The sequence below is a fragment of the Pseudoalteromonas sp. NZS100 genome (genome assembly GCF_015864815.1).
GTDB lineage: Bacteria > Pseudomonadota > Gammaproteobacteria > Enterobacterales > Alteromonadaceae > Pseudoalteromonas > Pseudoalteromonas distincta.
In genome coordinates, this window is sequence record NZ_JADYWM010000005.1 from 1 (window position 1) to 57671 (window position 57671).

Genomic DNA, 57671 nt, shown 5'->3' on the forward strand with positions numbered 1-57671 from the left:
AAAGTTTTCTGGCGAATTCAATTATACCTTATCTTCATGCTGTTTGTTTTTCATACCACAAAGATCAACACGCCCTAGTAGGTAGTTTGTTTTGATATGAATAAATTGTCAAGTAAGCTAAAGGGAGTGAGTAAATAAACGTAACTAGTTTAGTGTGCTTAAGTTACGTCAAAATGGGTGTTTTAGTGATTCTGTAAATTGATTTATAAGCTCAATTTCACACTGTTTATAGCTAATGGCTGCGGTTGTCGCATTAGGAAGTTTTATTAAGTAACGCCATTGGCAGGCGCTCTCAAGGTACTTTTCGTTATTTTTAATGCTGCGCATGAATAACGGCAGTACTTGCGTATTGCCTGTGCTTTCTTGTGATTTAGTTAGCTCATATTTACGCTTTTGTATCCAACTACCTTGTGCTTGTTTTGCTTTATCAATTTGGCTATCTAGGCATTGAATATATCGCTTAGCTTCATCGGTTGTTGCTTTAGCGGCTAAAGTACATGCTTCATCTGCAAAGCTATATTGGCTTGAAGCAAATAACACAATGGCAGTTAGTTTTAATAAATAGTTACTTTTTGTCATTGTAATTAAACTCTAAAATAAATTGAGCGCCGCCTAAGTTATCAGCTTCTGTAATGGTAAGTGTACCGCGATAGGACTTAACCAAGTCAGATACAATTGCCATCCCTACGCCGTGTCCGCTTTCGTATGTATCCAGACGAGTACCCCGTGTAAGTAGAGATTCACGTTTGTCCTCTGGTACGCCAGGGCCATCATCGCTAATTCCAATACACAAAGTTTTGCTTTGAATAACTTGTATTGCTACTTGTGAGCGACACGCTTTACAGGCGTTATCAATCAGATTGCCAAGTAGTTCCATTAAATCTGTTTGGTCACCTAAAAAGTAATCTTTTTCGGTTACGGTGCAGGTAAAAATAATATCTTTATCACGGTACACTTTTGCCATAGCACTGAGTATTGAATCGAGTACTGGCTTAATAGGTGTTTGTTTTTTCCAAGTGTCTGATGCGCCGGTTGCAGCACGCTTTAATTGGTGCTCGATCATCACATTAATTCGGTCGAGTTGTTCTTGTGCATCGGCATCGTTTGCCAATGGACTTGATTTAAGTACCGCAAGCGGTGTTTTAAGTGCATGAGCAAGGTCGCTTAATGAGGCTCTGTAGCGCTCTTTTTGGCGTTGTTGCGACTCAAGTAGCAAATTTAGGTCTGCTTTTATTGTTTGCAGTTCTACAGGGTAGAGGCCTTTAATTTCTTGAATATCACCCGATTCAATTGCTTTTATTTCTTTATCGAGTCGTTGGAGTGGGCGAGCGCTCCAAATAAAACCAATCGCCATCAAGCCTGCAATTGCAATGCCCATTATAAACATCCAATCTACAAGGGTTTGCTTAAAACCATCCATTAAACGAAGTAGAGCGTCATTACGTTTAACTAATATAAAGCGAGCTTGTTCTGATTGATCTATGTTATTTAAAATTACAGTCAGGCTAAGTTGCCAGTACGCGGTGTTATTATACTCCACGCGCCTGAAATCGGCAGCACCGGCTTTGGTTTCTATTTGTTGAGGTACATAGTTTAAGTTTACAGCCGATTCTGAGTTCCAAACAGGATCATCATCGCGGTAAATCATTGCGTAGGTATCTGAATTTAATCTGTTTAACTCAGGCGCTAAAATAGTGCTGGGCATAATAATACCATGCTCAGTAAAGTCGACTTCAGATATTAGCGAGTAAAGCTGTGCTTCGAGAGTTTTTTCTGTCGCATCAACAAGTGAAGCGTAATACGCTTTGCCAATTGAATAAAATAAGATAGGGAGCGCGACTAATAAAACAAAGACAAGGATAAATCCTTGCCTTATTTTTAACGATATTTGCGGTATTACCACTGGCTTTTAAGCCTGTAACCACGCCCACGTAGTGTCTCTACTGGGTTTAGCACACCATCAGGGTCAAGCTTTTTACGCAAACGTAGTACAAATACTTCAATTACGTTTGAATCAAGGTCGAAATCTTGGTCGTAAATATGCTCAGTAAGTTCTGATTTAGAAATTACTTTTTGCGGATTTACCATTAAGTATTCAAGTACTTTATATTCGTAAGCTGTAAGGCTAAGCTCTTTATCATCAACCCATACTTGTTGTGAACGTGTATGAATTTTAATTGGGCCCGCAGTCATTTCTGGATTTGCTTTACCAGCACTGCGACGAATTAATGCATTACAACGTGCAATAAGTTCTTCAACATGAAATGGTTTGGTGAGGTAGTCATCAGCACCTGCATCTAAACCTTCTACTTTATCCTGCCAGCGATCGCGCGCTGTTAAGATTAAAATAGGAATAGTAATGCCTTGTGCTCGTGCTTTATTGATTAGCTCAATACCGTCTATTTTAGGTAAACCTAAATCAACTACGGCCATATCAAGCGGGTATTCTGTAATGTGGAAAAGACCTGCTTCACCATCGTGACATAAATCCACGCTGTAACGTTCTTTTTCTAAAGCATTACGTAGGTTATCTGCTAAATGTAAATCGTCTTCAATAACTAAAATTCGCATTTGTTAATCCTTTTTCACTTCGCCGGTTTTTTTATTTATATGTAAATCAACGACGTGGCCGTCAGATTTGAGTATTCGTACGGTATAAAAATCTGTTTTTTCGGTAATTTTTAAGGTCTTACCGCCTATTGTTTTCTTTGCAAGTATTACGGCTTTCTTTTTGTCCACCTCAGCATGAGATGCTTGGGTGGCCGTCGCTGCTTGAGCAAAGTTAGCTAAGCTAACACAAGCAATAAAACCGAGGCTTAATAATACGCGCATAATGGAAAACTCCTAGACCAGACCCACTTAGTTTAATTAACTAAGTTACTAAAATTCAAGTAAAAACGCTAAATTCGCTTTTATCTCAGTAATTTTAATTAAAATCTTGTGAACAAACCCTGAATTACAGTGCAACGCACGCTCTTAGGGTTTAATACACTTTTAAGCAGGGAACACTTTTTTGAAAGGTTTAACAACTGTATTTTCATAGATGCCAGCGGCAACGTAAGGGTCAGCTGCTGCCCATTCTCGAGCGGCTTCAATTGACTCAAACTCAGCTACAACTAATGAACCGGTAAAACCTGCTTCTTGAGGATCTTCACTATCGACTGCCGGAAACGGACCTGCGGTAAGTAAACGATTTTGAGAATCAAGCTCACTAAGGCGTGCTAAATGTGCCGGGCGTGCTGCTTTTCTGAGCTCTAAGCTATTTTCAACGTCTGTTGAGTGAATCATGTACAACATAAGTAATCTCATAAAAATTGTTAAATTTGATTAACGCAATACTACCACAGCGTTGAAAATTGGTGAATTAAAAGCGTATTTACACAGGTTTACACATCGATTTTATTTTTACACTGTAATTGCTTGAAAATCTCTGTGTAACACTGGTAGAGTCGCTGAAATATACAAAATAATAAAAAGGTTTCAAGCATGAGCGAAAATAGAGAACGATTTAGTTCCCGTCTCGGATTCATATTAGCGGCGGCAGGTTCGGCTGTTGGTATTGGTAATTTAGTTGGCTTTCCGGTTTCTGCTACTAAAAATGGCGGCGGCGCATTTTTATTAATTTACGCTTTATTTGTCGTATTCATTTGTTTACCAGTCATGATGGCTGAAATGGCAATGGGTCGTAACGCTCAAAAAGATCCACTTGGTTCGTATAAGCTATTGTCTAATAACGATAAAAAATGGAAGTTTGCAGGCTTTTTAGCCGTGCTTACGCCATTTATGATTGCTGTATTTTATATGGTAATTACGGTGTGGATTTTTGGCTATTTAACGCAAACAGGCCTAGGTAATTTAGATTTATTAGCAGATCCCGACCACTTTGGTGTTTTTATTAATAGTTACACTGTGTTTGGTTATATGGCCGTTGTGGTTATTATGGTGAACTTAATTTTATTAGGCGGTGTTAAGCAGGGCATAGAAAAAGCCGCTAAGTTTTTAATGCCCGCCTTATTGGTTATGCTGCTTGCCCTCGTTATTTATGTATTAACGCTTGATAACGCAATGGCCGGTGTTAAATACTATATTATTCCTGATTTTTCTAAAATGAATGCAAGTGTCTTAAATGGCGCATTAAGCCAAGCGTTTTTCTCGCTATCTTTGGGCATGGGTATCTTAATGACTTACGCGTCGTATATTTCTAAAAAGGATGACATTGTAAGTAGCGCTAAAATGGTTGCTATTACTGACTCACTTGTTGCGTTTGTAGCTGGTTTAATGGTGCTACCGGCTATATTTAGTTTTGATCCAAATACAGACCCTGCTGCACTTTCTGACTCGTCTGTATCAATGATTTTTGTATACCTACCTAAAATCTTATTAGCACTGCAAAATGATATTGGCTATGTAGGTGCATCTATTGTTGCGTTCTCATTCTTTTTATTAGTATTTTTTGCAGCAATTACCTCACTTGTTTCAATAGTAGAAGTCCCGACTGCAACCTTAAGTGACCGTAAAGGTATTAGCCGTAAAAAAGCATTGGGCATCCTTACACTTTCAACCGGTGTACTTACTATTTTATGTACAATGTCGTTTGGTATGATTGACAGCCTTACTTCGTTCACCAGTTATGGCGGCGTTAATAAGAGCTTTTTTGATATTATTGTTGATGTATTTTACGACACAATTTTACCGCTTAATGGCTTAATGGTGTGTTTGTTTGTAATGTATCGCTGGAAAAAAGCACGCTTAACGCAAGAGCTAAGCTTAGGTTCGCCTAATTATGCGGGAAGCTTGATGGAAAAGTACGTTAACTTTTCACTTTCAACGTTTATTCCTGTCATTCTAGCTGTGATATTTATAAATACAGTGGCGACTAAGTTTTTCCACTTAAAAATATTTGGCTTTTAAATAGACCTCTTTAGAAGCTTATTGAATAATATAATGCCGCTAAGCTCAGCGGCATTTTTTATGAGTGTTTTTTTCAGGTATCTGGTCTAACTATTATACCAACCTGCATAAATCTTTGATCAATTTAACGAATTAAATTGCACTATAACCTCGTTAAAAATTTTTTATTTAGAACAACTAGATACAAAAATTTTTGCCTAGTTCTAGCGTAATTTTCTTAACGTTAAATAGACCCCATATATAAGCAGATTGGTATTAAAGGGATTTAAAAATGAACAAAATTATTATTGTGTTTGCTTTTGCTATTTCATCATTTGGCGCATTTGCACAAAGTGCTGATGGTTGGCCAGAAGGCGGTGCAATGCACACCGGCAATATTTATAATTTAGAGGGCAATAGATATAAAACTAAAATCAGTAAAATGATGGATGAAATTTACCCACAACTAACTGATGATTACCAAGTTGATGCAGTTAAAGCACAAATAAAAGCATGGGAGCAGTATATAGACGCTACATGTAACGTTGTTGGCATAGCAACGGGGGCAGGTGGCTCTTGGCCCTCAACGTATAGTGTTAAATGCGAAAGAAGCCTAAGTTATGATAGATACTTTGCAACTAAAAACGCGCTGAAGTGCGTTAATAGATTAAGCAAAGAAGAGTTTGTAGGGCGTAGCGAAAAGTTAAATTGTTTAATTCAAACATTAAATATAAAAATATTTTAAGGTTTGCAGCATTGCTACAGCTAAATTGTACAGTTAGCTGTAGCATTTTAGGCTTTATAGCAACTCAATACTTACTGTTGCGCCTTTTTCGATATTGCCGCTTTGCGCCGGCACTACAATTAAACAGTTAGCTTTACTAAGCGACGAAAGTACACCCGAACCCTGTTTATTAAACGGAGCAACCATCAAGTCACCTTGCTCGTTAATTGTTGCAGTACCGCGCTGAAAATCAGCTCTGCCAGGGCGCTTTTTAATAACGGATGTAGTAACAGCGTTAAAGCGCATTTTAGGATTTACTTCACCAAGACCCGACAGCTTTTGCAGTGCAGGCTCTACTAACTGATTAAACGTAACAGCAGCCGACACAGGGTTGCCTGGCAAGCCAAAAAAGTAACTGTTAGCTAGTTTACCAAAGGCAAAAGGTTTACCTGGTTTCATGGCTATTTTCCAAAAGTGAATTTCGCCAATTTCGTTGAGCACTTCTTTTGTAAAGTCGGCTTCACCAACCGATACACCGCCTGAGCTTATTACGGCATCGGCAAGTTCGTTCGCTTTCAAAAATGCATTAGTAATGAGTTCTTTGTCATCAGGGATTATTCCTAAATCAAGCACGTCTATATTTTTTTGTTGTAGCGCACTAATAATAACAGCGCGGTTGCTTTCAAAAATAGCGCCTTGTTTAAGCGGCTGACCAGGTTCTATTAGCTCATCACCTGTAGAAAGCACGGCTATTTTTAGGGTTCTTACCACATCTATATTGGCAATTCCTAAAGATGCAAGTAGTCCCACATCAACAGCTTTTAATTTATTGCCTGCTTTTAAAATAACGTCGCCTATAGCAATATCTTCGCCAGCAAAACGCACGTTTTCATTTAGCTCTGGTTGCGCAGTAAACGTAATTTTATCGCCATCAACCGAGGCGTTTTCTTGCATTACAACGCCGTTAGCGCCAGGTGCAATGGCAGCGCCGGTCATTATTCTTACGCATTGACCAGGGGTAAGTGTTTCTTCAAAAACTTGCCCCGCAAACACACTACCTACTTGTGTGTAGGTTAAGCTTTTATCTGAAATACACAGCGCATAGCCATCCATTGCAGAGTTGTTATGAGCGGGTACGTTTATAGTTGACTTAACATCGCTTGCTAAAACGCGATTAACACTTTGCATTATAGAAATGGTTTCAACGTCTTTAACAGGCGTTATTGTGCCAAGTATATTTTGTATTGCAGTTTCAATTGGTAATAAACCGGGTGCATTGCAAACATCGTTCATATATATTGCTTACTTAAATCATTTTATTTTGAAACAATACTTATAATGTCAAAGCTTTACAATACATGGTTGGGTTATTTTTTGTGTGTGATATGCATGCTTTCGTGCAGCGTAAACGCAAAAGAAACGCTGCAAGTAGCCGTAGCGAGTAATTTTAAAACTGTATTGCAAACCCTACTAAAAAAATCCCCATTACCTAATGTTGACGTGAAAATATCAGCAGCTTCTAGCGGTGTTTTATATTCGCAAATAGTGCATGGCGCGCCATTTGATGTGTTTTTATCGGCCGACGATTTTCGCCCACAATCACTTATTAAAGAAGGCTATGCCGAGCAAAGCAGCTTAATCACTTACGCGTTAGGCGAACTTGCTTTGTGGCAACCCAAAGCTGAAAAAGTAAATGATAAAGTAGCCATTGCTAATCCGCGTTTTTCACCATACGGACGTGCCTCAGAGCACTACGCGAATAACCATTTTAAAAAACCAATAAATTATGTGTACGGGAATAACATTACACATGCGTTTCAGTTTGTGCAAAGTGGTAATGTAGGAGTAGGGCTGGTGGCTGTTTCATCCCTAAAGGCGGCTTACAGTAACACGCAAGATCAAAAATATTTAGATTATACCGTGCTGCCTACCAATCAATATCCCGATATAATTCAACAAGGCGTTATTATTAGCTCGACTAAAAAGCATGCTAGCGCTAAGCAACTTATGCAATTTTTAATGGCAGAAGCTACGCAGCAGCAGTTAATTGAATTAGGTTACAGAATAAAGGACAACAATGCTTCAAAGTGATTTAACCGCGCTGTGGTTAACTATAAAACTTGCCTTTATAACCGCAGTGCTCCTTCTTGTTTTTTGTATTCCACTGGCATACAAGCTCGCTGGCTATAACGGTAAATTTAAACCATTTTTAGAGGCATTAATTGCAATGCCTTTAGTGCTACCGCCTACGTTATTAGGGTTTTACTTACTTGTTTTATTTTCGCCTGATCACGCTTTTGGGCAGTTTTGGTTTTGGCTAACGGGTACGCAGCTTGCGTTTAGTTTTCAGGGCGTGGTTATCGGCTCGCTTTTTTATTCACTGCCTTTTGTAATGCAGCCGCTTGTGGCTGGGTTTAAACATATTAATCAAACCTATAACGAAGCTGCCATTGCGCTTGGGTTGAGCCCGTTTAAACGCTTTGTGCATTTAATCATTCCGCTTTTAAAACCCAGTATTGGTAGCGCGTTTGCTTTAGGTTTTGCGCATACATTGGGTGAATTTGGTTTGGTATTAATGATTGGCGGTAATATTCAGGGGCAAACACAGGTGGTGTCTATTGCGCTTTATGACCATGTTGAATCGTTAAATTATACGGCGGCGCATCAGCTTTCACTTATTTTACTGGCTATTTCGTTTGCCTGTTTAGTGCTGTTATTTAAGTTTAATAAAAGCATTGTAGGGGTTAAGCAATAAAATGATTAAGTTAAGCCTTTTTAAAGCACTCAATAATTTTGATTTAGATATAAACCTTGAGCTTGAGTCGTTTAATGTATTGGGTGTTTTCGGACCTTCAGGATCTGGTAAGTCAACATTACTGCGTTGTATTAGTGGTTTAGAGCCTGCAAAAAGTGTTCATATTAATAATCAGCCAGTGCATGAGTTGCCAAGCGATAAACGCGGTATAACGCTTCAGTTGCAATCGTGCCCGTTGTTTCCTCATTTAGATGTGGCAGGTAATTTAGCGTTTACACAAAAACACTGCGGGAATAAACAAACCAGCTTAACGCTTCAATACGTTGTTAAAACACTTGAATTACAAGACTTACTAAATCGTGATGTACAAAGCTTATCGGGCGGCGAGCGCCAACGTGTAGTATTTGCGCGCACTTTGCTTGCCGGTCAGAAATTTATAATGCTTGATGAGCCTTTTAGTGCGCTTGATTGGTCATTGCGTTTTAAAACGCTCACTAAACTCAATGAGTTAGCCGTTAAGTTTAATATTAAATTTATAATAGTAAGTCACTCATTAAAAGAGCTGCTATTTTGCTGCGATACCCTTATTCAGCTTGATAAAGGTAAGGTGATAAACCAAGGTGCAAGTGCGCACGTTGCAAAAGCTATTTACGCAAACGACAGGCAAACACCGCTGAGCTTAATTAATTACGATGTGGTTAAATTTGATGAAGACTACGGGCTATATCAACTGCAATTACAGCAAAGTGAGCAACCGCTTTTTGTGCTTCCTGCACTTGTAGATAGCAGTAATAAGCTAATTATAGAAAGTGAGCAAATGTCGCTTAGTGCGTTAAAGCCTGAGCAAACAACGCATAGCAATGTTTTAAAGTCGGTATTAACTCAGGCTGAGCTTATTAATAATAAGTGGCAGTTAACGCTCAATGTAGATGGGCAAACATTGTATTGTTTGGCATCAAGACGAGTGTGGGACAAAAACGACTTTAAAGTGGGCGATGTGCTTTATACAACAATCAGTAATCTAGAATAACTAAATGCTGCACACTGCACATTGACTGCTTTTAGCTATTTTAAAACGATTAAATTCCATGCTTAAACCATCCACCAGCAGTAAGTGCTCGCTTAAACCACTTGGCAAACCAGCAAGCATTTTTAGCGCTTCAGTAGCCTGAATGCTGCCTATTAACCCCACAATAGGAGAAAGTACGCCGGATTCGGAGCAGCTTTGTGTTTGTTCACTAAAAAATTGCGATAAACAACCATAACAATGGCTATTTTCATCCATAGTAAAACACGCGACTTGTCCTTCCATACGTATTGCAGAGCCAGACACTAGCGGAACTTTAGCTTTAAAACAGGCGCTATTAAGTGCATTACGCGTTGCTAGGTTATCTGAACAATCAATCACTATATCAATGTTATTAAATAATTGTTTTGTAGAGGTATTTACATCAAAAAATGCCTCAATGGTGTTTATATCTATTTCACTATTAAGTGCGTTAAGCTGTTTTTTTGCAGCACTGCATTTTGAGCTACCAATATCACTTTCTTTATACAGTATTTGCCTTTGCAGGTTGGTCACGTCTATTTCATCGTTATCAACTAAGGTAAGCGTGCCAACGCCAGATGCCGCTAAATATTGACTTACCGCACATCCAAGCCCACCCACACCAACAATTAAAGCATGCGATTGCCATAGCTTCTCTTGTCCGTCTATATCAAGCTGCGGCAGCATAATGTGCCGAGAATAGCGTAGTTGCTGTTGGTACGTTAACGGTGCTTTTTGCATTTTTAAACATCTCATACTTTTTTTGAACAATACCAATTTGTTAAATCCTAGAGCAAGCAGTAACGCTTTTTATTTGCACTGTAACAGCCCATACCCCCTCACTCATATAGTGCAACTATAACGCATTAAAATAATAAATGCATATAACCAACTGAAATATATGGTTTTTAATTAGTGGCTCAGTAATTGCTGTATTGGGTTAACTAAAATTTAACAAAGTTTGGGCTGCTACTCATATAAAAGAGTGGGGCATTTATAAAATAATAATACGTTTACGAGGAAATAAACATGCAACCGAGTTCTGGATTTAACTTAATATCCTTTAAAGGAAAAATGAAAGTATTACATCTAAGTTGGATGGTCTTTTTTGTGTCATTTTTTGTATGGTTTAACCATGCTCCTTTATTGGGTGCAATTGCGGGCTCGCTTGGTATTACCATGGCACAAGTTAAAACATTACTAATTTTAAATGTAGCGTTAACTATTCCTGCCCGTGTTGTGGTGGGTATGCTGACCGATAAATTTGGTCCCCGGATTGTTTATGCGGCGCTACTTATTACCTGTAGTATTCCGTGTTTTATGTTTGCTATGGCAACCACATTTGAACAAGCCGCTATAGCGCGTTTTGCGCTAGGCTTTATTGGTGCTGGCTTTGTTGTGGGCATTCGTATGGTGAGTGAATGGTTTCCTGCTAACGAGCTGGGCATAGCAGAAGGTATTTATGGCGGCTGGGGTAACTTTGGTTCAGCAGCAGCGGCTATGTTATTGCCAATTATTGCACTTATGTTTGGTGGCGAAGATGGTTGGCGTTACGCAGTAGGTTTAACGGGTGTATTAAGCGTTATATTTGGTATTATTTGGTACTTAAATGTAACCGATACACCAAAAGGCGGTACATACTTTAAGCCTAAAAAAGTAGGCGCAATGGAAGTAACCAGTAAAGGCGACTTTGTATTACTTCTTATTATGAAAATTCCTATGTATGGTGCACTAGCATTACTTACTTGGAAGCTTTCACCAACCGGTGCTAACCTAATTTCGGCTAACTTTGTACTTGCCGTGTATGCTTTTTTAGTTCTGCTTTATATTTACGAAGTGTATAAAACCTTTGACGTAAATGGTCATATTTTTAAAGAGCCTGTACCTGAGTCTCATCGTTATGAATTTAAGCAAGTGGCTGTTTTAAATATTTTATATTTCACAACTTTTGGTTCTGAGCTTGCGGTTGTATCTATGTTACCGCTGTTTTTTATGGATGTATTTGCGCTTGATATGGTCTACGCGGGTATTTTAGCCTCTGCTTATGCATTTATGAATTTAGCATCTCGCCCAGGTGGCGGTTGGATTTCAGATAAATTAGGTCGTCGTATTACCCTTATTGTACTTACAACGGGTCTTGCTGTTGGTTATTTTGTAATGGGCTTGGTTGATGCATCTTGGCCTTTATGGCTTGCAGTTGTTGCAGCTATGGCGTGTTCGTTCTTTGTGCAAGCTGGTGAAGGCGCTGTATTTGCCGCAGTACCGCTAATTAAGCGTCGTTTAACTGGGCAAATAGCTGGAATGACAGGTGCTTACGGTAATGTAGGTGCAGTAGTGTACTTAACGGCATTGTCACTTGTTGATTATCAAACTTTCTTTTTCATTATTGCGGGTAGTGCATTACTTGGTCTAGCTGCACTGTTTTTTATGAGAGAACCAGATGGCCATATTACCGAAGTAAATGAAGACGGCACCGTTGAACTTATTTCAGTGACTTAAGGCATTATTGACTATGTTTGATGAAACACTCCACGCTAAATCGCTAAAAAATGAACTCAACGTTTCATTTGGCGGGCACAGTGCTAAAGGGTTAAAAGCAGAAAACCAAGATGCGTTTGCAGCTCTTAATACCAAAGCGCAAGAAAAAGAGTCTAAAGGCGTTATTGCCTGCTTAGCCGATGGGTGTTCATCAGCAAAAAATGCTAAACAAGCGTCTCAACTTTCGGTTACTCATTTTATAAATGAGTATTTAAATACCCCCGAAAGTTGGGCGGTTAAAAAGTCAGTGTCGAAGGTGTTAGCAAGTTTAAATCAGTGGCTTTATTCGCAATCGGTTAATTACAATCACTTAGGTCAGCGTCAAGCCGATTGGATGACGACTTTTACAGCACTTATTTTAAAGTCGGCAACGGGTTATATATTCCACTTAGGTGATACGCGTATTACTCGCTTGCGAGGAAATAAAATAGAGGCAATAACACGGGATCACAAAGTAAACGATACGCTAACGCGTGCTCTTGGCGCGCAACTTCATCAAGAAATAGATGTATACGAAGTTGACCTAAAAGCAGACGATATTTATATATTAACCTGCGATGGCGTACACGATGTGCTCCCAAGTAGTGATATAGCTAAATTAATTAACGAGTACACTAATTTAGAAAATGCAGCTAAAGCAATTACCGAACTTGCATTAGCACGAGGCAGTGACGACAACGTAAGTTGTTTACTGGTAAAAGTAGAAAATATTGCCGAGCAAAAGTTAGATGAACTTTACCATTCGCTAACACGACGAAAAATTCCACCAGCGCTTAATGTTGGGCAAAAAATTGATGACTACACGGTTATTCGTAAATTACATGCCAGTAGTCGCTCACACATTTATTTAGTGCAACAAGCGCCCGATATACCGCCAGTGGTTTTAAAAGCACCTTCGGTTAATTTTGAAGACGATGTGCACTACCTTCAAGGCTTTATAAGAGAAGGCTGGGTAGGGCAACGCATAAACCATTTAAACGTGATGAAAGTACTGAGTACGCAATCGCAGAGTCGTTTTTTGTATCATATTTGTGAGTACATGGACGGGCAAACACTCAGTGATTGGAAGCACGACGTGCCGCACCCAGAAATAACCCAAGTACGCAGTATTATTGAACAAATAGTACATGCACTAAGGGCGTTTCAGCGACTCGATATGGTACATCGCGATTTAAAACTCGATAATGTAATGATAGATGCGCACGGTAAAGTAACGCTCATAGATTACGGCACAGTAAGTGTTGCGGCTATGGACGAGTCGGTTAAACAAATTGCGGATGATTGCCCGCAAGGTACTGCCGACTACACCGCACCCGAAACACTTATTACTATGCACGCCGATTTTAAAAGTGATTTGTTTTCACTTGGCGTGATTGCATATGAGTTATTGTGCTCAAAATTGCCTTATAAACCACTGCCACTTAACCACGTAGCGCCAAAAGATTACACCCATTGGCATTACACAAGTATTCGTAAATACAGAGCCGATATTCCGTTTTGGTTAGATCAAGCCCTTATGAAGGCGCTTGCCCCTAAACCTGAGCTCAGATACCAAGCTTTTTCTGAGTTTATAAACGATATCAACAAACCTAATCCTTATTTAGAAAGTACCGCTAATAAAAGTTCAATAATGAAACGCGATCCAGTTATGGTGTGGAAATGTATTTCGCTGTGTTTATTTATTGCTTTGGTATGTGTATTAATAATTAAAACTTAGAGAACCAAAATGCTTAATTACAAGAACAACTTACCTATTATTTTTATACTGGGTTGCTTCACTGCGCCTTCAATAAGCCAAGCTTCGCAAACTGATCTTGATTTTAGACTGCGTTTTGAAAGCGTTGATCAAGAAAATGCCTTAAAAGATGCAAGCGGCTTAACACTTAGAACCCGCTTAACGCATCAAACAGATGAGGTGAATGGTTTTTCAGCCCTTATTGAAGTAGAAGATACTCGCAGCCTATTGGGCGTAGATGATTACAACAATACGGTGGGGAAAAATACTAATTACTCTGTTATTGCAGACCCAGAAAACACTGAGATAGATCAAGGTTTTGTTAAATATGCCCGCGATGGTCTATCGCTAAAAGTAGGACGCCAAGTAATAGCCCTTGATGGGCAGCGTTTTGTTGGGCACGTAGGTTGGCGCCAAGACAGGCAAACCTTTGATGCAGCAACCATTAATTACGCATTTAATAACATAGATTTACAGTACAGTTATTTAAATAAGCGTAACCGCATATTTGCTGACGATAAAGACATTAAATCGTCCGATCATCTAATTAATGCAAGCTTTAAAACAGACTACGGTAAAGTGGTTTTATACAGTTACTTATTAAGTGACGATGCACTACAAGACGACAGTTTAGACACTTATGGCGTTTCTTTTAACGGTAATAAAACCCTAAACGACATAAAATTTTATTACAAAGCGGAGTATGCAACGCAGTCTGCGTCAACAAGCGTGAGTGATTTTGATGCTGATTACTATGCACTTGAAGGCGCTGTGGATTTAAATGGGTTGGGCATAAAAACAGTAACTTTAAAAGTCGGCATAGAGTCACTTGGCTCTGACAATGGCGATTACGGGTTTGCAACACCGCTTGCCACGTTACATAAATTTAATGGTTGGACAGATACGTTTTTAAATACACCCACACAAGGCTTGGACGACACTTACATAAGCTTAAACGGTAAAGCGTTTGACGGAAAATGGCTGGTGGCTTATCACAGTTTTGATGCTAATGAGCAATCAAATGGGGTTGACGATTTGGGTACTGAACTAAACGTACAATACGTTAAACCTATTAATAAACAATACGCAGTGGGTGTTAAATACGCTGATTACTCAGCGGGCGATACTGCTGCTAATAAAGTCGATACTCAAAAATTGTGGGTATGGATGAGCGCTAAATTTTAACCCTCTTTATCTTCTAACATTCACTTGTAATTTATAGCGACACAAGATGGTGCAATTGCACCATCTTGTGGGGCTTTATGCTTTTCACCTCTGCACCAATGTAGGCAACCTGCTGATTTTAAATGCTTATATATTTGGCTTACATATTGCTATAACAAACCTATAACAAATTATTCGATGTCAGTTTTAGTCAATCACTAAAGTAGATATCATTTTAAGGTGGGTAAATGCTAAGCAAGCAGCGTGTTGTAGTGGTAGGAAACGGAATGGTCGGGCACCATTTTGTGCAGCAGCTAGTTTCTCAAAATCAAGCTGATGAGCAATTTGAAATTACGGTACTTAGTGGTGAAGACCGTTTAGCGTATGACCGTGTACAACTATCCTCTTTTTTTAAAGGCAAAACCGCAGACGACCTCGCACTTACATGCAATAAAACCTATGACGATTGGCAAGTACGCTTTCATACTCATTCTAAAGTGGTTGATATAAATCGTGATATGCAAACTGTAACGACCGCTAAAGGGGAGTTGTTTGAATACGACAAACTTGTGCTTGCTACAGGTTCATTCCCATTTGTACCGCCTATACCGGGTAAAGATCGCGAGCATTGCCTTGTTTATCGCACCATTAACGATTTACACGCAATAAAAAATTCAGCCCACGGCAGCAAAGTAGGCGTGGTAATTGGTGGCGGTTTACTGGGGCTTGAAGCTGCAAACGCATTAAAGCAATTGGGTCTGCATACTCACGTAATAGAATTTGCTCCGCAACTTATGGGTGTACAAGTTGATGCTGGTGGCGGTCGGCTACTAAAAAACAAAATTACGGATTTAGGCGTTACTGTGCATACATCGGTAGCAACGGAGGAAATAGTAGAAGGTGAAAGTTGCCGTTACAAAATGTGTTTTAAGGGCGGTAAAACCCTTGAAACCGACATGATTGTATTTTCGGCGGGTATTCGCCCTTATGATAATTTGGCCCGCGAGTTTAATTTAGAGTTAGGCGAGCGCGGCGGTATTGTAATTAATAACCACTGCCAAACGAGCGATAAAAACATATACGCTATTGGTGAATGTGCACTGTGGAATAATTTTATTTTTGGCTTAGTGGCACCTGGTTACGCCATGGCTAAAATAGCAGTTGGGCATATTTTACAAGATACGCAGCAAGGTAGTTTACAAAGTACTGGCTTAGACAATAAAGCCGATGAATTTAGCGGTGCCGATATGAGCACCAAGCTTAAATTAATGGGTGTTGAAGTAGGCTCTATCGGCGATGCGCATGCACGCAGCGAAGGCGCAATAAGCTATTACTTTGAAGACCAAGCCAATGGTATTTATAAAAAAATAGTCACTAATTCACAAAGTAATAAGCTGATTGGCGCGGTACTTGTTGGCGATACCAGCGATTACGACAATTTGCTGCAATATCATTTAAACGACATTGAACTTACCACCGCACCCGAAGCGCTCATTATGCCCCTTGCCGGCGACATAGCAGAGCTAAGCGCCGATGACTTGCCTGATGACGCCATTATTTGCGCGTGTCATAAAGTAACCAAACACACCATTGAACAATCAGTTTCTAACGGCTGCATAGATTTGGCAAGTGTGCAGCAAAGCACCAAAGCCAGTACAGGTTGTGGAGGGTGTGAAAAGCTCGTTCAAAACGTAATAAACAGCGTGCTTGCTAAAGCAAGTAACACTATTAACGTAGTTACCCTTAATGAGCCTGTAAAACAGCCTGCATAAATTAAAGCACACTAAAAGAGAGCAGTAGTATGACAACCGCAAACACGTCACCAACTATAAATAAAACCAGTTTAAAACAAACAACATGTGCTTACTGTGGTGTAGGGTGCGGTGTTGATATTTCACTTTTTAATAATGTGCCAACCAAGCTTGAAGGCATGCGAGAACACCCCGCAAACTTTGGTCGTTTATGTGTAAAAGGCACCCATTTGCTCGACACCACAGGCAGTGATAATCGCTTAACGTCGCCCCTTATTAATAACCAAGCCGTTACGTGGGATGAAGCAACCGACCATGTTGCCAATAAATTTAACGACGTAATACAAAAGCACGGACCCGATGCGGTGGCATTTTATGTATCGGGGCAGTTACTTACTGAAGATTACTACATTGCTAATAAATTAATGAAAGGCTATATAGGCTCAGGCAATATTGATACAAATTCGCGCCTGTGTATGTCATCTGCTGTGGCAGGTTATAAACGCGCTTTTGGTGAAGACGTAGTGCCGTGTACCTACGAGGATTTAGAGCAAACTGAGCTGCTTATTTTAATTGGCTCTAATGCCGCATGGACTCATCCGGTTTTGTATCAGCGAATGGAGCGTGCAAAGCAGCTTAACTCAAATATGAAAGTGGTGGTTATTGATCCGCGTAAAACTGACACCGCTGAGCTTGCCGACACATTTTTAAATATAAAACCAGGCAGTGACGCTGCGCTTTATAACGGTTTGCTTAATTATTTAAATGAGCATAACCACCTCGATACGCAATTTATTGCTCAGCACACAAACGGCTTTGAAAGCGCATTGCAAGAGGCACAAAAGTGGAGCTGTGAGGCAGTTAGCGACTTTTGCGATATAGCAATTGAGCAAGTCACTGAGTTTTACGCGCTATTTGCTAACAGCCCAAGTGCGATTAGCTTTTATTCAATGGGTATAAATCAGTCAAGCTCGGGTGTAGATAAATGCAACGCCATTATTAATGCACATTTAGCCTCAGGTAAATTACTTAAGCCAGGCAGTGGTCCGTTTTCAATTACTGGGCAACCCAATGCGATGGGCGGGCGCGAAGTCGGTGGTTTGGCTAATCAGTTAGCGGCGCACTTAGATATTGAAAACGAAGCGCATCAATCACTTGTACAACGCTTTTGGCTCTCGCCAACTATGGCTAACAAAGCAGGCAGCAATGCTATTGATATGTTTGATGAAATAGCCGCAGGCAAAATAAAAGCAGTGTGGATAATGGCAACAAACCCAATGGTGAGCTTGCCCAATAACGCCGCTATTAAAAAAGCATTAGAGACCTGTGAGCTGGTGGTTGTATCTGACTGTATTGCAAAAAGTGATACGTTAAAATTTGCCGATGTTGCTTTTCCATCAACCGGATGGGGCGAAAAAAACGGCACAGTAACTAACTCAGAGCGCAGAATATCAAGACAGCGCCCGTTAGTAGCGCCTTATTCGGGTGCTAAAAACGATTGGCAAATTATGTGTGAAGTCGCTAAAAAAATGGGCTTTGAAGGTTTTGATTTTACAGATCCAAGTGGCATTTTTGAAGAATGGGCACAATTAACCGACTTTGAAAATAACGGCAGCCGATTATTAAACCTCTCTGGTTTAGTTGGGCTCACAAAAAGCCAGTACGATAACTTAAAACCCATTATGTGGCCTGTTGTTAAAAATCAGCCTTATAAAAACGGTCAGGTTTTTACAAATAACCAATTTAGCACCGCTGATAAAAAGGCGCGTTTTATACCTATAACGCCGCAATTACCTGTGCAACAAACATCAAGTGATTATCCGTTTGTAATGAACTCAGGACGTATACGCGACCAATGGCATACGATGAGCCGCACGGGTAAAAGCACTGCGCTTTCATCGCATATTACACGCCCGTATATTGAAATTAATCCGCTTGATGCCAGTAAATTAGCAATTAAACAAAACGATTTAATAAGCGCGATTGCCCAAACAGGGCAGGTTACCGCGCATGCAAAAGTAACCGATGCTGTGCGAAAAGGTGAATGCTTTATGCCTATTCATTGGAATAAGCAATTTGCATCATCCGCTACAGTAAGTGGGTTGTATCAATCGGTAGTTGACCCTCTATCTGGTCAGGCTGAGTGCAAACACGGCGCTGTTAATATAGTTAAAGCACCCTTTGGGCAATATATGCAGCTGTTTGCTAAAAACGAATTTGTTATAAACAGTGATTTTTGGCTCAAAGTTAATGCAAGTAATTGCTTTAATTACCAATTAGCGCTTAATGAGCCAAAAAGTGATTTACTGTATTACTGCCAAACCTTAACTGGTTTACAAGGGCAGTGGTCGGCTATGAATACGGCAAAAGCCATGCATGTGCAGTGTATTCAAAACGATCAATTAGCGTTTGTTGGTGTTATTTCTAACGAGCAAAAAGAAATATCACTTGAGTGGATAAACCATTTATTTGCAGAGCCATTACTGACCTTTACACAGTTACAGTCTTTGCTTTATGCAACCCCCGATGAAGAATTTACCCAAGGCGTGCAAGTGTGTAGCTGCTTTAAAGTAAGAGAGCAGCCGATTATAAACGCCATTAAAAACGGCGCAAACACAGTCGAGCAATTGGGGTCTGAACTTAAATGCGGCACGAACTGTGGTTCGTGTAAAACACAATTAAGCCAATTAATAAAACAACATTACAAAGCCGATTCTAGCAGCATTGATGTTGCGGTTGAAATGTAAACAAACAAGGAAGCATATGCTTAATGATCAATTTGGTCGGCAGTTTAACTATTTGCGCCTCTCAATAACCGATGTATGTAATTTTAGTTGTAGTTATTGTTTACCAAACGGGTATCAGTGCGATACGCCGCGTAATTTTTTAAATAAAAACGAAATTAGCACGCTGGTAAATGCGTTTGCAGAACTAGGTACTAAAAAAGTGCGCATTACAGGTGGCGAACCGTGCTTGCGAAACGACGTCACCGATATTATAAAACTCTGTAAAAATACACCCGGCATAGAAAAAGTAGCCATTACTACCAACGGGTTTAATTTATTAAATAAAATTGATGAATTTGCCGATGCAGGGCTTGATGCGCTTAATGTCAGTATTGATAGCTTAAATCCGAGTATGTTTAAACTCATAACAGGGCACGACAAACTTAACCTTATTTTAAAAGGGATTGAACGCGCGGTAGATCTGGGCATAAAAGATATAAAAATAAATGCAGTGCTTGCCAAGCAGTTTAATAAAAACCAATTGAAGGATTTTTTAGCGTGGGTAAAACACCACAAAGTTACAGTGCGCTTTATAGAATTAATGGAAACAGGTGACGGCGCAACATTTTTTGAAGAAAACCACTTAAGTGGGCAAACGGTTAAAGCACAACTACTCGACCAAGGCTGGTTACAAGTAGTTAGGGGGAAACTAAACGGACCCGCTGAGGAATTTTGTCATCCTGATTACGATGGTCGTATTGGTTTAATAATGCCTTACAGCAAAGATTTTTGTAAAAGCTGTAATCGCTTAAGGGTGTCGGCGCTGGGTAAATTACACTTATGCTTGTTTGCCGAGCAAGGTATAGATTTACGCGAACTACTAAACGAGAACGATACTGCAGCGACCGTAAAGGCAATTCGAGCCGCTATGGGCAATAAAGAAATAAGCCATGAGCTAGATAAGCGCTTAACAGGTGCGACAACTCACTTAGCCATGTTAGGCGGCTAATATGGAAGCTAATATAAAATCTAATATGAAAGTTAAGCGAGATTTTACAGGCGTTGTGCTTGCTGGTGGTAAGTCATCAAGAATGGGCACAGACAAAGCCGATTTAGTTTTAAAAAATAAAACGCTATTGCACAATGCGTGTGATTTATTAAAAGACGTAGGCGCTAAAAACATACTAATAAGCCGCAACGTTACAAATCCAGTTAAATCATCGAGCCAATATTCACCGAGCGATTATCCTTCAGAAAAGTACGTTAAAGATATATACCCAAATAGTGGACCCCTTGGCGGAATTTACTCAACATTAATAGCCACCGATCACGATTTACTTATTACTGCGGTAGATATGCCTCTACTTACGAGTAGTTTGTTAAGCACAATTGTGCTGGCTTCTCAGTCAAATAAAGTACAAAGTGTGAGCAATCAATTAAATCAGTCACAAATACATGCTTGGCACTTTGAAAATGAACCACTACCGCTGTATATTCGTAATACAAGCAGTGTAAAAAATCATTTAAGATACATACTCACAAACGCAAACAGTCATAAGTCAATAAAACAGTTTACCCAAAGTATTGGTGTGCAAACGCTTTTATGTAATAAAACGCATGCATTAATAAACACCAATACGCCGGCGCAATTTAAAGCTGTAAATGAGCATTTTGACCAAAGCATTAATCAATTAAGAAGAACATTATGAGCCACACAACTGAGTCACAAATAGCATTAAACATTGCCGTAATGACGGTAAGCGATACACGCGATGAAATTACTGACACCTCAGGTCATTACTTAATTAAAGCGCTAACTGAAGCTGGTCATCACTTAGCTGATAAAGACATAGTTAAAGATGACGTTTACCAAATGCGTGCAGTGGCATCGCAGTGGATAGCCGATGACACCATTCATGCTATTTTAGTGACTGGCGGTACAGGTTTTACTGAGCGCGATTCAACACCAGAGGCATTTGCGCCGCTGTTTGATAAAAGCGTAGACGGTTTTGGTGAGCTATTTAGGCACATATCGTACGGCGAAATTGGTAACTCTACTATTCAATCTCGTGCATTGGCAGGACTTGCTAATAACACCGTTATTTTTTGTATGCCAGGCTCTACAGGCGCATGTAAAACTGCGTGGACAGGCATAATAAAAGATCAACTTAACTCAATGCATAAACCGTGTAACTTTGTACCGCACATTACCATTGGTAAAAAGTGTGAATCGCGTGAGCAATAGTATGTTGAGCCATGTTGACGAAAACGGTCAAGCTAATATGGTTGATGTATCGCTCAAAGACGTAACCCTGCGCGATGCCTCAGCTGAAGCCTTTATTAGCATGAGCAAGCTTGCCTTTGAGCAAGTAATGCTTAATCAAAACAAAAAGGGTGATGTGCTAGGCGTGGCACGCATTGCGGGTATTCAAGGCGCTAAAAAATGCGCTGATTTAATTCCGCTTTGTCATCCGCTTGCACTTAGTAAAGTCGCTGTTGATTTTGAACTTGATGAAGCAAACAGCCAAATTAAAATAACCAGCTACTGCAAACTTGCCGGTAAAACGGGGGTTGAAATGGAAGCGTTAACAGCGGTATCTGTGGCTAGCCTTACTTTGTTTGATATGTGTAAAGCAGCCGACCCACTAATGGAAATTAGCGGCATGCGCGTTACTCAAAAAGCAGGGGGCAAAAATGGTAGCTGGCAACGCGATTAATCCAAACGATGCAATATCTAGCGCCGGGAAAGTAGAGTTATTGTTTTTTGGGCAACTAAAAGAGCGGTTAAAGTGCAGTAAATTAAGTCTTGAGATTACGCAGCCGCTTACTATTTCAGAGCTTAAATTAAGATTAGTGAGTCAATACCCGCACTGGCAACCGTGGCTGGAGGAGCGTGAGCTACTTGCAGCGCTTAACCAAACTATGTCATCAAGTGATGAAATAGTGAAAGCAGGGGATGAGCTTGCCTTTTTCCCGCCGGTTACAGGTGGCTAATGAGCATACATATTCAAGTACAAACCGATGATTTTAATGTAGGTGACGAGCACAATACGCTTTGTAGTAGTAATAAAAGCGATGGCGCTGTTGTCACCTTCACAGGTTTGGTAAGAGAGTTCAGCAGTGGCGATAACGTTATTGCACTTGAGCTTGAACACTACCCTGGTATGACCGAGCAACTGCTTCAATCTATTGCAGAGCAAGCTCAAACTCGCTGGCAACTGGCGCGAATATGCATTATTCACCGCGTTGGTTACTTAGCACTTGGCGAGCAAATTGTATTTGTAGGCGTAACGTCCCGCCATCGCCAAGCCGCGTTCGAAGGCGCACAATTTATAATGGATTATTTAAAAAACCACGCCACGTTTTGGAAAAAAGAGCACTTTAAAGACTCATCAAATTGGGTTGAGTTTAAACAAAGTGACAAACAAGCGATGGGTAGGTGGGAGTCTTAATGAAAATAATCTCTACTAATATCTCTAAAATAAAAACGGTAGTGTATAACGGCAAAGAGGTTAAAACCGGTATTTTTAAAACGCCAACTAATGAGCCTGTTGTTATTGAAAAGCTAAATATAAGAGGTGACGAGCAAGCCGATTTAGTTAATCACGGCGGGGTTGATAAAGCGGTTTATGCGTTTTCGCACAATCATTATGATTATTGGAAACAAACCCTCGAGAATGATGATTTAGCTGTAGGTGCCTTTGGCGAAAACTTCACGATTTCTGACCTTGATGAAGCGAATATACACATAGGTGACCATATTCGAATTGGTACTGCACTGCTTGAAGTAAGCCAGCCTCGTGTGCCTTGTTTTAAACTTGCTATCGCCCTTAATAATAAAAACAGTCTTAAGCTGTTTACGCAGTATTACTGCACTGGCGTTTATTTTAGGGTACTAGAGCAAGGCGTTGCAAAAACGGGTGATAGTGTTGTTATCGAGAAGAAAGCCTCGCACGACATATCAGTTAAAAAACTGTTCCAGGCATTTTTTGATAAAAAATACGTAGGTTATGAAGACATACTTTTAGAAGCATTAACTTTGCCAGAGCTTGCTGTAGAGTGGCAAGAAAAGCTAAAGAAGAAGCTTGCTATTGAAAATGAATAAAGCAGTTTAAAACTGTTCTATTCTCGCGCTATCACTCTTTAAAAAGTGTTGCTGCAACCTATTTATTAAACTTTGAAGAACAGGTCCTGTTGATTGGCTTCTTGAAACAACGCATCCCAAAGGAGTAAGCCAACCGCCTTGTTCATGAGTAACGGGTAGCGTTATCACTTCAGCTTGGTTTATATACTTCTTAATAGCAAACTCGGGTACAAGCGCCCAACCAATACTCTGAGCTACTAAGTCGATAAGGGTTTGATGTGTATTTGCGTACCAAATCCTAGAGCTAATTGCGTAGCTAAACCATAACTCTTTTTGGCTAAGGCTGCGATGAACACATTGCCTATGGGCTTTTAAATCACTGCTTGTTACAGCCTTTAGCTTTGCAAGCGGGTGTTCTGGTGATGAAATCGTTAAAAATCGAGCTTGACCCAATAGAAAAAAATCCATATCAACTTTTAGTTCCCCATCACTATAAATGATACCTAGTTGTGCTTTTCCTATTTTTACTAAGTTTTCTACATCGTCAGTTGTTGTCGATATTATTTCGAAATTAGTAATCGGGAACTGATCAGCAAGTGGGGTAATCACTTTTAAAATATCTTGATTATTTAGGCTTTCATCAATAGCTATAATTACCTCATGCTCATAATTTTTTGCTAATGCATCCACTTTTTGGTCAAAATATTTTTGCTGATGAAGTATAGAGTATGCGACAGGTAACAATGCCTTACCGCTAATCGTTAAGCTGGGTATATTTTTATTACGCGTAAACAATGTTTGATTAATCGCTATTTCAAGATTAGAAATAGCTTGGCTAATTCCCGATTGTGCACGGTTAAGCTTTCGGGCTGTTGCCGAAAAAGATCCTGTTTCTACCACGGTTACAAAAATTTTTAGTTGCTCAAAACTATACATATCATTCAACTTAAAGGTGAGTACTTATTTGCTCATCTTATCACTAAAGGTGATGGCTACTAACTTTGCAAATAATTAAATTATGTCACTATTATTTTCTTTAATTATTTGGCGTAAAAGGGGTCAATTATGGATGCAAAAATGGGGTCGCTAGAGAGGATGTTTCAGGCTGTTTTGTTTGAAGTATTAGCGGTAACGCTGTCGATTATTGGTTTGGCTGTATTTACAGAGCATGCAATATCGGCTTTATCGGGCACTATGATTATAATTGCAACGATTGCGATGTGTTGGAATTTTGTTTTTAATTGGTTTTTTGACAAAGTAGCTACCGGTGCAAAAGAGCAACGATCTGTATTATTCCGTATTTTTCACGTGATTTTATTTCAAGGCGGGTTACTTGTTTTTACTATTCCCGTAATGGCGAGCATTTTAAACGTAGGCTTATGGGAAGCATTAATAATGGATATCGGCGTAACTTTTTTTATAACCCTTTACGCTTTTACTTTTAACCTAGTGTACGACCACACACGAGCCTATATTTTTCATTCAAAAAATGCTGCATGTTAATACACTTTTTAAATATGGGATGACTTAACAAAGTTTGTATTTAGCTGCTGGTGTATTTGCCAATGCACCAGCACTTTTAGAGGCGTAATATTACCCAAGTTTGCTTTATAGTGGCAAAAAACTAATAAAGGATTTTTTTATTAAAAGTGAATAAAGCTAAATATCAATTGTTATTTATAGAGGAGCTAGTAAAAAAGATAAAATCTGCTATACCTAAGGTTATAAATACTATCATTATTATAGTGTTATTTAAAAACTGTTGGGTTAGTAGCTAAAATAGGTATCGTATATGAATATCTCAAGAAAACTGATGCTTATTGTGATTTTAACAGCTGCAGAGGTAAGTATTACTGTTTACTCAGCTTTTGAAATAGCTAAAGGGGCTAAGTTTCACCAGCTTAATTTTCTTCACTTAAAATATACTCATCAACTTACCAAGTCAGTTAAAAAAATAGAAAATGACCTCCCCATAGATATAAATACCATTGAGTCAGATATATTGTTAATTAGGCAGCAACCAATTGAGTGTATTGAAGAAATAAATCCATTAAATTACGCTGTTATGAAATTTATTAACACAGAGCAAACTTTAACAATTTGTGAAAAAGATATAGAAATTGCGGATAAAACACTACTGTCAGTTACTCAGTATAAAAAAGGTGAGCTCAGTAGAGATGATTTTTTACTAAACCTTAATGTTGCACTTGTCAGCTTTAACAAACACTCTGAGATGTTTGAAGAACCAATCAGAAAAACAGTATCGTTTATACTAATGACGTTAATCCCACTTGTTATCGTCATATCCTTTTTTAATATTATTTTTATAAGTTACCTTTCTCGTACTATATCCAGCTCTATTCGAAATCTTACTCTGCTCTTATCAAGTAAACCTGAAAGCAATATTAATCTAGATGATGAGCTTGATATAAAAACGTCGGGTGAATTAAAAGCACTCGTTATCGCGGCGAGGCAGCGGATTAAAAATGATCTTTTAAATATTGAAAACAGTATTGAACTCAAAGAGATTATAAATAGCCAAACAGCTTCCCTGCAGCAAGCAAATGACGAACTTGCACAGTTTGCTTATCGAGCTTCTCATGACCTGAAATCACCGTTGTCAGGGGCTAAATCCCTAGCGCATTTTGTTATTGAAGATATAAAAGCAGGAGATACTGAAGAGGCAAGTCGAAATGCATTGGTTATCTATCAACAAATGGAAAAGTTAGAGACACTTGTTGTTGATATTTTATTATTAGCTAAAGCTGAAATTGGTAGTGAAGATAGAGATGTAATTGACTTTAATCAGTTAATTATTGATATGAAAGAGCGACTCACTTGGCTTATGAAAGATAATCCTTGTACGCTTGAGACAACAATTAATCTATCAGTACCTATAAAGTCAGAAAAAGCGCGTTTTGCTCAAATTATTGAAAACTTAATTTCAAACGGGTTGAAGTATTACGACAGAAATAAAGACTCTCCTTATGTCCGCTGTGATATTTTCAATGAGCAAGAGACGTTTTTTATTACTGTTACAGATAACGGAATGGGAATACCACAAAAGCATCAAGGTGAAGTGTTTGATATGTTTAAGCGATTTCATGCACAGACGACTACGGGCTCTGGTTTAGGGATGGCGTTGGTTAAAAAACATATTGAGTACTTAAACGGTGAAATATCACTGCAAAGCTCTGATAAAGGCACAACATTTAAAATAGTAATACCATTGGATAAGCTAATATGACAAAAATTAAACCCCCTATATTAATTGTCGATGACAACGAAGTTGACCGGTATATTCTGAAAAGGCTAATAAAAGAAGCCAAGTTAGAGCTTACGATTTATGAAAAAAAAGACGGTCAAGAAGCGTTAGAATTTCTCGAAAATTATGAATCGAATAGAATAAAGTACCCTGATGGATTTCCTCCAATTCTTATATTTTTAGACATTAATATGCCAAAAGTTAATGGCATTCAATTTTTAGAGGAGTTCTCTAAACTCAGAAAAATGATAGAGATAAGCTCGTGTGTAGTTATGATGTTTAGCTCATCTGAAAGAGAAGAAGAAAAAAAGATTATAATGTCACACGACTTTGTTAAAGGTTACCTTGTAAAAGGAAGTTTTCAGGCAGCAGAGTTAAAAGAAAAAGTGATGGCTGTTATTGGTCAGCATTTAGATAAATACAGCTGATTTGTAGGCATTTTAAGTTTTAACCCATTAGGCTGTGCCAATTGAAGAGCCTTTAGTTTGAGTATGTGGCTCAAACCAAAGGTTTTTAGCTTAAAGTTATATAGGTGTCTAATTTAAGCTTCAATTTTACAGAGGCTCAAAATAACCTATTTATTTAAGGATGATTTTTCTACAATAGTCATCGAGTATTAAGTTAATCTCGTTTGCAGGCATAGGTTTTGAAAATAGAAAACCTTGCAAGTAGTCTATGTTTAGTTTTTTACATAGCTGATGTTGGGCTTTCGTTTCGATTCCTTCAGCTACCACAGAAAAATCTAATTTTTTTAGCATTAAAGATAAACTCTCGATTATTTTTAATCGCTTATTATTTTCTCCATCCAACGACTGCATGCTTTTGTCTAATTTTACTATATCAATAGGGTAAGATATTAGATGAGATATGGATGAGTACCCCATACCAAAATCGTCCAAAGCAATCCTAAATCCCTTGTTAGACAAAGAAGTTAATATCTCAATCACTTCTTTACTATTTTCCATAAAAGCTGTTTCTGTTATTTCAAGAATAATACTGCTGGTTTTTAAGTTGTATGTTTTGATTGTCTCTAATAAATAGGTCTCTAAAATCTTTTTTTGTAGCTGAATAGGTGAAATATTAATAGATAGTGTTAACGGCGTTTCATAGCTTTGCTGCCATAAAGATAACTGCTCTAAAGCGCTCGCAATTATCCATTTTCCAAGTGGATCAATTAAACGACACTCTTCAGCAATAGGAATAAACTCATCAGGGGTATAATGAATGGTTGTATCTGGCCAACGGACCAGTGCTTCAACACCTGTCATCATTTGTGTTTTAGAACAGTAAACAGGTTGATAAAATAACCTAAAGTTTTTTTCCTCTATGTGCTCTTTTATACTATTTTGAATATCTACCCGGCGACTAAATTCGTACTGATATTGCTCTTTGTAAAAGCTAATTCTACTTTTACCACTTTGCTTTGAGCGATACATTGCAATGTCAGCACATTTTAGCAGTTCATTGGATTCAGTCGCATCGTTTGGGTATAAAGCACTTCCTATACTAACACTGCAATTTAAAGTTCTACCTTCATGCAAAAAGGGTTTAGACACTTCAGCTAGTATTCTATTTGCTATCATACCTATTTGATTAATATTGCAAATTCCACCTATTATAACTGCAAATTCATCGCCTCCTAAGCGTGCAAATCCTTCATTTTGTCTCAGGCAACTATGAATTCTTTCTACTGTTTGTATTAAAATTTCGTCGCCGACACTATGGCCAAGCGTATCATTAATATTTTTAAAGTTATCTAAATCTAAAGCAAGTAACGCCACGCAGTTTTTTGCACGTTTATTGTTAGCTATCATTACTTTTAGTATTTCTTCAAAATGATATCGATTAGACAAACCAGTAAGCTGATCCCGTTCTGCCATATGCTTTACAGCAAGATAACTGTTGTGCATACGTTGTTCTGCCTCGAAGCGTTTTTTTGCATATATAAGCGCTTTATTTAAGCTATCCCTCGTTATATCACCTTTTGGTAAAAAGTCTTGAGCACCGGCTTCTATACACTCAATAGCTAAAGCTGAGTTCTCTGAGGAACTAATCATGATAATTGCGGTGTTACCGAGTTTAGGCTTTGCACGCATTTCAATTAGCATTTCAATGCCATCTTCTTTCGGCATATTATAATCGAGTAGTATTATATCAAAGTGCGTTTTTTCAATGGCGTCCAAGCCTTCTGAAACACACGTTACCTCGGTTATATCATGATGGTGAGAGCCATCAGAAATAAGCATCTTTTTAATTAATTTGCGATCAACTAAGTCATCATCAACAATTAATATATTCATACGTTCCTTCTAAGAGCAGCTAAATTATGCTCGTTTATAATTGATAATTTCATAGTTAAACTTTGGGCCAAAAAATAGTAAATGTACTGCCAAGCTTTCCATCGGAGGCTACTTCAATTTTGCCCCCATAATTAATAATGAGCTTATTGGCAATACAGAGTCCGATGCCGCTCCCTTCAACATCATCTCGAGATTGCAATGTCTGAAATAACTTAAATATGAGTGAAAAATACTTAGGGTCAATTCCTGGACCATTATCTTTTATTTCAATAATGTAATATTGATTAGAGGGGATAAGTGAAATATCGATAACCGAGTGCTCTTTATTGTTATGTTTTATTGCATTACTAATAAGGTTTTGAAAAACAGTTTTAAAAGGGATCAGTGGTATATCGAGTACTTCGTGATTGGCGTGTATATCAACAGTGACAGCTTGTGGAACTTCTAAAATTTGTTCTATATCTTGGTAAATACTTTCTAAAGATATGTTTGCACGAGTTGAATCACAGCTATTTATTCTCGAGTAGCTTAGTAAATCTTCTAGCAGTACTTGCATTCTATTAGCCCGGCTGAGCACAAGCTGAAAATTTTCTAGGTGCTCTTGAGGGAGTAAATCTTTGCAATCATCATAAACCCATTCTAATAAACGTTTTATAGCATTTATTGGTGACTTGAGATCGTGTGAAGCAATGCTGGTAAATTCATCAAGTTCATCGCTCATTTTTTGTAATTTTTTGATTAAGCGATCTTTTTCAGTTTCGTCTTCTTTGTTTTGCTCGCAAATTGTTGAATTAACCTTAGCACTGTTTATTTTATCTAATAAGTTTTTACGTTGGACCAACTGATGTACAAAGTTTTTTTGTAAACTATTTAAAATTGATTTTTCTTTTTCTGTAAGTTGTGAATCACTTGCTCGCTCGAATATCAACCATCCAAACTTAAGACCTGAGGGCAAAATAATAGCCGATATAACTCTAAATATTTTAAGGTCATGCTCAATAATCGATTCATTAAAAATATCATCAGATAGTTGCTCTTTAGCTACTGCTATTTCTGAACCTGATTTATATAGATCAACGACACCTGAAGGCAGATTAGCAACAATAGAAAGTGAGCTCGCATCAAAAATGTTTAAAATTAGCTCAGCAATGTTTTCTATGTTTGTTTGAATGTCATTATCAAGAGAAGTTGTTAATTGCTGCTCATCTATTAATGATACACCTTCTATATAACTCTCTACATTGGGCATTCAAACTCCTACAACAGTATTAAATATGCCTCATTAAAATGAGATGCAACAAATGATTAACTTATTGTAGTTGATTATTTTGAATGCGTTGAATAATTTGCATTATTAATAGACGTCAAATTAGAGTTTTACCTTATTGTAGTCAGCAGGTTATGAATCAATTTTAAAATAAGGCAAAACTCAATCTGGGTGTGAAATTTGTAACTTAATAAATAACTATTATTTAGGGTAGTGTTCTTACTAAAGAGCAACATGCCCAAGTAAAAACAGCATATTTAATCGCTCAGTTGTACAATTTTTTGCGCTACGCTAAATAAGGTTTTATGCGTATCCATTGCTTGTTTTTGTAGCTGTTTATGGGCTTGCTCTTCGGTGAGCTTTAACTGCTCAATAAGTATGTACTTGGCTTGGTGAATAACCTTTTGCTCACTAATAACTTTTTTAGCGTCAAGTAAGGCTTGGTTTATTTGTTTAATATGCTGGCTTTGCTCGATAATTAAATCGTACATACTTTTATTACTATTGAGCTTATCGGCCGCTATATTTTGGCTTACTTCTGGCTCTGGTTGCTTAATGGCTAATTGCCCAAAAGTCGGGGCTATGTGCTGCTCTGCCATATTGTTAAGTACTTGCTTATTTGTATTTAAACTACGTTGAGCACAGGCTATTTGCATTGCTGCGGTATCAATTAATTGATCTGCTATGTTTTGTTCAATTTTGTGCATTATATCTATGCGCGTAGTGGTTACTTCATACCATACTTCGCTTAGTTGCGAGAGCGGTTGAGCATTCTCGTCATCGAGTTTTTGCAGTAAACTTCTAAGTTGCTCTACCTGATTATTAACCTGATGTGTTGTTAACGAGGCAAAGCATTTTAAAAGGTGCGCATCGGCGTACTCATTAAAAAAGTCAAAACTGTGGTTTTGCTCTTGTACAAAATGCGCGAGTTGTTGTTTTTGCTCAGTGGTAAATTTACTCGCGGCAAATGCTTGTGCACCACAGGCGCGCTCTTGTCCTGCATACTCTTTACCTTGCATAAAATTGAAAAATGCAACTAATAAACGCGTTATTTTAGGATCGCTTGCGCCATCTGCTGCCTCTAAAATAATATTGAGTAAACTAGCAATTAACTGCGTGAACGACTGCGTAGCATGCACTGCACTAATGTTTTGTTGTGCTATTTGATTGCGTAATTCGGGCAATGCGTCAAGTGTTTGCAGGCTATAGGTAATTAAATTAAATAACCGAGTATGTCCAGTATCGGCGTTGTCGTTTATAAATGTTTGTTTAAGAGAATCATAAAATGCAGTTTGTGCGCTGCTGCTTAAAGGGATTTGTTCTTGTAATTGGGTTTTAAATCGCTCGCGATTTGAGGCCAAAAATATATTACTCATTGCACGTTCTTTTTGTAACTGATGTACAAAATCGCCTAATTTAGTAAGCGAGGCACAACTGTTTTGTAATTGCTTTAGCGCGTGTATTTCTTGATACTTAGCCGCTAATAAAAACTGTTTTGTGAGAGGATTGCTTGTCGCCATTGGTATTATTCCACACTTTTTTGTTTTTAAAGTGCAACCACTGTTCCAATCATTAATAAATTTCATCATTGAATTTAAAATCAAGCTAATACAATTGCTTAAAGTGTTATTTTTGTTTTTCACTTTGTTTCTATAATTTAACTTACCATTACTTTTAACTTATTTGGTGCATTTAAGTATGTTATTGCACACAACTTGAACCCAAATTAAAAACAAAAAAAGCGCCTACTCCTGGGGAGGTAGTAAGCGCGAAAAGTGCATTATTCATTTTACGTCATGCGTTAACATTTATACTGTTTAGTAACTCAGGACTAATAGCCATTTTATGATTTATTACTTCGCCAATCATAATTAGGGTAGGGCCTTGAAGGTTGTGTTTAGCATGCTCATTTACTATTAGTTCAAGCGTACTGGTAATTACCTTTTGCTTAGTAGTAGTGGCATTCTCTATTAGTGCGATGGGTGTATTACTTGGCCAGCCCACTGATTGCAAACCGCAGCTTAGCGTTTGTAAGCGCGAAAGCCCCATATAAACCACTAAAGTGGGGTTGTTGTTTGCAGGCATAAACGCGTAATTTTGCCAATGAGGTTGCTTGTTAGGATCGGCAAACTGCGCTGTTAAAAATGTAACACTACGCGCTACATCGCGTGCAGTGAGCGGAATACCCGCATAAGCGGACGTAGCACAAGCCGTTGTTACACCCGGAACAATAGCAAAATTAATATTATGCTCACTAAGCGCATCGGCTTCTTCGTTAATACGTGCAAATATACTCGGATCGCCGCCTTTTAAACGCACTACGTTTAAGCCTTGTTGTGCGTATTTAACCAGTAGTTCGCAAATGTTAGCTTGGGTCATCGAATGTTTACCCGCACGTTTACCTACAAATACTCGCTGTGCTTTTTTAGGAAGCGTTTTTAATAAATCATCGCTTACTAACCAATCGTATAAAACAACATCGGCGATATTAATTAAACGCTGCGCTTTTACTGTAATTAGCTCTGCGTCCCCTGGACCCGCACCAATTATATAAACATTGCCGCTTTTGACGCTGCGACTATTTGAGCTTGTTAGCTTAGTAACAAGCTTATTTAGCCACACGCTTTCAATACCCGAAAAATAAGACAGTACACTCATACTATTCCCCTAAGCCACAGCTGTTGTAACTTTTGGTTCAGAGCTTATAAATACACTGCCGTCTTCAATTTTTGCATTAAAAACCGGTAAGTGTATTGCTTCTGCTTCTAAACATTCGCCTGTTTCTAGGCAAAAGTGTTGCTTATATAAAGGCGATGCGACAACTAATTTATTGTCGATTGAGCCAATAATGCCACGCGATAATACATTGGCTTTGCCAATCGGGTCGTAGTTGCTAATGGCAAACACAGCCGTTGGATTTTGTGGAATGTAAAAAATAGCCACTTGCTGATTATTAACTAATGCGCATACGCCGCTATTAGCCACTAGGTTGTCGATTGTTCCAATATTATGCCAAGACATCAGCTTGCTCCTCTTCAACTTCCATTACTGGAATACGGTTTTGTGTATTACGTTGCTCACGCTTTTCGGCTTCTGTAGCAGGGCGAATTTGGTTACGCTCTTGCACAAATAAAATGTTGTCGTCGGTTTCGGGGCTATTAACAAACTGGCGGAATCGTTTGGCTGCATCAGGGCTTTCAATCGCTTTTTTCCACTCACACGCATAGGTTTGTGTAATTAATTCCATTTGCGCTTCTAGCTCGTCGCAAATGCCTAAGCTGTCGTCAATTACTACGCTTTTAAGGTAGTCTAAACCGCCTTCAAGGTTTTCCATCCATACCGACGTACGCTGTAATTTGTCAGCCGTTTTAATGTAAAACATAATTACGCGGTCAATGTATTTAATTAGTGTTGGCGTGTCTAAATCGGTCGCAAATAAATCAGCATGGCGAGGGCGCATACCGCCATTACCACACACGTATAAGTTCCAGCCGTTTTCGGTGGCTATAATGCCAATATCTTTACTTTGTGCTTCGGCGCATTCGCGGGTACAACCCGATACCGCCATTTTAAATTTATGCGGTGCGCGTAACCCTTTGTAGCGGTTTTCTATTTCTATTGCGTGTCCAACGCTGTCTTGCACACCATAACGACACCACGTACTACCCACACACGACTTAACAGTTCTAAGAGACTTACCATAAGCATGACCTGTCTCAAATCCGGCTTCTATAAGTCGCTCCCAAATAACAGGAAGCTCTTCTAAGCGTGCACCAAATAAATCAATACGCTGACCGCCAGTGACTTTGCAGTACAGGTTAAAGTCTTTTGCTACTTGTCCAATTACAATGAGTTTGTCGGGCGTTATTTCGCCGCCAGCAATACGCGGTACTACAGAGTAAGAACCATCTTTTTGCATGTTTGCTAGGTACGTATCGTTAGTGTCTTGTAAGCCAACATGGGCGGGCTCTAAAATAAAGTCGTTCCATGTTGAGGCTAAAATAGAGCCAATGGCAGGTTTACATATTTCACAGCCATGACCGCTACCGTGTTTAGTTAGTAAGTCATCAAAGCTTTTAATGCTTTCTACTTTTACCATGTGCAGTAGTTCTTGGCGCGAATACGCAAAGTGCTCACATACATGGTTGTTAACTTCAACACCGCGACTTGCTAATTCGTTATCAACAACTGATTTTAGTAACGCAGCACAACCACCACAGCCGCTTGCTGCTTTAGTGCATGATTTTACCGAGGCTAAATCGCATGAGCCGCCATCAATCGCGCCTACAATGTCGCCTTTACTCACATTGTGACACGAACAAATAGTGGCGGTGTCGGGTAGGGCACTGCCCGATAACGACGGCGCGCCGCCGCTGTCTGGTAAAATTAAACACTCAGGGTTTTCTGGTAAGTCCATGTCGTTAAGCATGTACTGCAGTAAAGTATCGTAATCGCTGGTATCGCCAACTAGTACAGCACCCAGTAATTTATCGCCTTTTTCACTTAGTATGATTTTTTTATAACAGCCGCGAATAGCGTCTTGATATATAAGTTCTTTACAGTCTGGCGTTTTTGCGTGAGCGTCGCCAATTGAGCCTACTTCTACACCTAATAACTTAAGTTTAGTGCTCATATCGGCACCTAAAAACTCAAGCTCGCCACCACTTAATTGACTCGCTGCAACGCGTGCCATGTTGTAACCCGGTGCTACTAAGCCAAATAGTTTTTTGTCCCACAGGGCACATTCGCCAATGGCTAAAATATCAGGATCTGACGTTTGGCATTGGTTATTAATAATAATACCGCCGCGCTCACCCAGTTCTAAATCAGCAATTTTGCCGAGTTGGTCATACGGGCGAATACCGGCAGAAAACAAAATTAGGTCTGTTTCTAAAAATGACTCATCCGAAAAATTCAATCTAAAGCGACTCGTTTCGCCTTTTACTATTTCACTGGTTGCCTTTGATGTGTGTACCGTTACGCCAAGTTCTTCTATTTTATTTTTTAGAAGCGTACCGCCTTGCCCATCAAGTTGAACAGCCATAAGTTGTGGTGCAAATTCAACTACGTGGGTATCAAGTCCTAGTTGCTTAATCGCATTTGCGGCTTCAAGCCCTAACAAACCACCGCCAATAACTACACCACTTTTACTTACAGCGGCACTGGCTTTTATTTGTTCTAAATCTTCTAATGTGCGATACACCAAACAATGGGGTTGGTCGTTACCTTTTATAGGCGGCACAAATGGGAACGAACCTGTAGCGAGTACAAGTTTGTCGTACGGGTATTGCTCACCCGTTAATGTGGTCACTATTTTTTCTGATCTATCAATGTCTTCAACCCACTGGCTGGTATGCACATTAATATTAAGTTGTTTATAGTTGTCGTGAGTGGTAAGTGCTAAATCGGCGGCTGTTTTGCCATCAAATACACTTGATAAATACACGCGATCGTATGCAAGATTTGCTTCTCCGCAAAGTACAGTAATGTCTGCGTTGGCATCGCTTTGGCGCATTTGCTCAACAAAGTGGTGTCCGACCATACCATTACCAATAATGAGTATTTTTTGCGAGGTTTGCATATGGCATTCCTTAAAGTGACGGTTTAAATACAAATAACAAAAAAGCCCGCCACAAATACGCAATATGCATAACTGTGTGCGGGCTTCTTTGCCTATGGTTGCTAATAGCTATTGTGCTCACAACCTAAATTTTTGCCGTAAGTAAAACGGGCTTGTTAACAGAGTGTTTGCAAAAATACAGCCAGTTTTTTAAGTTATTGTTTAAATTGTATTTAATGTTTTTTTAGAGTGAGGATAAAACCCGTTTTGTTATATGCTGGTGCGCGACTGGCACTAAGAGGGTGCAAGTATTGTCATTGTTTTGTGCATTATCAGTCAATAAAACACCCATTATCATTGATTGTATATTGAGTTAAATTTACCCCATGAAATACGCACACGAATTACGAGCAAAATGACTAACACAAACTCAATAGATGCTTCACCTTTTCATGAAGGCGAGCTGGCAATACAAGACAAACTCGGTAAACGAGAAATAATGGCAGCATTTGGTAAACGTGCCGTGCGCTCATTTATGCCAGAGCAGCATCAAGCATTTTTTGAGCAGTTACCATTTGTGGTTGCAGGCAGTGTTGATGAAAACGCTAATCCGTGGGTATCTATTGTTTCAGGGCAGCCAGGCTTTTTAAGCGCCCCAACGCCTACGTCGTTATTAATGACCCACGCGGTTGATAAAAACGACCCTCTACATAACACATTAAAGATTGCCGGGTCGCCAATTGGTTTATTAGGCATTGAGCTAAGCACGCGTAGGCGTAACCGTTTAAATGTGCGCGTAGGTGAGGCAATTGACGATAATAAGGTGAGCTTTAATGTTGATCAATCCTTTGGAAATTGCCCGCAGTATATTCAAACGCGCGACTTAACGTTTAATAGAGATCCTTTAGTTAAAAGTAGTGCAGTACAAAAAGTTGAATTTAATACACTTGATAACGCATCTAGTGTGTTAATTGACACAACCGATACATTTTTTGTATCGAGTTTTATAACCGCAAAAAACAATCCAAAAATTGAAGGGGTTGATGTTTCTCACCGTGGTGGGTTGCCGGGCTTTGTAAAGCGAGAAGGCAATACATTAACGATTCCTGATTACGCAGGTAACAATTTTTTTAATACCTTGGGTAACTTTTTATTAAACCCAAAAGCAGGTTTGTTATTTCCTGATTTTGACACGGGTAATGTATTAATGCTTACCGGCAGCGTTGAAATCTTATGGGACGGGCATCCAGAGTTAGAGGGCTTTATTGGCGCAGACCGAGGCTGGAAATTTACCCTCACTAAAGGAATGTGGCTAAAAAACTTACTCCCGTTTAGTGCTAAATTTGATGCTTATTCCCCTAACACTAAAATGACGGGCACGTGGCTTGAGGCTGATAAAAACAAACAAGCCGAAAAACTAAAACATACTTGGCAGCCTTTAAAAGTAACTAAAATAACGAAAGAAAGTAATGTAATTACCTCCTTTTATTTAGAAGGGCATAACAATACAACCTTGTTACCGTTTAAAGCTGGGCAGCATTTAACTGTACAAATACCAAGTAGTAGTAATAACAGTAATAACAAACCTGTTATTAGAACCTACACCGTTTCATCAAGCCCTCATGAACTCTTTTATCGGTTATCGATTAAAAAAGAACTCAGTGGTGAGGTGTCTAACTACTTTCATAATAACGTAAAAGTAGGTGACGTTATTTTAGCTAAATACCCACAAGGGCAATTTTTTATTGACTCAACCAATACTAAACCAGCGGTACTCATTGGTGGCGGAATAGGTATTACACCTATGATCTCAATGGCTAAACATATTGCCAATGAAGGGTTGAGAACCCGCTATACACGCCCTTTACATATTTTTCACAGTGCTAAAAACACCCAACAGCGTGCGTTTTATAACGAGCTAAAAACGTTAGCAGATACGAGTGGCGGCGCAATTGATTACTACTCACTTTTATCTCAGCCTGAACTTGATGAAAAGCAAGACAATGGCTTTAACGTAAAAGATGAGAGCTTTAATTTAAAAGGGCGCATAAATGCGGATGTGTTTAGGTATTATTTACCGCTTGATGATTACGAGTTCTTTTTATGCGGACCTGCTGCGTTTATGCAGCACGTATATAACGAACTGTTATTGCTCGGTGTGCAGGATAAAAATATATTTGCTGAAGCATTTGGACCCTCCAGTATTAAGCGCAAAGTACTTAACACAAACGAAGCGCCTAATAAAAGCAAAGAGATTAGCACTGAGGAAGCCGACAACACCGTAATTAAATTTAGCAAATCGGGCTTTGAACAGCGCTGGAATAAAGGCGATAACACTATACTTAATGTAGCCGAATCCCATGGTTTAGAACCTGAATTTGGCTGCCGAAACGGCAGCTGCGGCAGTTGCGCTGTAAAAATAAACGCAGGCGCTGTGGTTTATCGTAATAGCGTAAGTTACCCAGTAGAGACAGGGCAAGCGTTAATTTGCTGCGCCTTACCTGCTAAAGGTATTGAGGTGCTTGATATAGAGCTGTAGCCCTCAAACTGCTGCAGTTAAACTGCGATGGATTAGTATCACATCTGTGGTTATGAGTAGGCTTCTTCATGTGTGGTACTGATCGAAGCAATCCTATTTCTTAAATCAGAATTTGAAGATGAATAATCATTAGCAAGAGGGAACAAGCACAATTTGAAAATTGAAGCTATTAGGTTGTCGTCACTATATCGCTTTGCTATTTAGTTATCGGTTACATCAAGCTTAGTTCAAAGCTTGCTACAAGCGTTAAGCGAGTTAGAAGCATGCAATTCATAATCTACGTTTTATGTTTTATTGCGGGGTGGTTAATTTATTTAGTAGTTAACGATTTTTTTGATTCACTTTGGCTTATTTTTGTTTGTAATAAAGTAATACGAGAGTTTAGCTTTTTAAAGGCTAAGTGAGCGTAAAAATAATGCAAGAAAAAAGCAACAAATCCAGAAGCTGCGATTGCAATTAATGGCTCAGTAAAAAACAGTAAAGCCAATATGATTGTTGAAAATACGACCGATAGTAGTAAGAAGTGAACTGAGCTAAACATTCTTCTATTTTGCTTTTCAAGTTGAGTAATATGTGAATCTAGATCCATTTTTGAACGCTCCGTGGTATTGCGCATTATGATTACGCTATTGCTTTAGTTTATCGGCCTCTATTATCGAAGTATATAAGTTACTAATATATATCCATTGATAGCAAACTCCTTGAGCAGTTGTCAAAATTTAGATTAATTCGTGAAGTAGATTATTTTTTACAAAAAGAGGCTAAGTAGCCTCTTATATAGCAGTATATAAAGCTTAAAATTAAGCCAACAAACCTGCTTTTGTTTCAGGCATTGCTATAAAGCCATCAAGTTTACGTACATTGTTTAGCCATCTTAAAATATTTGGGTATTGTTCAAGTGATACACCGCCCTCTGGTGCGTGCGCTATGTACGAAAAGTTGGCAATGTCAGCAATAGTAGGTTGAGTGCCTACTAAGTACTCGCGATTTTGTAAGTACGCATCCATTGTTTTAAATAATGTGTGGGCAATGTTTATCGCGTTTTGATGATCAAGCTCTGCGCCAAATACCGTAACTAAACGCGCCGAGCACGGGCCAGAAGCCACAAGCCCTGCAGCAACGCTCAACCAGCGCTGAATGTGCGCTTGAACAGTAATATCTTCTGGGTACCAGGTTCTGTTAGCATCAAACTTTTGTGCCAAGTACAGCAAAATAGCGTTTGAATCGTTAATAACGTCATCGTTATGTTTAAGTACGGGTACTTGCCCAAAAATATTCATTTTTAGAAAGTCAGCTTGCTTTTGTGCGCCGTTTTGCAGTGCAACATCAACCATATTTACATCAAGCTTTAAAAGCGATGTAAATAATTCTGCACGATGTGAATGACCAGATAAAGTAAAACGGTATAGCGTTAGATTGCTCATGGGTTGTCCTGTTTTTAATTTTGAATAGTGATTTTTAATAACGCTATTCTTTCACTATTATCAGTTTTGAAAAACCGAGCTAGTAAGGAATAAATGTCAATGCTATATTGACAATCATGGATACTATTATTGGCATTAAAACAATCATAGCGGTTGTTGAAACAGGCTCTTTTACAGCCGCAGGCGACAGACTAGGGCTTTCAAAGGCGCTGGTTAGTAAATACGTGGGCATTGTAGAGCAAGACTTAGGGGTTAGATTATTTAACCGCTCCACGCGCAGAATTTCGATTACCGAAGCGGGGCAAAGTTATTACACAAGCGTAGTACCTGTAATTGAAAGCTACAGTGAAATGCTCGATAACTTATCGGGTCAAACAGCGCTTGCTAGCGGTAAACTTAGGGTGAGTGCGCCGGTGTCGTTTGGTGAATCAAACCTTGCGCCATTAATGCCTGAGTTACTGAGCCGATACCCCGATTTAAGTATTGATTTAGTGCTTTCAGACAAAACAATTGATTTGCTAGAAGAGGGGGTTGATTTAGCAATAAGAATTGGCAGTGTGTCTGATTCTAATTTAATTGCGAGGCAAATTACCAGTTACCCTTTAATTTTATGTGCGTCAGCCGAATACATTCAGCGTTTTGGTGCACCAGCGAGTGTTGATGAGCTTGAACAACACGCCACAGTGATTGATAGCAACTTTAAAATAGGTCGCCATTGGCCACTTGTTTCACCTACTGGTGAGGCATTAACGGCAAGCGTAAACTCGCGTGTTTCGGTTAATAACCCACAAGCAGTAAAAGAGGTGGTTGTAGCGGGTGGTGGTATTGGCTTAATCCCTGAAATAGTGGTGAGAGACGATATTGCATCGGGCAAGCTTGTGCAGGTTATGCAAGGCTATAAAACCTTTGAGTTTGGCTTATTTGCTATTTATCCGCATAGAAAGTTTGTGGCTCAAAAGGTTACGTCGTTTATTCAGTTTTTATTTGAAAAGTTTGAAGCTAAGCCAAAAACAAAAAAGCCTAAAATCAGTTAAGTGATTTTAGGCTTTTTGGTGCAGGTTATTAAATTTATTTTAAAATAACCACAGGCACATCGCTGTTCTCGAGCATTTTAATGGTGTTACTGCCCACAAAAAACTGCCTTAGTTTAGAGTGCCCAAATGCACCCATTACAATTAGGTCTACATTATTTTGCTCTTTATATTGCATTAACGAGTCGAAAATATTGCCCTCTAAAAAGCTTGCCGACACTTCAAAGTCCATACTGATAAGCTTGTGCTGTGCATTAACAAATTTTTCTTCAAGGTCTTTTTCGTTATTTTTAATACTCACTAAATGACAATGCAAACCATGTAATAAGCCGCCATCAATCACTTGTTGTAGCGCTTTGTCGGCTGTTTCGCGACCGTCGTACGCAATCATAAATGAGGTAGGCTGTTTAAATGTTTCAGGAATAAGCAAAATAGGTTGTGTTGCATTACGCACTAAGGTTTCTATATGTGAACCCAGCACCGCAAAGCTATTACTATGTCCCGCACCATTTTGGCCAATAACAATAAGGCGTGTGTCGTCTTTTAAGTCTATAACGGTATCGAGTAAATCACCGTGGCGCTTAATTAATTCAAAATTAGTAATACCTGCCGATTTAGCATGCTCACTTACTGAATTTAGTAATTCGTCAGCCATTTTTAAACTTACTTTGCAGCGTTGTTCGTCAAGCTTAGTCATTTCATCAAGAAGTGTTGACTGTGCACCAAGCCCAATACTACCAGAGTAATCACCAACATTTGTTCGCTGCGTTTTTTCAATTGTATGCACAAAGCTAATTGGTTTATTTAGCTTTTTTGAAGCCCAAATAGCAGCATCGGTTACATTTTTAGTAATGGCTGAGCCATCTACATAGGTAATTATTTTAGTCATTGCATTCTCCTTAATGTCCGCCAAGTAGTTTTTCGACTTCTTCAGGGTTGTTATGCACACCAAATTTATCAATTACAGTTTCGGTTGCGCTATTCATACCAATAATATTAACAGTTGCGCCTTCACGCCTAAATTTAATGACCACCTTGTCGAGTGACGATACACCAGTTATATCCCAAAAATGTGCATGGGTTAAATCAATTACGACGTTAGAAACTGCATTTTTAAAATCGAACGATGCAATAAATTGCTCAGCTGAGGCAAAAAATACTTGGCCAACTACTTCATAGGTTATTTTATCGTTGCTTTCATCATGGTTAGCTTTAACCACCATGAAGCGACCAATTTTATTAGCAAAAAACAGCGTAGCTAACAACACGCCTACTAAAACGCCAATGGCTAGATTATGCGTGGCAACAACCACAATAACGGTGGAAATCATCACTACATTTGATGAAAGCGGGTTCTTTTTTAAATCCTTAACAGATGTCCACGAAAACGTACCAATCGATACCATAATCATTACGGCAACTAAGGCTGCCATAGGAATTAACTGCAGCCACTCATCTAAAAACACCACCATAATGATTAAAAATGTGCCTGCAATAAAGGTAGAAAGCCTGCCGCGACCACCCGATTTAACGTTAATAATTGATTGCCCAATCATAGCGCAACCCGCCATACCACCAAATAAACCTGCGCCAATATTAGCAATACCTTGGCCCTTACATTCTTTATTACGATCGCTCGTTGTATCGGTTAAGTCATCAACAATAGTGGCGGTCATCATTGATTCAAGTAAGCCCACAACAGCAAGACCAATTGAATACGGTAAAACAATTTGCAGTGTTTCGAGTGTTAGCGGTACATCGGGCCATAAGAATATAGGTAGAGTGTCTGGCAGTTCGCCCATGTCGCCAACGGTTCTTATATCAAGACCCAAAAATATTGAAACCAGTGTAATAACAACAATACACACTAAAGGAGAGGGAAGTATTTTGCCAATAGTTGGAATATATGGGAATAAGTAAATAATACCTAAGCCCGCTGCGGTCATCGCATAAACATGCCAAGTAACATTAGTCAGCTCAGGTAACTGCGCCATAAATATTAAAATCGCCAGCGCGTTTACAAACCCTGTTACAACAGAGCGCGATACAAAGCGCATTAATTCACCGAGCTTTAAAAAGCCTGCAAATATTTGTAGTACTCCGGTAAGTAAGGTAGCAACCAGTAAGTACTCCAGACCATGATCTTTAACCAGCGTTACCATTAACAGTGCCATTGCACCGGTGGCCGCCGATATCATGCCAGGACGTCCGCCTACAAAGGCAATAATAACCGCAATACAAAATGAGGCATATAAACCTACTTTTGGGTCAACACCGGCAATAATAGAAAAAGCAATCGCTTCAGGTATTAGGGCAAGCGCCACAACAATACCAGCAAGCACATCGCCACGAACATTAGAGAGCCAATCTCTTTTTACGTGATCAAACATGTAATAAACCTAATTAGTTAGTTTCCCAAAGTATAGGGGAATATTTTATTTAAATAACAGTGATTCTCGCGCAGGCGGCGATTAAGGTTGCACGTAACGTGCTGATGAAAAAGGGGAGTGGTTGCCTAGGGCGGCGTAAGTTTCAAGAAAAAAGCTCCTTTGAGTTTATTTGCTTATTAAGTAAAAATAGCATAATCAGAAGTTTGTTTCTAGAGACTAGTAGAATAGAGGGTTATATTTGCTTAGTAAAACCTTTGTTACATTTTAGAAACATATAAAACAAGTAAAGTATTAACTTTTAGTTTTCCTGTTAATTATATAAAAGCAACATGGTATCTTAACATTAAATTGTTAAGGTAATTATAATGCTACATTATTTTAAACTCTTGTTTATTGCACTTTTTTAGTGCGCCGTAGCATTATTTTGATTTTATTCGGTGCGCTATTTTATTTAAATAAATGCTTCTAAATATTCTAACGTTATATTGTTGACAAGTTGTTACCGCTCGCTATTATACACCCCACAAAAATTCAAATTACTTTTTATTTCAAGTGAAAATAAAACATGTTTGATATAAATAATGGAATTAAATAAGTGAAAACGGAGCAGTTAAGGAAACCTTACGGTTTTACCCTTGTTGAATTAATGATAGTAATTGCAATTATAGGTATTTTATACTCAGTTGCACTTCCAAGTTATACGAGTTACATACAGAAGAGCCGAAGAGCTGATGTTCAACAGATTTTGCTACAGCAAACGGCTGTTCTCGAAAGACAATACACGCGCGTTGGTGGTTACCCAAATACATTTACTTTTCCTACCTCAGATTATTACTCCTTTAACTATACAACCGATGCAACTACAGGCGCTTCAAATGGGTCTGAATTTACAATACAAGTTACACCTAAAGGTGCTCAGAAAAGTGATGAGTGTGGCAAGTTGTCTGTAAATCAAAGTGGTACTAAGTCAGCAGATAAATCGCAATGTTGGTAAAAAAAAGCCTTGGTTTTACTTTACTCGAAGTTTTAATCACGATGACCATCATTGGTATTTTAACTGCTGTTGCGGCTCCTTCGTTTATTACTTTTATAAAGCGGGATAGATTAGTTACAAATTCGAATCAACTGCATAGTGTTTTTAAATTTGCGCGTAGTGAAGCCATTAAAAGAAATCAAAGTGTTTCTCTCAAAACGTCGAATAAACAATGGCTAGTAAAAACTGCTATTAATTCAACGCAAACCACGTTAAATATTTTTGAAACTACACATAGCAGCATTTCTGTAGATTTAAAGAATATTAATATTTCAAGTACGGGTGAATTAGGCCAAATGTATCAAATCTTGGTGAGTGATAATGACAGAACAACTGTCGACTTTACTTTATGTATTTTACAAAGTGGGCAAAGTTGGTTAGTTGAGGCCCCAGAGACATGCTAATAAATTACAGCAAAGGGTTTTCTCTTTTAGAAGTTATGGTTGCTTTAATTGTCGCGACGGTTGCATTGTTAGGGCTTGCTTCAGGCCAACTAAAATCATTGCAATATATTACAAACAGCTTTAATTATACGGTGTCAATAATTGAGGCAAATAATGTTTTAGAGCGTATTTGGCCTCATTTATGTGAGCTACAACAAACAGATCCAAGTTTGTACAACGATGCTGACTTTAGAAATTATTTGTCCCCACAAATTGATGCATATACACTCACTCTACCTGCTAACTTTTCAAATGATTTATCGGTTGAAGTAACTTGGCAAGATAAGCGTTTGACTGACAACTTAGAAAATCGCGTTGTAATTACAGGAAGCTTCCCAACACTACCTGATGGTTGCACGCCATGAAACATCTAATACATAAACATAAAGGCTTTACTTTAATAGAGCTTATGGTTGCACTTGCTGCAGGCATGTTTCTATTAGGCGGGGTGAGTCTGGCTTATTCTTCAATTAATAGCAGTACCAGCACAGCTAAAGATTTAGAAAATGCATTAGATGTAATCCGATTTAGCAGTAAAGTATTTACACGAAGTCTAAAACAAACCAACTCAGTCCCTACTTACACAAATAATATTCTAAGTGTTGAGCAAGAGGCGTGGGCAGCTGCTTGTACTGGCTTAACTATTAGTACGCAATTCATCGAAAAATATAGCCATGAAGATGACTCATTATTTTGTGATGTAGGGAATGGAAAAGTAAAAATATTAAAAGGTGTTAATGCAATTAGCTACGTAATTGATAACAACGTAGTGAGTGTCCTTGTAGAACCTACAAACTTACCAAGCCAATTCAATAACAGCTTAGTGATTGATATATCTTTGTCGCAAATGGTAATGAATAAGGCATTTCAATAAATGAAAAATACATCTGGTTTTACACTTGTTACTGTACTTATTTTAACATCTATGGCTTCAATTGTTGTACTTAGTACTCTTAGAGATAGTGTGATTCAGGAGCGCTTGAGTGGTAATTTTCAGAAAAAGTTGAACGCAAGGCTGATGTCTGAGAAAGGGGTATTTTCAAGTATTGAAAAACTAGAAACAGCAATGCTTGCAGACCCGACTATAAATATTAACGATTTAATAGCCCATAATAGTGAAGTTTCTGGTACAAGTTCGCTTGAATCTAGTATATACAATGCAACCATTGAGATTGATAGTAATGGCGATATTTTAATTTCTAGCGAAGGTACTCGCTTTGAAGGTGAGAACCAAATGCAAGCTATATTCGAATATGTAGCTGGTGGGGGCGGAACGACCAGCAGTGCCTCAGTTTTTTCGAATGGAATTACAGGATGTTCTGGTGTTGCAATTAGTGGAAGTGGCTTAATTGATAGCTATGATTCGTCTTTAGGGGATTATAACGACACACTAGCTGATGGTAACAAAAATACATCAGAAGAATCTTTTGTTAATACAGTTAACGACTCTGGTGATATTACGCTCAATGGTAGCGGTACAATTGAAGGTAATGTTTTATCTTCTAGTAATTTATCAATTGTTCAAGGCGCTGATATTACAGGAAATATTCATAGTAATGGAAATTTAATACTCTCTGGTGGCGTGGTCGTTGGAGGGGATGCATCGGCATATTTAAGTTTCACACAAAGTAGTGGTACTGTTTCAGGTAGTATTTCAGCAAACCAATCTGTATCAGTAAAGCAAACTCAAGTTGGTGGTGATATTAGTTCATCAGGTCCAATTTCTATTACAGGTAAAGCAGTCCAAGGAACAATTCGTTCATATGATTTAGTCGCTCTTAATCAAACAACAATATGGCACGGCGTGTATACCTCCGGTAATTATGAGCAAACAGGGGGAAGTGTATACGGTGGAGTGCGTGTTCAAGGTAATGTGACGCTTAAACAGTGGGGCAGTACTATTGATAGTAAAGACCTTAGATACGCAGGTAATGGCTCTTTTAAGGGTGACACACCAGAGTATGCTTTTTCACCTTATAAAGTATCAAGTACAGCCATATCAATACCAACTATTGAGCCAGTTGAAAAAATAACACCAGAGAGTGAAAATAATAGAGGGTTAACTGCGTGTGATCCACTTGATATTGCAACAGCAATTGATAGCGTGTCAGTTAATACGGCAAGCCCTGATCTTTTTATAAACAATAATAGCAGAGCAGGTGACTTACTCGAATTAGAAACTAATGAGGCTAACTTTTTAGTAGACTTTGGAAGCACTCCAGATAGTGCCATCACTGCTAAAGCTGCAACTTTCCTTGATTCAGCAACTCAAATATTTTATTTTAATGATGTAACAATTAAAGGGCGAATGCAGGTAAAAAGTAATCACAATGCAGTTATGTTTGTAGATGGCGATTTTACAATGAATGGCGCAAGTTCACTAACAATCCCTGATAACAGCAGCTTAACTATCATAATTAAAGGAAAGCTTAAGATAGGAAATGGGGCACAAGTTTACGCACCTGACAATGGGATTACAAATGAAGGCAGGCCCGTTTTTAGTATTTATAGTTCTTACAGTGGAAATGATACTGGAATAGAGTTTTCAGGTGGTACACGAGAGCTTTATGCTGTTATATACGCACCACTTTCACAAGTTAAAGTTACTTCAGCAGTTGGTTTTAAAGGGTCTATTTTAGGAGATACTGTTATTGTAAGCGGCGCTGGTGGTATTCACTTTGACACGGCATTAAATGAAGCCAGTTTTGGTGGTTCTTCATCTGGTGGTAATGGATCTGCAAGCAAGTTAGTTTTCAAAGGATGGCGCTTTACCCCCGTTGAAAAAAGCAATGAATAACAAAGCTATTAGGTCATTATTCAAAGCTCAATTCTATAAGGGAATCTATCAAGATTATTGAATTAATTGCTTTGACCAATATTTGCATACTTAAAACTCAAACGTAAAACCAAACTCTCTTAATTTTTCATATACGTTTATATCAAAACGGTACAAAGTAGCAGCTCGGTGAGCTACGTTGGTTTGTTTTTCTTTGCAGTTTATTAGCAAGTTCATTTTTTGGAACTTACGTCTAAAGTTAGGTTTATCGAGTGATTTATTTAAAATTGACTCGTAAATTCCTTGTAGCTCAAGCAATGTAAACTTTTCAGGGAGCAGGCTAAAACCAATCGGCTCGTGCCTTACTTTATAGCGTAAGTAATCTAAGCCACTTTTTAAAATGTCGGCGTGGTCAAACATTAAAGGGGGGACGTTATTTACATCAAACCATTCACATTCTAAAGCATTGTCGCCGCTCACAAGATTGGTTTCTTCAAAGCGTACGAGCGAATAGTAAACAATGGTTATAATACGTCTAGCAGGGTAGCGGTCAACGTTACCAAACGCACCTAACTGATCTAAGTACAGGTTTTCAACACCGGTCGTACTTTTAACAACACGTAAAGCTGCAAGGTCTAAGTTTTCATCTTTACGAACCCAATGACCAATTAAACCCCACTGGCTTGTTGCAAGGCCGCGGTTATATTTAACTAGCAACACCTTTAACTTACCTTCATGAATAGCAAATACAATATTATCTACGGTTAGATTACTAATGCAGTCATCAGGAATCGATTCTTCGTCGATGTTGTTAGAAATGTTTGATGTTTTATAGTGCATAAATTACTCAGCCAAAGCTATACGAAGATATTGTTATAAAGACTATTAAGGGTATATAAAAGGTGGGTAAAGCGCAAATAAAAAGCTTTTATAATTCCTATTTAAAACAATCACATCTATTTAATTAATCACTTTATACACTGTACCTGTTTTTACGCGTTAACGCCGATATTCGGCTTTGGTTTGGTATTGGTTTTTTATTGAACGAATAATACCTTTGTATGTTAGTAAATTTAGCGCTTAATTAGCGCCATGTATTAAATAAATTACTGGTTGATTAAAAATGTAACATAAATGTTTACATGCGCCAAAAATGCATATAGTATTTTTGACTATATCGATTTGCATTGAAAATTGAGCACACATGAACAACACAAAACACACACTCACAATTAAAGAAAAAATAGGGTACGGCCTTGGTGATACAGCCAGTAATATTGTATTTCAAATGGTCGCTAACTTTATGTTGATATTTTATACCGATGTTTACGGTTTATCTGCAGCCGCTGCGGGTACCTTATTATTAGCGGTTCGTTTATTTGATGGTATTACCGACCCTATAATGGGCAGCATTGCCGATAGAACGCGCAGCCGTTGGGGCTCTTACCGCCCATATATATTATTTTTAGCCGTGCCTTACGGTGTGTTTGCTTGTTTAGCATTTATAACCCCAGATTTTGATTCTACGGGCAAGCTTATATATGCCTACTTTACTTACGGGCTATTAATGACGTGTTATACCGCTATTAATATACCTTATGGCGCACTTGGCGCAGTAATGACAAACGACCCTAAAGAGCGTGCATCGCTTCAGTCATATCGATTTGCAATGGCAATGGCAGCTCTGCTTGTAATTGTATGGGCACTGCCAAAGCTGGTTGCTTTTTTTGGCGACGGCGACGATGTAGTAGGTTACCCGCTAGCAATGGTGTTTTTAGGCGGACTTGCTGCGGCTTGTTTTTTACTATGTTTTAAAATGACTAAAGAAACAAAACAAGTTAAACCCGCGCAAACTAAAAAGAATGCCTTCCTTGAATTTTTAAGCTTATTTAAAAACGATCAATGGGTTGTAATAGCCGTTATAAGCCTAGCAACATTAATCTTAATTGGCGTTAGAGCCTCTGTAGCGCCGCATTATATTAAGTACTACGTAGGAGAAGCCTCACTTACTTCTAACTTTTTAACACTATCAGCAATTGGCTCAGTACTAGGCGCTGTGTCTACTAACTTTTTAACCAAATTTATTGAAAAGAAAACACTTTTTATCGCCGCGTTAGTGGTGGTGATTGTTTCTCATAGCATGTTCTACGTACTTGAGAGCGACGCCATAGTTACCATTTTTATCGTCTACTTTATTGCTAACTTTGCCCACATGATAATTACCCCAATTATGTTTTCAATGGTGGCAGATACGGTTGACTACGGCGCCTTAAAAATTGGTCGCAGATTAACCGCTGTTACGTTTTCGGGCCATTTATTAGCAATAAAACTAGGCTTTGCAATCGGCGGTGCGATTGCTGGTTGGATATTATCTGGCTATGCATACGTGCCTAATCAAGAACAGTCAGAACACACGTTATCAGGCATTTTACTCGCCTTTGCCGGCATTCCAGTAATTTGTACCGTGGCATGTTTAATTTTTATAACACGTTACAAACTTACCGAGCCTGAAGTAAAGCGCATTCAAACGCAGCTGGCTGATAACAAAACCATAAACTAATTTAGCAGCCCACTTTGCGCCTTTTTAAAAGCGCAAAGTGGGCAGGCAATACTAGGAGTAAAAATGCAAAATACAGCGCAATCAGCACCCCCATCTAATGGGTTAAGTGACGCTGAACTTAAACAGTTAAAAGACCTACAACGAGCCAACTCGTTAATACAAAACCACAATGTGTTAGTTGATCACATGTATACCGCCGATCCGTCTGCGCATGTGTTTAACGGCAAAGTGTATATTTATCCTTCGCACGACATTGAATCAAAAAATGAAATTAATGATAACGGCGACCACTTTGCAATGCGCGACTACCATGTGTTTTCGCTTGACGAAAGCTCAGGCAAAGCCATAGACCATGGCGTAGCACTTTGTGTAGACGACGTAAAATGGGCAAGCAAGCAAATGTGGGCACCCGATGCAGCGCATAAGCTTGGTCAGTACTACCTTTATTTCCCCGCGCGCGATCAGCAAGGTATTTTTAGAATTGGCGTTGCAAAAAGTGATAGCCCAACAGGTCCATTTAAAGCCGAAGACGATTACATTCAAGGGACATTTAGTATTGACCCTGCTGTATTTGAAGATGACGACTCAAGCCATTATTTGTATTTTGGTGGCTTGTGGGGCGGCCAATTACAAAATTGGCAAACCAGCGAATTTAATGAACAAAGCACGTATCCAAAAAATGGTGAACCTGCAATTCCTGCGCGCGTTGCAAAATTATCGCAAGATATGATCAGCCTAAGCGAAGACGTAAAAGAGGTTGTTGTACTAGATGAAAGCGGCTCGCCAATTACAGTATGCGATAACAACCGCCGATTTTTTGAAGGCCCTTGGGTACACAAACACAACGGTGTTTATTACTTTTCGTACTCAACGGGCGATACACACAAAATTGTATACGCTACGGGCGATAACCCTTACGGACCATTTACTTACCAGGGTGTTATTTTAAACCCTGTACTTGGTTGGACCACGCATCACTCAATTGTTAAGCACAATGGCGACTGGTTTTTATTTTATCACGACAGTACGTTATCGGGCGGGCAAACCCATTTACGCAGTATGAAAATGGCTAAGCTTGAGCACGACTCAAACGGAAAAATTCAAACAATAAGCCCATATGAACACGCTTAACAATAATAGTTTTAAACAATGCAAATTATCTGCGTAAGCAAAGCTTAAGCTTTTATTTGCACAAAAAAGATATAGTCAATGTGACCATTAATTTATTTTGTTAATGGTCTAAATAAGAGGAAGCTGAGGACATATGACAAAATGAAAATATTTTAAAGCAAAAATTAGCACAAAGAATTAGCATAAACGTGCTGTTATTTAATGGTTTTTAGTTAAGTAGCACATGTTTAAAACTGGTTGTGGTCTTTGTAAAACGTTTAAAACATACACACACAATAATTATTTATTGACCGTAAAATGAAACAAATAGTTTACAATTATGTTTCGAGTAATTCTTAAAGTCTTGCAGTACGTCAATAATAATTAAATAAGAAAAAGGCATCATGATGTTTAAGAAAAAGATAATTTCAACAGCCATACTCGCTGCAATGGGTACCGTTACGCTTCCTCACCAAAGCTACGCTGCCGAAACCATTGTTGACGAAGATGTAGAAATAATACAAGTAACAGGCATTAGAGGTTCATTGCAGCGCTCTATGGATGTTAAACGCGACTCTTCTGGTATTGTCGATGCTATTTCGGCTGAGGATATGGGGAAATTTCCTGATACTAATCTTGCTGAATCGCTGCAACGTATTACCGGCGTATCAATTGATAGAGCGGGCGGTGAAGGTAGCCGCGTAACAGTACGTGGATTTGGACCTGCTAATAACTTAATTACTATTAATGGCCGCCAACTTCCAAATACAACAGGTGACCGTACATTTGATTTTGCTAATGTGGCATCTGAAAGCGTATCGGGCGTGCAAGTTTATAAAACATCAGACGCAAGTGTTACCTCAGGTGGCATTGGCGCAACTATAAACTTGACAACAAACAGGCCTTTAAATAGCCCAGGTATAAAAGCATCGTTTGGCGTAAAAGCTGTAGACGATCAATCAACCGATGAGGGTAGCATTACGCCAGAGGTAAGTGGTTTATATTCGCAAACATTTGGTGACGATAAATTTGGTATATCTATTTCAGGTAGCTACCAAGACCGTGAAAGCGGTATGCAACAGTTTATTCAAGATCAAGGCTACAGAGCATCTGATTACACAAATACAGGGTGGGGCGGTGTACCTGCAGGCGCAGAGGGCGGAGCAAACAGACCTACATCAGGTATTTATTCAAACCCGCAACAACCACGTTATGTGTTTGAAGAACGCCAACGTGAACGTGTAAATGGCCAGCTAGTTTTTCAATATCAACCTGTTGAAAACATTACAGCAACCCTTGACTACACTACGTTTAGAACAACCGTTGAAGAGCAGCACACTGATGCGTCAGTTTGGTTTAACTACGCAGGCGATAGAAGTGAATCTGTTTGGGCGGGCGAGCCTAACGCGTATCCACTTATTTACTCAGAAATTTATGACATTCAAAGTGATGCTGATTACCGCGATACGTCGCTTACGGTAGGTTCTTGGGGTCGCGAAGAAAAAACAGATTCACTAGGCTTTAATCTAGAATGGGCAGTGTCTGATCAGCTTAACCTAGAATTTGATCACCACAGTTCAAAAGCATCAATGAAAGCAACTGATCCACGCCACGGTACACGTAACAATATTCAGTTACCGTCGTACACACGTTCGCGCTCAGGGCTTGATTTAACAGGCGACTTACCAGGTATTGCAATTGGTAATATTGAAAACTTTAACCCAAGTACTATGCGTTTATCGGGTAGCTGGTTTGCAAATGATAAATACGATTCAGAAATTGATCAAACGCAAATTTCGGGCGACTACTACATTGACGACAACCTAAGCATTGACTTTGGTGTTGCGGTTAATAAAGTAAATAACCATTACCGTCATACACAAGTACAGCGCCCAGATTGGGGTGGTGTTGGTGTTGAGGGTGACTTTGCCGATATTGATTGGCGCCAAGATACTATTTTAGATAAGTTTCAAGCTAAGGCGGGCAACTTTGAAGGCACTGCAACACAAGGCGAATACGATTTATTTAATACAATCTTTTTTGCCGACTTTGATGCGATTGTAAATGCAGCAGAGTACGCAGATCCTATTGCTAACGTAGATAACCTTTACGGTGATTGTAAAGCAGCCGACGGCGCAGCAGCAGGACCAAACGGCGAAGGACAATTTTGTGCCTCAACCGACTGGGATGCAGCAACAAACCGCTTTACAGAAGAAAAAACGCAGTCTGCTTTTGCACAAGTAAATTACAAAGGCGAATTGAGTGGCATGTTCTTCGACCTGCAAATTGGCTTACGCTACGAAAAAACAGATGTATTTTCTAAAGCAACTGCACCCGGTTACAGCCGCGTAGAATGGAACGAAGATACAGCCACATCAGTAACGGGTGTTACCGGTATTGAAACGCTAAGCCAATCTGCAGATTACAGCCAGTTCCTGCCAAATATTAACTTTAATATCGAAATTGTTGAAGATGTAATGATTCGTGCAGCAGCGAGCAAAACTATTTCAAGAGCGGGTTACGGCCAACTACAAGGCGGTACAACTATTAATACCGGTGGTAGCTTAAGTGGTTATTCGGGTGGCTCTGGTAACCCAGGACTTAAACCGCTTGAATCAATTAACTACGACTTATCTAGTGAATGGTATTACGGCGAAGGAAGCTATATTTCGTTTGGTTACTTTAAAAAAGACGTAACAAACTGGATAACTACAGGCACTATCGACTCAAATATATTTAACTTATATGACCCATTAAATGGTGAAAAATTTAGAGCCGCATCAAGCGCACTAGGTGGTAATGCATCTAACGAAGACATCAGAAATTACATATTTGAAAACTTTGCTGATGATCCAAATGTGCAACCCAAGTTTGATGAAGATGGTGAATTAGACGGCGGCACAATTGTTGGTGACCCAGAAACAGATGATCCAATTAACTTTAGAATAAACGTGCCTGTAAATGGCGACCAAGAATATACCATTGATGGCTTTGAATTTAATATTCAGCACTTATTTGGTGAGTCAGGCTTTGGTGGTATTTTTAACTACACCATGGTTGACTCGGGTCTTGAATACGACAACGACTCACTTGAGGATACAGAAGCACTTGTCGGGTTAAGTGATACTGCAAACGTAGTGTTCTTTTACGATAAAGAAGGCTTACAAGCACGTATTGCGTATAACTGGCGCGACTCGTTTTTAAATGAGCGTCGTGTAAATGGCGATTTAACCGCACCAATTTACACCGATGAGTATTACCAAATAGACTTTAACGTAAGTTACGAAGTACCAGCAGTAGAGGGACTTACCGTATTTATTGAAGGTATAAACATTACTGACGAGTACGTAACATCGTACGGGCGTAAGCAAGAGCTGATTTATAACATCACTCAAACAGGCTCTCGTTACGGTTTAGGTGTTCGTTATAATTTTTAATAAATTACACTTGTAGTAACCTTATAAAAGCCGCATTTTGCGGCTTTTTATTTGCCTAAATTAACCTAGTAATAATAATATCCAGCTGTTATAGTCAATATGAATTTAACTTGTTGGTTACATTTAGTGTGTAGCAATAGGTAAAGGCACACAACAACAATTGGAGCACACAATCCATGGCCAATCATGCATTATTAAATAATGTTGAACATCAGCATTTAAAAATAAACCCCGCACGCAGCACACACTTAGGTGACGGGGTTTGGTATAGCGAAACATTTGTGAGCGAATTTAGAGTCGCTCAAGCACATTACCCAATATTTTTTACCAAAGACGATACAACAAATACATTTTCGCCGGTGTGTTTGTACGGCATAAATAAAGACGAAAACTTATTTTTAGTAAACCAGCAATGGCAAGCACACTACATTCCGCTAAGTATGCAGCGACTGCCTTTTGCTATAGCGACTCAAAATACAATGCAAAACGGTGTGGCAACGCAAGAGCGCATGCTTAGCATTGATTTAGACTCGCCAAAAGTGTCAACAAAGCAGGGTATTAACTTATTTTTAGAACACGGCGGGAATAGCGATTACCTCGAAAACATAATAAATGTGCTTGATAACCTGCATCATGGTTTGCAAGAAAATCAGCCATTTATTAAAACTTTGATTAAACATGGTTTGCTTGAATCGGTATCGCTAGAGCTTGATTTAGTAAACGGGCTTAAACACAACTTACTTGGTTTTTATACCATAAACGAAGACTCGCTTAACCAGCTAAGTAGCGATGCAATTACACAGCTGTATTCACAAGGGTATTTAGCGTCTATATACATGATCATTGCATCGCAAGTACATGTGCGTGATTTAGTGGCGCTTAAAAACGAGCAACTTATGCTACAAAAGCACGCTGTATAAGTAATTAGCTATGGAAAATTTAGCAAATAATATTCAAACCCTGAGTGGCTTAACTCCCAGTACGTTACCCAAGGAACTTTTAAACTCGCCTGTGCCTATTGTACTGAAAGGGTTTGTGAGCGATTGGCCCCTCGTTATTGCCGCTAAAAAGTCAGACAGTGCAGCGATTGATTATTTAACGCCGTTTTACGAAGGTTTTTTAGTTAATACTTGCACAATACCCGCCAGTCAAAGCGGGGTTGTAGGGTATAACCCCGATTTGAGCGGTTTTAATTTTACTAATCAACAAGCGGCATTTATTAATGCGCTTGAGCAAATAGCGCAAACTGCTAATAACCCGCAAGCCGACACCTTATACATTGGCTCTACTAGCATTGCACAATGCTTGCCTGGTTTGGTTAAACACTGCCACGCTAACGCATTAAACGAAGGCTGTTTATTTAATGTATGGGCAGGCGGAAAAGTTACCGTACCAGCACATTACGACGTAGCGCAAAATTTAGCATGTTGCGTTGCAGGTAAAAGGCGTTTTACTTTATTTGCCCCCGATCAAATAGATAATTTATACATAGGCCCGCTTGATAAAGCACCCGGTGGTCAGCCAATAAGCTTAACCACCACAACTGAGCCCAACTTCACGCAATACCCTAAATTTAAACAAGCTATAAAAGCGGCAATTACCGTTGATCTTGAAGCAGGCGATGCCCTTATATTACCCAGCATGTGGTGGCACCAAGTAGAGGGGCTTGGCAGTTTAAATATACTGTTTAATTATTGGTTTAAAAATACGCCAGCGGTGTATGGGCAGCCTACTAATGCGTTGCACCTTGCTATTTTAAACATACGTAATTTACCAAAGCATGAGCGCGCAGCATGGCAACGTTTGTTTAATTACTATGTATTTGCTGATAACGAATTTACCCACATACCAGAGCCCGCACAGGCTATTTTAACAAAGCCAATGGATGAGCTTACAGCGCGTAAATTAAGAGCCGAATTACAAAATAAATTAAGACGCTAAGCGACTTGTAAGGTTTGAATTATGAATCAAAATGCAATTAAAAAAATCGTAATAGCAGGTGGCGGTACCGCCGGTTGGATGTGCAGCGCTGCAATGGCAAAGCTACTAGGTAAAAATATTGAAATATGCTTGGTTGAATCCGATTTAATACCTACCGTAGGGGTCGGGGAATCTACTATTCCTACGCTGCATATATTTCATGATTTACTAAAAATTAGCGAATCAGAATTTATGGCAGCCACTAATGCCACGTTTAAATTAGGCATATCGTTTGAGGGCTGGAAACAAAACCAGCAAAGCTACTTTCACTCATTTGGTTATGTGGGGCAAGGTTGTTGGGCTGCAGGTTTTCAGCACTTTTGGCTAAAAGGTATGCAACAAGGTGTAGCTGCCGATATTGGTGATTATTGCACAGAGCACGTAGCAAGTCGCTTGGGTAAATTTGCCGTAGTGCCGAATCAAGACCGTAACCATGCTTATCAGTTAGATGCCGGTTTGTACGCTAAGTTTTTACGAAATTTTGCACAGCAAAACGGCGCTAAACGTATAGAAGGCATGATAAGTAAAGTTAATTTAGAGCCCACTAATGGCTTTATAAAATCGCTTACTTTAGGTGACGGGCAAATTATTGAGGGTGATTTATTTATAGATTGCACCGGCTTTAAAGGTTTATTAATAGAGCAAGCGCTACACACCGGATACGAAGATTGGAGCCATTGGCTCCCGTGCGACAGCGCAGTGGCAATACAAACCGAATTAGTAAGCCCAATAGTGCCATACACACGTGCAATGGCGCATAAATATGGTTGGCAGTGGCAAATACCGCTGCAAAGCCGCCGTGGTAATGGTTTTGTGTTTTGCAGTAAATACATGAGCGATGATGAGGCAAAAACAGCGCTACTCAATAACGTAGAAGGCAAACCTATTAATGAGCCGCGCGTTATTAAATACCGCACCGGTACACGGCGTAAACATTGGAACAAAAACTGTGTTGCTATTGGCTTAGCAAGTGGTTTTATTGAGCCGCTTGAATCAACCAGTATTCATTTAATTCAGCAAAGCATTATAAGATTAATGCAAAACATGCCAACCAAAGCAATCGAGTCGTGCTATCAAGATGACTTTAATAACAAAATGCGCTTTGAGGCCGAAAACATTCGCGACTTTATTGTGCTGCATT

General features: G+C 39.0%; 52 protein-coding genes (1 of these 52 running past the window's edge). 33 read left to right on the forward strand and 19 right to left on the reverse strand.

The window, feature by feature from the left end:
• Positions 1-168: 168 nt before the first annotated feature.
• The 5 genes from I6E69_RS06470 to I6E69_RS06490 form a co-directional block, all read right to left on the reverse strand.
• Positions 169-579, reverse strand: a complete 411-nt coding sequence (locus I6E69_RS06470) for a hypothetical protein (protein ID WP_002959800.1) — start codon at positions 577-579, stop codon at positions 169-171.
• Complete coding sequence (locus I6E69_RS06475) at positions 566-1903, reverse strand: ATP-binding protein (protein WP_002959804.1); 1338 nt, start codon at positions 1901-1903, stop codon at positions 566-568. The genes I6E69_RS06470 and I6E69_RS06475 overlap by 14 nt, the downstream gene beginning before the upstream one ends.
• Entirely contained in the window at positions 1897-2571 is a 675-nt protein-coding gene (locus I6E69_RS06480; protein ID WP_002959806.1) for a response regulator transcription factor, read from the reverse strand. The genes I6E69_RS06475 and I6E69_RS06480 overlap by 7 nt, the downstream gene beginning before the upstream one ends.
• Positions 2572-2574: 3 nt before the next feature.
• Positions 2575-2832, reverse strand: coding sequence for a PepSY domain-containing protein (locus I6E69_RS06485; RefSeq protein ID WP_002959808.1), 258 nt, complete (start codon positions 2830-2832; stop codon positions 2575-2577).
• A gap of 162 nt (positions 2833-2994) precedes the next feature.
• A complete protein-coding gene (locus I6E69_RS06490; RefSeq protein WP_039488129.1) occupies positions 2995-3297 on the reverse strand; it encodes a YciI family protein in 303 nt (100 codons plus the stop codon).
• Between the two features lie 189 nt (positions 3298-3486).
• Between I6E69_RS06490 and I6E69_RS06495 the strand changes: the two genes are divergently transcribed.
• Positions 3487-4911, forward strand: coding sequence for a sodium-dependent transporter (locus I6E69_RS06495; RefSeq protein WP_197120853.1), 1425 nt, complete (start codon positions 3487-3489; stop codon positions 4909-4911).
• A 271-nt stretch (positions 4912-5182) separates the two neighbouring features.
• The gene (locus I6E69_RS06500) at positions 5183-5635 is read left to right on the forward strand and encodes a hypothetical protein (protein WP_138489222.1); all 453 of its coding nucleotides are present in this window, start codon (positions 5183-5185) and stop codon (positions 5633-5635) included.
• 54 nt (positions 5636-5689) lie between these two features.
• Here the strand turns inward: I6E69_RS06500 and glp are convergent, their stop codons facing one another.
• Positions 5690-6907: a gephyrin-like molybdotransferase Glp gene (glp, locus tag I6E69_RS06505; RefSeq protein WP_197120854.1), complete on the reverse strand. Its 1218-nt coding sequence runs from the start codon at positions 6905-6907 to the stop codon at positions 5690-5692.
• Between the two features lie 96 nt (positions 6908-7003).
• Here glp and modA point away from each other — a divergent pair, with 96 nt between their 5' ends.
• From modA to I6E69_RS06520, 3 genes are read left to right on the forward strand one after another with little or no spacing between them, the layout of a single operon-like run.
• A complete protein-coding gene (modA, locus tag I6E69_RS06510) occupies positions 7004-7705 on the forward strand; it encodes a molybdate ABC transporter substrate-binding protein (RefSeq protein WP_007375248.1) in 702 nt (233 codons plus the stop codon).
• Positions 7692-8369 carry a molybdate ABC transporter permease subunit gene (modB, locus tag I6E69_RS06515; RefSeq protein WP_002959821.1) on the forward strand — a complete coding sequence of 226 codons (678 nt, stop codon included), beginning with the start codon at positions 7692-7694 and terminating at the stop codon, positions 8367-8369. The genes modA and modB overlap by 14 nt, the downstream gene beginning before the upstream one ends.
• 1 nt (position 8370) lies before the next feature.
• The gene (locus tag I6E69_RS06520) at positions 8371-9399 is read left to right on the forward strand and encodes an ATP-binding cassette domain-containing protein (protein ID WP_197120856.1); all 1029 of its coding nucleotides are present in this window, start codon (positions 8371-8373) and stop codon (positions 9397-9399) included.
• Here I6E69_RS06520 and moeB read toward each other — a convergent pair whose 3' ends face one another.
• Positions 9400-10158: a molybdopterin-synthase adenylyltransferase MoeB gene (gene moeB / locus I6E69_RS06525; RefSeq protein ID WP_007375245.1), complete on the reverse strand. Its 759-nt coding sequence runs from the start codon at positions 10156-10158 to the stop codon at positions 9400-9402.
• Positions 10159-10446: 288 nt separating this feature from the next.
• Between moeB and I6E69_RS06530 the strand changes: the two genes are divergently transcribed.
• The 12 genes from I6E69_RS06530 to I6E69_RS06585 all read left to right on the forward strand — a co-directional run bounded on the left by I6E69_RS06530 (position 10447) and on the right by I6E69_RS06585 (position 23436).
• The gene (locus tag I6E69_RS06530) at positions 10447-11916 is read left to right on the forward strand and encodes a NarK family nitrate/nitrite MFS transporter (RefSeq protein WP_024595623.1); all 1470 of its coding nucleotides are present in this window, start codon (positions 10447-10449) and stop codon (positions 11914-11916) included.
• A 13-nt stretch (positions 11917-11929) separates the two neighbouring features.
• The gene (locus tag I6E69_RS06535) at positions 11930-13672 is read left to right on the forward strand and encodes a bifunctional protein-serine/threonine kinase/phosphatase (RefSeq protein ID WP_033030635.1); all 1743 of its coding nucleotides are present in this window, start codon (positions 11930-11932) and stop codon (positions 13670-13672) included.
• A gap of 9 nt (positions 13673-13681) precedes the next feature.
• Positions 13682-14875 carry an alginate export family protein gene (locus I6E69_RS06540; RefSeq protein WP_033030641.1) on the forward strand — a complete coding sequence of 398 codons (1194 nt, stop codon included), beginning with the start codon at positions 13682-13684 and terminating at the stop codon, positions 14873-14875.
• Positions 14876-15102: 227 nt separating this feature from the next.
• Positions 15103-16626: an FAD-dependent oxidoreductase gene (locus I6E69_RS06545; protein WP_197120857.1), complete on the forward strand. Its 1524-nt coding sequence runs from the start codon at positions 15103-15105 to the stop codon at positions 16624-16626.
• Between the two features lie 29 nt (positions 16627-16655).
• A complete protein-coding gene (locus I6E69_RS06550) occupies positions 16656-19352 on the forward strand; it encodes a nitrate reductase (protein ID WP_197120858.1) in 2697 nt (898 codons plus the stop codon).
• A 16-nt stretch (positions 19353-19368) separates the two neighbouring features.
• Positions 19369-20340: a GTP 3',8-cyclase MoaA gene (moaA, locus tag I6E69_RS06555; RefSeq protein ID WP_197120859.1), complete on the forward strand. Its 972-nt coding sequence runs from the start codon at positions 19369-19371 to the stop codon at positions 20338-20340.
• Position 20341: 1 nt separating this feature from the next.
• On the forward strand, positions 20342-21040 hold the full coding sequence (locus I6E69_RS06560) for a molybdenum cofactor guanylyltransferase (RefSeq protein WP_197120860.1): 699 nt from the start codon (positions 20342-20344) through the stop codon (positions 21038-21040).
• On the forward strand, positions 21037-21576 hold the full coding sequence (gene moaB / locus I6E69_RS06565) for a molybdenum cofactor biosynthesis protein B (RefSeq protein ID WP_002959837.1): 540 nt from the start codon (positions 21037-21039) through the stop codon (positions 21574-21576). The genes I6E69_RS06560 and moaB overlap by 4 nt, the downstream gene beginning before the upstream one ends.
• Before the next feature lies 1 nt (position 21577).
• Positions 21578-22048 carry a cyclic pyranopterin monophosphate synthase MoaC gene (gene moaC, locus I6E69_RS06570; RefSeq protein ID WP_007375236.1) on the forward strand — a complete coding sequence of 157 codons (471 nt, stop codon included), beginning with the start codon at positions 21578-21580 and terminating at the stop codon, positions 22046-22048.
• Positions 22026-22325 carry a MoaD/ThiS family protein gene (locus I6E69_RS06575; protein WP_197120861.1) on the forward strand — a complete coding sequence of 100 codons (300 nt, stop codon included), beginning with the start codon at positions 22026-22028 and terminating at the stop codon, positions 22323-22325. The genes moaC and I6E69_RS06575 overlap by 23 nt, the downstream gene beginning before the upstream one ends.
• A complete protein-coding gene (gene moaE / locus I6E69_RS06580; RefSeq protein ID WP_197120862.1) occupies positions 22325-22783 on the forward strand; it encodes a molybdopterin synthase catalytic subunit MoaE in 459 nt (152 codons plus the stop codon). Before I6E69_RS06575 ends, moaE begins: the two co-directional genes overlap by 1 nt.
• Entirely contained in the window at positions 22783-23436 is a 654-nt protein-coding gene (locus I6E69_RS06585; protein WP_197120863.1) for an MOSC domain-containing protein, read from the forward strand. The genes moaE and I6E69_RS06585 overlap by 1 nt, the downstream gene beginning before the upstream one ends.
• A 6-nt stretch (positions 23437-23442) precedes the next feature.
• On the opposite strand, the gene I6E69_RS06590 is transcribed toward I6E69_RS06585, so the two are convergent.
• Positions 23443-24351 (reverse strand): LysR family transcriptional regulator, encoded by a 909-nt coding sequence (locus I6E69_RS06590; RefSeq protein ID WP_197120864.1) that lies wholly within the window; start codon positions 24349-24351, stop codon positions 23443-23445.
• Between the two features lie 129 nt (positions 24352-24480).
• Between I6E69_RS06590 and I6E69_RS06595 the strand changes: the two genes are divergently transcribed.
• The 3 genes from I6E69_RS06595 (at position 24481) to I6E69_RS06605 (ending at position 27108) form a co-directional block, all read left to right on the forward strand.
• Complete coding sequence (locus I6E69_RS06595) at positions 24481-24918, forward strand: PACE efflux transporter (protein WP_007585216.1); 438 nt, start codon at positions 24481-24483, stop codon at positions 24916-24918.
• A gap of 289 nt (positions 24919-25207) precedes the next feature.
• The gene (locus tag I6E69_RS06600; protein ID WP_197120865.1) at positions 25208-26662 is read left to right on the forward strand and encodes an ATP-binding protein; all 1455 of its coding nucleotides are present in this window, start codon (positions 25208-25210) and stop codon (positions 26660-26662) included.
• Positions 26659-27108 (forward strand): response regulator, encoded by a 450-nt coding sequence (locus tag I6E69_RS06605; RefSeq protein ID WP_039488082.1) that lies wholly within the window; start codon positions 26659-26661, stop codon positions 27106-27108. Before I6E69_RS06600 ends, I6E69_RS06605 begins: the two co-directional genes overlap by 4 nt.
• Before the next feature lie 150 nt (positions 27109-27258).
• Here I6E69_RS06605 and I6E69_RS06610 read toward each other — a convergent pair whose 3' ends face one another.
• The 6 genes from I6E69_RS06610 to nirB all read right to left on the reverse strand — a co-directional run bounded on the left by I6E69_RS06610 (position 27259) and on the right by nirB (position 35828).
• The gene (locus tag I6E69_RS06610; RefSeq protein ID WP_197120866.1) at positions 27259-28980 is read right to left on the reverse strand and encodes a GGDEF domain-containing response regulator; all 1722 of its coding nucleotides are present in this window, start codon (positions 28978-28980) and stop codon (positions 27259-27261) included.
• 55 nt (positions 28981-29035) lie between these two features.
• Entirely contained in the window at positions 29036-30229 is a 1194-nt protein-coding gene (locus I6E69_RS06615; RefSeq protein WP_197120867.1) for an ATP-binding protein, read from the reverse strand.
• 275 nt (positions 30230-30504) lie between these two features.
• A complete protein-coding gene (locus tag I6E69_RS06620) occupies positions 30505-31767 on the reverse strand; it encodes a nitrate- and nitrite sensing domain-containing protein (RefSeq protein ID WP_182737628.1) in 1263 nt (420 codons plus the stop codon).
• A gap of 274 nt (positions 31768-32041) precedes the next feature.
• Entirely contained in the window at positions 32042-32905 is an 864-nt protein-coding gene (cobA, locus tag I6E69_RS06625; RefSeq protein ID WP_197120868.1) for a uroporphyrinogen-III C-methyltransferase, read from the reverse strand.
• A gap of 9 nt (positions 32906-32914) precedes the next feature.
• The gene (nirD, locus tag I6E69_RS06630; protein ID WP_002959861.1) at positions 32915-33268 is read right to left on the reverse strand and encodes a nitrite reductase small subunit NirD; all 354 of its coding nucleotides are present in this window, start codon (positions 33266-33268) and stop codon (positions 32915-32917) included.
• Positions 33255-35828: a nitrite reductase large subunit NirB gene (nirB, locus tag I6E69_RS06635; protein ID WP_197120869.1), complete on the reverse strand. Its 2574-nt coding sequence runs from the start codon at positions 35826-35828 to the stop codon at positions 33255-33257. The genes nirD and nirB overlap by 14 nt, the downstream gene beginning before the upstream one ends.
• A 394-nt stretch (positions 35829-36222) precedes the next feature.
• Here nirB and I6E69_RS06640 point away from each other — a divergent pair, with 394 nt between their 5' ends.
• Positions 36223-38346 carry a pyridoxamine 5'-phosphate oxidase family protein gene (locus tag I6E69_RS06640; protein ID WP_197120870.1) on the forward strand — a complete coding sequence of 708 codons (2124 nt, stop codon included), beginning with the start codon at positions 36223-36225 and terminating at the stop codon, positions 38344-38346.
• Positions 38347-38656: 310 nt separating this feature from the next.
• On the opposite strand, the gene I6E69_RS06645 is transcribed toward I6E69_RS06640, so the two are convergent.
• Together I6E69_RS06645 and I6E69_RS06650 are read right to left on the reverse strand one after the other, a co-directional pair.
• The gene (locus tag I6E69_RS06645) at positions 38657-38935 is read right to left on the reverse strand and encodes a hypothetical protein (RefSeq protein WP_197120871.1); all 279 of its coding nucleotides are present in this window, start codon (positions 38933-38935) and stop codon (positions 38657-38659) included.
• A gap of 211 nt (positions 38936-39146) precedes the next feature.
• A complete protein-coding gene (locus tag I6E69_RS06650; protein WP_197120872.1) occupies positions 39147-39770 on the reverse strand; it encodes a glutathione S-transferase in 624 nt (207 codons plus the stop codon).
• 116 nt (positions 39771-39886) lie between these two features.
• Between I6E69_RS06650 and I6E69_RS06655 the strand changes: the two genes are divergently transcribed.
• On the forward strand, positions 39887-40804 hold the full coding sequence (locus tag I6E69_RS06655; RefSeq protein ID WP_197120873.1) for a LysR family transcriptional regulator: 918 nt from the start codon (positions 39887-39889) through the stop codon (positions 40802-40804).
• A 34-nt stretch (positions 40805-40838) separates the two neighbouring features.
• Here I6E69_RS06655 and I6E69_RS06660 read toward each other — a convergent pair whose 3' ends face one another.
• A complete protein-coding gene (locus I6E69_RS06660) occupies positions 40839-41690 on the reverse strand; it encodes a universal stress protein (protein ID WP_197120874.1) in 852 nt (283 codons plus the stop codon).
• Positions 41691-41700: 10 nt separating this feature from the next.
• Complete coding sequence (locus I6E69_RS06665) at positions 41701-43191, reverse strand: SulP family inorganic anion transporter (protein ID WP_197120875.1); 1491 nt, start codon at positions 43189-43191, stop codon at positions 41701-41703.
• Positions 43192-43786: 595 nt separating this feature from the next.
• Here I6E69_RS06665 and I6E69_RS06670 point away from each other — a divergent pair.
• Genes I6E69_RS06670 through I6E69_RS06690 form a run of 5 tightly spaced genes read left to right on the forward strand, consistent with a single transcriptional unit; the run spans position 43787 to position 47464 of the window.
• A complete protein-coding gene (locus I6E69_RS06670) occupies positions 43787-44185 on the forward strand; it encodes a type IV pilin protein (protein ID WP_138489201.1) in 399 nt (132 codons plus the stop codon).
• Positions 44176-44628: a prepilin-type N-terminal cleavage/methylation domain-containing protein gene (locus I6E69_RS06675; RefSeq protein ID WP_138489200.1), complete on the forward strand. Its 453-nt coding sequence runs from the start codon at positions 44176-44178 to the stop codon at positions 44626-44628. The genes I6E69_RS06670 and I6E69_RS06675 overlap by 10 nt, the downstream gene beginning before the upstream one ends.
• Positions 44622-45032, forward strand: a complete 411-nt coding sequence (locus tag I6E69_RS06680) for a prepilin-type N-terminal cleavage/methylation domain-containing protein (protein ID WP_138489199.1) — start codon at positions 44622-44624, stop codon at positions 45030-45032. Before I6E69_RS06675 ends, I6E69_RS06680 begins: the two co-directional genes overlap by 7 nt.
• Entirely contained in the window at positions 45029-45541 is a 513-nt protein-coding gene (locus tag I6E69_RS06685; RefSeq protein WP_197120876.1) for a PilW family protein, read from the forward strand. The genes I6E69_RS06680 and I6E69_RS06685 overlap by 4 nt, the downstream gene beginning before the upstream one ends.
• On the forward strand, positions 45542-47464 hold the full coding sequence (locus I6E69_RS06690) for a PilX N-terminal domain-containing pilus assembly protein (RefSeq protein WP_197120877.1): 1923 nt from the start codon (positions 45542-45544) through the stop codon (positions 47462-47464).
• Positions 47465-47554: 90 nt separating this feature from the next.
• Here the strand turns inward: I6E69_RS06690 and I6E69_RS06695 are convergent, their stop codons facing one another.
• Entirely contained in the window at positions 47555-48283 is a 729-nt protein-coding gene (locus I6E69_RS06695) for an NUDIX domain-containing protein (protein WP_101162754.1), read from the reverse strand.
• A gap of 364 nt (positions 48284-48647) precedes the next feature.
• Between I6E69_RS06695 and I6E69_RS06700 the strand changes: the two genes are divergently transcribed.
• From I6E69_RS06700 to I6E69_RS06725, 6 genes are all read left to right on the forward strand, one after another.
• Positions 48648-50003 (forward strand): MFS transporter, encoded by a 1356-nt coding sequence (locus I6E69_RS06700; RefSeq protein WP_149602514.1) that lies wholly within the window; start codon positions 48648-48650, stop codon positions 50001-50003.
• Between the two features lie 63 nt (positions 50004-50066).
• A complete protein-coding gene (locus I6E69_RS06705) occupies positions 50067-51134 on the forward strand; it encodes a glycoside hydrolase family 43 protein (RefSeq protein ID WP_055019598.1) in 1068 nt (355 codons plus the stop codon).
• Positions 51135-51520: 386 nt separating this feature from the next.
• Positions 51521-54550, forward strand: coding sequence for a TonB-dependent receptor (locus tag I6E69_RS06710; RefSeq protein ID WP_197120878.1), 3030 nt, complete (start codon positions 51521-51523; stop codon positions 54548-54550).
• A 176-nt stretch (positions 54551-54726) separates the two neighbouring features.
• Entirely contained in the window at positions 54727-55470 is a 744-nt protein-coding gene (locus I6E69_RS06715) for a SapC family protein (RefSeq protein WP_197120879.1), read from the forward strand.
• 10 nt (positions 55471-55480) lie between these two features.
• On the forward strand, positions 55481-56491 hold the full coding sequence (locus I6E69_RS06720; RefSeq protein WP_197120880.1) for a cupin-like domain-containing protein: 1011 nt from the start codon (positions 55481-55483) through the stop codon (positions 56489-56491).
• 21 nt (positions 56492-56512) lie between these two features.
• Positions 56513-57671 carry the 5' portion of a tryptophan halogenase family protein gene (locus I6E69_RS06725; RefSeq protein WP_197120881.1) on the forward strand. 326 nt of this gene lie beyond the right edge of the window, so 1159 of the gene's 1485 nt are visible here — the first part of the coding sequence; its start codon is at positions 56513-56515; the stop codon falls past the right edge of the window.

Coding starts and splice junctions, on each gene's coding strand:
- I6E69_RS06470 (WP_002959800.1), bottom strand. CDS start 579: ATGACAAAAAGTAACTATTTATTAAAACTAACTGCCATTGTGTTATTT.
- I6E69_RS06480 (WP_002959806.1), bottom strand. CDS start 2,571: ATGCGAATTTTAGTTATTGAAGACGATTTACATTTAGCAGATAACCTA.
- I6E69_RS06485 (WP_002959808.1), bottom strand. CDS start 2,832: ATGCGCGTATTATTAAGCCTCGGTTTTATTGCTTGTGTTAGCTTAGCT.
- I6E69_RS06490 (WP_039488129.1), bottom strand. CDS start 3,297: ATGTTGTACATGATTCACTCAACAGACGTTGAAAATAGCTTAGAGCTC.
- I6E69_RS06495 (WP_197120853.1), top strand. CDS start 3,487: ATGAGCGAAAATAGAGAACGATTTAGTTCCCGTCTCGGATTCATATTA.
- I6E69_RS06500 (WP_138489222.1), top strand. CDS start 5,183: ATGAACAAAATTATTATTGTGTTTGCTTTTGCTATTTCATCATTTGGC.
- glp (WP_197120854.1), bottom strand. CDS start 6,907: ATGAACGATGTTTGCAATGCACCCGGTTTATTACCAATTGAAACTGCA.
- modA (WP_007375248.1), top strand. CDS start 7,004: ATGCTTTCGTGCAGCGTAAACGCAAAAGAAACGCTGCAAGTAGCCGTA.
- modB (WP_002959821.1), top strand. CDS start 7,692: ATGCTTCAAAGTGATTTAACCGCGCTGTGGTTAACTATAAAACTTGCC.
- I6E69_RS06520 (WP_197120856.1), top strand. CDS start 8,371: ATGATTAAGTTAAGCCTTTTTAAAGCACTCAATAATTTTGATTTAGAT.
- moeB (WP_007375245.1), bottom strand. CDS start 10,158: ATGCAAAAAGCACCGTTAACGTACCAACAGCAACTACGCTATTCTCGG.
- I6E69_RS06530 (WP_024595623.1), top strand. CDS start 10,447: ATGCAACCGAGTTCTGGATTTAACTTAATATCCTTTAAAGGAAAAATG.
- I6E69_RS06535 (WP_033030635.1), top strand. CDS start 11,930: ATGTTTGATGAAACACTCCACGCTAAATCGCTAAAAAATGAACTCAAC.
- I6E69_RS06540 (WP_033030641.1), top strand. CDS start 13,682: ATGCTTAATTACAAGAACAACTTACCTATTATTTTTATACTGGGTTGC.
- I6E69_RS06545 (WP_197120857.1), top strand. CDS start 15,103: ATGCTAAGCAAGCAGCGTGTTGTAGTGGTAGGAAACGGAATGGTCGGG.
- I6E69_RS06550 (WP_197120858.1), top strand. CDS start 16,656: ATGACAACCGCAAACACGTCACCAACTATAAATAAAACCAGTTTAAAA.
- moaA (WP_197120859.1), top strand. CDS start 19,369: ATGCTTAATGATCAATTTGGTCGGCAGTTTAACTATTTGCGCCTCTCA.
- I6E69_RS06560 (WP_197120860.1), top strand. CDS start 20,342: ATGGAAGCTAATATAAAATCTAATATGAAAGTTAAGCGAGATTTTACA.
- moaB (WP_002959837.1), top strand. CDS start 21,037: ATGAGCCACACAACTGAGTCACAAATAGCATTAAACATTGCCGTAATG.
- moaC (WP_007375236.1), top strand. CDS start 21,578: ATGTTGAGCCATGTTGACGAAAACGGTCAAGCTAATATGGTTGATGTA.
- I6E69_RS06575 (WP_197120861.1), top strand. CDS start 22,026: ATGGTAGCTGGCAACGCGATTAATCCAAACGATGCAATATCTAGCGCC.
- moaE (WP_197120862.1), top strand. CDS start 22,325: ATGAGCATACATATTCAAGTACAAACCGATGATTTTAATGTAGGTGAC.
- I6E69_RS06585 (WP_197120863.1), top strand. CDS start 22,783: ATGAAAATAATCTCTACTAATATCTCTAAAATAAAAACGGTAGTGTAT.
- I6E69_RS06590 (WP_197120864.1), bottom strand. CDS start 24,351: ATGTATAGTTTTGAGCAACTAAAAATTTTTGTAACCGTGGTAGAAACA.
- I6E69_RS06595 (WP_007585216.1), top strand. CDS start 24,481: ATGGATGCAAAAATGGGGTCGCTAGAGAGGATGTTTCAGGCTGTTTTG.
- I6E69_RS06600 (WP_197120865.1), top strand. CDS start 25,208: ATGAATATCTCAAGAAAACTGATGCTTATTGTGATTTTAACAGCTGCA.
- I6E69_RS06605 (WP_039488082.1), top strand. CDS start 26,659: ATGACAAAAATTAAACCCCCTATATTAATTGTCGATGACAACGAAGTT.
- I6E69_RS06610 (WP_197120866.1), bottom strand. CDS start 28,980: ATGAATATATTAATTGTTGATGATGACTTAGTTGATCGCAAATTAATT.
- I6E69_RS06615 (WP_197120867.1), bottom strand. CDS start 30,229: ATGCCCAATGTAGAGAGTTATATAGAAGGTGTATCATTAATAGATGAG.
- I6E69_RS06620 (WP_182737628.1), bottom strand. CDS start 31,767: ATGGCGACAAGCAATCCTCTCACAAAACAGTTTTTATTAGCGGCTAAG.
- cobA (WP_197120868.1), bottom strand. CDS start 32,905: ATGAGTGTACTGTCTTATTTTTCGGGTATTGAAAGCGTGTGGCTAAAT.
- nirD (WP_002959861.1), bottom strand. CDS start 33,268: ATGTCTTGGCATAATATTGGAACAATCGACAACCTAGTGGCTAATAGC.
- nirB (WP_197120869.1), bottom strand. CDS start 35,828: ATGCAAACCTCGCAAAAAATACTCATTATTGGTAATGGTATGGTCGGA.
- I6E69_RS06640 (WP_197120870.1), top strand. CDS start 36,223: ATGACTAACACAAACTCAATAGATGCTTCACCTTTTCATGAAGGCGAG.
- I6E69_RS06645 (WP_197120871.1), bottom strand. CDS start 38,935: ATGGATCTAGATTCACATATTACTCAACTTGAAAAGCAAAATAGAAGA.
- I6E69_RS06650 (WP_197120872.1), bottom strand. CDS start 39,770: ATGAGCAATCTAACGCTATACCGTTTTACTTTATCTGGTCATTCACAT.
- I6E69_RS06655 (WP_197120873.1), top strand. CDS start 39,887: ATGGATACTATTATTGGCATTAAAACAATCATAGCGGTTGTTGAAACA.
- I6E69_RS06660 (WP_197120874.1), bottom strand. CDS start 41,690: ATGACTAAAATAATTACCTATGTAGATGGCTCAGCCATTACTAAAAAT.
- I6E69_RS06665 (WP_197120875.1), bottom strand. CDS start 43,191: ATGTTTGATCACGTAAAAAGAGATTGGCTCTCTAATGTTCGTGGCGAT.
- I6E69_RS06675 (WP_138489200.1), top strand. CDS start 44,176: ATGTTGGTAAAAAAAAGCCTTGGTTTTACTTTACTCGAAGTTTTAATC.
- I6E69_RS06680 (WP_138489199.1), top strand. CDS start 44,622: ATGCTAATAAATTACAGCAAAGGGTTTTCTCTTTTAGAAGTTATGGTT.
- I6E69_RS06685 (WP_197120876.1), top strand. CDS start 45,029: ATGAAACATCTAATACATAAACATAAAGGCTTTACTTTAATAGAGCTT.
- I6E69_RS06690 (WP_197120877.1), top strand. CDS start 45,542: ATGAAAAATACATCTGGTTTTACACTTGTTACTGTACTTATTTTAACA.
- I6E69_RS06695 (WP_101162754.1), bottom strand. CDS start 48,283: ATGCACTATAAAACATCAAACATTTCTAACAACATCGACGAAGAATCG.
- I6E69_RS06700 (WP_149602514.1), top strand. CDS start 48,648: ATGAACAACACAAAACACACACTCACAATTAAAGAAAAAATAGGGTAC.
- I6E69_RS06705 (WP_055019598.1), top strand. CDS start 50,067: ATGCAAAATACAGCGCAATCAGCACCCCCATCTAATGGGTTAAGTGAC.
- I6E69_RS06710 (WP_197120878.1), top strand. CDS start 51,521: ATGTTTAAGAAAAAGATAATTTCAACAGCCATACTCGCTGCAATGGGT.
- I6E69_RS06715 (WP_197120879.1), top strand. CDS start 54,727: ATGGCCAATCATGCATTATTAAATAATGTTGAACATCAGCATTTAAAA.
- I6E69_RS06720 (WP_197120880.1), top strand. CDS start 55,481: ATGGAAAATTTAGCAAATAATATTCAAACCCTGAGTGGCTTAACTCCC.